General features: G+C 42.1%; 55 protein-coding genes, 1 rRNA gene, 1 pseudogene and 1 riboswitch (1 of these 58 running past the window's edge). Of the genes and pseudogenes, 11 read left to right on the top strand and 46 right to left on the bottom strand.

Features of this window, described 5'->3' with window-relative positions; all coding sequences use genetic code 11:
* The 5 genes from ACQKL6_RS15650 to ACQKL6_RS15630 all read left to right on the top strand — a co-directional run.
* Positions 1 to 420: the 3' portion of a QueT transporter family protein gene (locus tag ACQKL6_RS15650; RefSeq protein ID WP_402872143.1), read on the top strand. The gene continues 66 nt to the left of window position 1, outside the view; 420 of the gene's 486 nt are visible here — the last part of the coding sequence; the start codon falls outside the window, past its left edge; it ends in the stop codon at positions 418 to 420.
* Between the two features lie 112 nt (positions 421 to 532).
* Positions 533 to 1,192: a TVP38/TMEM64 family protein gene (locus tag ACQKL6_RS15645; protein ID WP_403124368.1), complete on the top strand. Its 660-nt coding sequence runs from the start codon at positions 533 to 535 to the stop codon at positions 1,190 to 1,192.
* A gap of 107 nt (positions 1,193 to 1,299) precedes the next feature.
* The gene (locus ACQKL6_RS15640) at positions 1,300 to 2,931 is read left to right on the top strand and encodes an ATP-binding protein (protein ID WP_402989307.1); all 1,632 of its coding nucleotides are present in this window, start codon (positions 1,300 to 1,302) and stop codon (positions 2,929 to 2,931) included.
* Between the two features lie 325 nt (positions 2,932 to 3,256).
* Positions 3,257 to 4,885, top strand: coding sequence for a copper resistance protein CopC (locus ACQKL6_RS15635; protein WP_427591644.1), 1,629 nt, complete (start codon positions 3,257 to 3,259; stop codon positions 4,883 to 4,885).
* Between the two features lie 20 nt (positions 4,886 to 4,905).
* Positions 4,906 to 5,568: a YcnI family protein gene (locus ACQKL6_RS15630; RefSeq protein WP_427591645.1), complete on the top strand. Its 663-nt coding sequence runs from the start codon at positions 4,906 to 4,908 to the stop codon at positions 5,566 to 5,568.
* Positions 5,569 to 5,614: 46 nt separating this feature from the next.
* On the opposite strand, the gene ACQKL6_RS15625 is transcribed toward ACQKL6_RS15630, so the two are convergent.
* The 6 genes from ACQKL6_RS15625 to ACQKL6_RS15600 all read right to left on the bottom strand — a co-directional run bounded on the left by ACQKL6_RS15625 (position 5,615) and on the right by ACQKL6_RS15600 (position 10,809).
* Positions 5,615 to 6,592: a S8 family peptidase gene (locus ACQKL6_RS15625; RefSeq protein WP_402958571.1), complete on the bottom strand. Its 978-nt coding sequence runs from the start codon at positions 6,590 to 6,592 to the stop codon at positions 5,615 to 5,617.
* 296 nt (positions 6,593 to 6,888) lie between these two features.
* A complete protein-coding gene (locus ACQKL6_RS15620; RefSeq protein ID WP_402872160.1) occupies positions 6,889 to 7,395 on the bottom strand; it encodes an SEC-C metal-binding domain-containing protein in 507 nt (168 codons plus the stop codon).
* Between the two features lie 181 nt (positions 7,396 to 7,576).
* On the bottom strand, positions 7,577 to 8,197 hold the full coding sequence (locus tag ACQKL6_RS15615; protein ID WP_427591646.1) for an AmiS/UreI family transporter: 621 nt from the start codon (positions 8,195 to 8,197) through the stop codon (positions 7,577 to 7,579).
* 206 nt (positions 8,198 to 8,403) lie between these two features.
* Positions 8,404 to 8,973: a nitroreductase family protein gene (locus tag ACQKL6_RS15610; protein ID WP_427651447.1), complete on the bottom strand. Its 570-nt coding sequence runs from the start codon at positions 8,971 to 8,973 to the stop codon at positions 8,404 to 8,406.
* Between the two features lie 13 nt (positions 8,974 to 8,986).
* Entirely contained in the window at positions 8,987 to 10,159 is a 1,173-nt protein-coding gene (locus ACQKL6_RS15605; protein ID WP_402958577.1) for a toxic anion resistance protein, read from the bottom strand.
* Positions 10,156 to 10,809, bottom strand: coding sequence for a 5-bromo-4-chloroindolyl phosphate hydrolysis family protein (locus ACQKL6_RS15600; RefSeq protein WP_403124354.1), 654 nt, complete (start codon positions 10,807 to 10,809; stop codon positions 10,156 to 10,158). The genes ACQKL6_RS15605 and ACQKL6_RS15600 overlap by 4 nt, the downstream gene beginning before the upstream one ends.
* A 230-nt stretch (positions 10,810 to 11,039) precedes the next feature.
* Here ACQKL6_RS15600 and ACQKL6_RS15595 point away from each other — a divergent pair, with 230 nt between their 5' ends.
* Positions 11,040 to 11,357 (top strand): hypothetical protein, encoded by a 318-nt coding sequence (locus ACQKL6_RS15595; RefSeq protein ID WP_427591647.1) that lies wholly within the window; start codon positions 11,040 to 11,042, stop codon positions 11,355 to 11,357.
* Positions 11,358 to 11,435: 78 nt separating this feature from the next.
* Here ACQKL6_RS15595 and ACQKL6_RS15590 read toward each other — a convergent pair.
* The 8 genes and pseudogenes from ACQKL6_RS15590 to ACQKL6_RS15555 all read right to left on the bottom strand — a co-directional run bounded on the left by ACQKL6_RS15590 (position 11,436) and on the right by ACQKL6_RS15555 (position 20,264).
* Positions 11,436 to 11,893: pseudogene (locus ACQKL6_RS15590) on the bottom strand (DUF6933 domain-containing protein).
* 93 nt (positions 11,894 to 11,986) lie between these two features.
* Entirely contained in the window at positions 11,987 to 12,730 is a 744-nt protein-coding gene (locus ACQKL6_RS15585) for an ABC transporter ATP-binding protein (protein WP_402872178.1), read from the bottom strand.
* Entirely contained in the window at positions 12,727 to 13,878 is a 1,152-nt protein-coding gene (locus ACQKL6_RS15580) for an ABC transporter permease (RefSeq protein ID WP_427591648.1), read from the bottom strand. The genes ACQKL6_RS15585 and ACQKL6_RS15580 overlap by 4 nt, the downstream gene beginning before the upstream one ends.
* Positions 13,878 to 15,095, bottom strand: a complete 1,218-nt coding sequence (locus ACQKL6_RS15575; protein ID WP_427591649.1) for an ABC transporter permease — start codon at positions 15,093 to 15,095, stop codon at positions 13,878 to 13,880. Before ACQKL6_RS15575 ends, ACQKL6_RS15580 begins: the two co-directional genes overlap by 1 nt.
* 16 nt (positions 15,096 to 15,111) lie before the next feature.
* Positions 15,112 to 16,989 (bottom strand): zinc-ribbon domain-containing protein, encoded by a 1,878-nt coding sequence (locus ACQKL6_RS15570; protein WP_402958588.1) that lies wholly within the window; start codon positions 16,987 to 16,989, stop codon positions 15,112 to 15,114.
* 332 nt (positions 16,990 to 17,321) lie between these two features.
* Positions 17,322 to 17,549 (bottom strand): hypothetical protein, encoded by a 228-nt coding sequence (locus ACQKL6_RS15565; protein WP_402989338.1) that lies wholly within the window; start codon positions 17,547 to 17,549, stop codon positions 17,322 to 17,324.
* Positions 17,550 to 17,721: 172 nt separating this feature from the next.
* Positions 17,722 to 18,432, bottom strand: coding sequence for a GDSL-type esterase/lipase family protein (locus tag ACQKL6_RS15560; RefSeq protein ID WP_427591650.1), 711 nt, complete (start codon positions 18,430 to 18,432; stop codon positions 17,722 to 17,724).
* A gap of 140 nt (positions 18,433 to 18,572) precedes the next feature.
* The gene (locus tag ACQKL6_RS15555) at positions 18,573 to 20,264 is read right to left on the bottom strand and encodes a methyl-accepting chemotaxis protein (protein WP_427591651.1); all 1,692 of its coding nucleotides are present in this window, start codon (positions 20,262 to 20,264) and stop codon (positions 18,573 to 18,575) included.
* A gap of 234 nt (positions 20,265 to 20,498) precedes the next feature.
* Here ACQKL6_RS15555 and ACQKL6_RS15550 point away from each other — a divergent pair, with 234 nt between their 5' ends.
* From ACQKL6_RS15550 to ACQKL6_RS15535, 4 genes are all read left to right on the top strand, one after another.
* Positions 20,499 to 20,702, top strand: coding sequence for a DUF1657 domain-containing protein (locus tag ACQKL6_RS15550; RefSeq protein WP_402872198.1), 204 nt, complete (start codon positions 20,499 to 20,501; stop codon positions 20,700 to 20,702).
* Positions 20,703 to 20,818: 116 nt separating this feature from the next.
* On the top strand, positions 20,819 to 21,838 hold the full coding sequence (gene spoVAD / locus ACQKL6_RS15545) for a stage V sporulation protein AD (RefSeq protein ID WP_402872202.1): 1,020 nt from the start codon (positions 20,819 to 20,821) through the stop codon (positions 21,836 to 21,838).
* 66 nt (positions 21,839 to 21,904) lie between these two features.
* A complete protein-coding gene (locus ACQKL6_RS15540; RefSeq protein WP_402872205.1) occupies positions 21,905 to 22,111 on the top strand; it encodes a DUF1657 domain-containing protein in 207 nt (68 codons plus the stop codon).
* A gap of 29 nt (positions 22,112 to 22,140) precedes the next feature.
* Positions 22,141 to 23,001 carry a DUF421 domain-containing protein gene (locus ACQKL6_RS15535; protein ID WP_402872208.1) on the top strand — a complete coding sequence of 287 codons (861 nt, stop codon included), beginning with the start codon at positions 22,141 to 22,143 and terminating at the stop codon, positions 22,999 to 23,001.
* A 26-nt stretch (positions 23,002 to 23,027) separates the two neighbouring features.
* On the opposite strand, the gene ACQKL6_RS15530 is transcribed toward ACQKL6_RS15535, so the two are convergent.
* The 18 genes from ACQKL6_RS15530 to ACQKL6_RS15445 all read right to left on the bottom strand — a co-directional run bounded on the left by ACQKL6_RS15530 (position 23,028) and on the right by ACQKL6_RS15445 (position 43,590).
* Positions 23,028 to 23,576, bottom strand: a complete 549-nt coding sequence (locus ACQKL6_RS15530; protein WP_402872211.1) for a YitT family protein — start codon at positions 23,574 to 23,576, stop codon at positions 23,028 to 23,030.
* A 165-nt stretch (positions 23,577 to 23,741) separates the two neighbouring features.
* On the bottom strand, positions 23,742 to 25,112 hold the full coding sequence (gene rlmD / locus ACQKL6_RS15525; protein ID WP_427591652.1) for a 23S rRNA (uracil(1939)-C(5))-methyltransferase RlmD: 1,371 nt from the start codon (positions 25,110 to 25,112) through the stop codon (positions 23,742 to 23,744).
* 446 nt (positions 25,113 to 25,558) lie between these two features.
* Entirely contained in the window at positions 25,559 to 26,134 is a 576-nt protein-coding gene (locus tag ACQKL6_RS15520; protein ID WP_402872217.1) for a GNAT family N-acetyltransferase, read from the bottom strand.
* 64 nt (positions 26,135 to 26,198) lie between these two features.
* Positions 26,199 to 27,113: a diacylglycerol kinase gene (locus ACQKL6_RS15515; protein WP_402872220.1), complete on the bottom strand. Its 915-nt coding sequence runs from the start codon at positions 27,111 to 27,113 to the stop codon at positions 26,199 to 26,201.
* 180 nt (positions 27,114 to 27,293) lie between these two features.
* Positions 27,294 to 28,217 carry a LiaF transmembrane domain-containing protein gene (locus ACQKL6_RS15510; protein ID WP_402958608.1) on the bottom strand — a complete coding sequence of 308 codons (924 nt, stop codon included), beginning with the start codon at positions 28,215 to 28,217 and terminating at the stop codon, positions 27,294 to 27,296.
* On the bottom strand, positions 28,214 to 29,287 hold the full coding sequence (locus ACQKL6_RS15505; protein ID WP_407407813.1) for an NINE protein: 1,074 nt from the start codon (positions 29,285 to 29,287) through the stop codon (positions 28,214 to 28,216). The genes ACQKL6_RS15510 and ACQKL6_RS15505 overlap by 4 nt, the downstream gene beginning before the upstream one ends.
* A complete protein-coding gene (locus ACQKL6_RS15500) occupies positions 29,280 to 29,744 on the bottom strand; it encodes a hypothetical protein (RefSeq protein WP_403124313.1) in 465 nt (154 codons plus the stop codon). The genes ACQKL6_RS15505 and ACQKL6_RS15500 overlap by 8 nt, the downstream gene beginning before the upstream one ends.
* Positions 29,741 to 30,283 carry a sigma-70 family RNA polymerase sigma factor gene (locus ACQKL6_RS15495; protein ID WP_427591653.1) on the bottom strand — a complete coding sequence of 181 codons (543 nt, stop codon included), beginning with the start codon at positions 30,281 to 30,283 and terminating at the stop codon, positions 29,741 to 29,743. The genes ACQKL6_RS15500 and ACQKL6_RS15495 overlap by 4 nt, the downstream gene beginning before the upstream one ends.
* Before the next feature lie 146 nt (positions 30,284 to 30,429).
* Positions 30,430 to 31,857: an Asp-tRNA(Asn)/Glu-tRNA(Gln) amidotransferase subunit GatB gene (gene gatB / locus ACQKL6_RS15490; RefSeq protein ID WP_402872234.1), complete on the bottom strand. Its 1,428-nt coding sequence runs from the start codon at positions 31,855 to 31,857 to the stop codon at positions 30,430 to 30,432.
* A gap of 12 nt (positions 31,858 to 31,869) precedes the next feature.
* Positions 31,870 to 33,330 carry an Asp-tRNA(Asn)/Glu-tRNA(Gln) amidotransferase subunit GatA gene (gene gatA, locus ACQKL6_RS15485; RefSeq protein ID WP_402872237.1) on the bottom strand — a complete coding sequence of 487 codons (1,461 nt, stop codon included), beginning with the start codon at positions 33,328 to 33,330 and terminating at the stop codon, positions 31,870 to 31,872.
* 12 nt (positions 33,331 to 33,342) lie between these two features.
* On the bottom strand, positions 33,343 to 33,633 hold the full coding sequence (gene gatC, locus ACQKL6_RS15480) for an Asp-tRNA(Asn)/Glu-tRNA(Gln) amidotransferase subunit GatC (RefSeq protein WP_402872241.1): 291 nt from the start codon (positions 33,631 to 33,633) through the stop codon (positions 33,343 to 33,345).
* A 278-nt stretch (positions 33,634 to 33,911) separates the two neighbouring features.
* Entirely contained in the window at positions 33,912 to 35,081 is a 1,170-nt protein-coding gene (locus tag ACQKL6_RS15475) for a CamS family sex pheromone protein (protein ID WP_402872244.1), read from the bottom strand.
* A gap of 12 nt (positions 35,082 to 35,093) precedes the next feature.
* Entirely contained in the window at positions 35,094 to 37,100 is a 2,007-nt protein-coding gene (gene ligA, locus ACQKL6_RS15470; RefSeq protein ID WP_402958614.1) for an NAD-dependent DNA ligase LigA, read from the bottom strand.
* Positions 37,101 to 37,200: 100 nt separating this feature from the next.
* Entirely contained in the window at positions 37,201 to 39,450 is a 2,250-nt protein-coding gene (gene pcrA / locus ACQKL6_RS15465) for a DNA helicase PcrA (protein ID WP_402872252.1), read from the bottom strand.
* 66 nt (positions 39,451 to 39,516) lie between these two features.
* Positions 39,517 to 40,200, bottom strand: a complete 684-nt coding sequence (locus ACQKL6_RS15460) for a heptaprenylglyceryl phosphate synthase (protein WP_402872255.1) — start codon at positions 40,198 to 40,200, stop codon at positions 39,517 to 39,519.
* A gap of 232 nt (positions 40,201 to 40,432) precedes the next feature.
* The gene (locus ACQKL6_RS15455) at positions 40,433 to 40,747 is read right to left on the bottom strand and encodes a YerC/YecD family TrpR-related protein (RefSeq protein ID WP_402958616.1); all 315 of its coding nucleotides are present in this window, start codon (positions 40,745 to 40,747) and stop codon (positions 40,433 to 40,435) included.
* 12 nt (positions 40,748 to 40,759) lie between these two features.
* Positions 40,760 to 41,788, bottom strand: a complete 1,029-nt coding sequence (locus ACQKL6_RS15450) for a DUF3048 domain-containing protein (RefSeq protein WP_402958620.1) — start codon at positions 41,786 to 41,788, stop codon at positions 40,760 to 40,762.
* 56 nt (positions 41,789 to 41,844) lie between these two features.
* Positions 41,845 to 43,590 (bottom strand): adenine deaminase C-terminal domain-containing protein, encoded by a 1,746-nt coding sequence (locus ACQKL6_RS15445; protein ID WP_402989351.1) that lies wholly within the window; start codon positions 43,588 to 43,590, stop codon positions 41,845 to 41,847.
* Between the two features lie 142 nt (positions 43,591 to 43,732).
* Between ACQKL6_RS15445 and ACQKL6_RS15440 the strand changes: the two genes are divergently transcribed.
* Positions 43,733 to 43,990, top strand: a complete 258-nt coding sequence (locus ACQKL6_RS15440) for a YgaP-like transmembrane domain (protein ID WP_402872266.1) — start codon at positions 43,733 to 43,735, stop codon at positions 43,988 to 43,990.
* 60 nt (positions 43,991 to 44,050) lie between these two features.
* On the opposite strand, the gene purD is transcribed toward ACQKL6_RS15440, so the two are convergent.
* The 14 genes from purD to rrf form a co-directional block, all read right to left on the bottom strand.
* Positions 44,051 to 45,310 (bottom strand): phosphoribosylamine--glycine ligase, encoded by a 1,260-nt coding sequence (gene purD, locus ACQKL6_RS15435; protein WP_402958624.1) that lies wholly within the window; start codon positions 45,308 to 45,310, stop codon positions 44,051 to 44,053.
* 19 nt (positions 45,311 to 45,329) lie between these two features.
* Positions 45,330 to 46,865, bottom strand: a complete 1,536-nt coding sequence (purH, locus tag ACQKL6_RS15430) for a bifunctional phosphoribosylaminoimidazolecarboxamide formyltransferase/IMP cyclohydrolase (RefSeq protein ID WP_402958627.1) — start codon at positions 46,863 to 46,865, stop codon at positions 45,330 to 45,332.
* 18 nt (positions 46,866 to 46,883) lie between these two features.
* Positions 46,884 to 47,462, bottom strand: coding sequence for a phosphoribosylglycinamide formyltransferase (purN, locus tag ACQKL6_RS15425; RefSeq protein ID WP_427591654.1), 579 nt, complete (start codon positions 47,460 to 47,462; stop codon positions 46,884 to 46,886).
* Entirely contained in the window at positions 47,459 to 48,487 is a 1,029-nt protein-coding gene (gene purM / locus ACQKL6_RS15420; protein WP_427591655.1) for a phosphoribosylformylglycinamidine cyclo-ligase, read from the bottom strand. The genes purN and purM overlap by 4 nt, the downstream gene beginning before the upstream one ends.
* A gap of 44 nt (positions 48,488 to 48,531) precedes the next feature.
* Entirely contained in the window at positions 48,532 to 49,947 is a 1,416-nt protein-coding gene (purF, locus tag ACQKL6_RS15415) for an amidophosphoribosyltransferase (protein ID WP_402872278.1), read from the bottom strand.
* Positions 49,932 to 52,154 carry a phosphoribosylformylglycinamidine synthase subunit PurL gene (gene purL, locus ACQKL6_RS15410; protein WP_427591656.1) on the bottom strand — a complete coding sequence of 741 codons (2,223 nt, stop codon included), beginning with the start codon at positions 52,152 to 52,154 and terminating at the stop codon, positions 49,932 to 49,934. The genes purF and purL overlap by 16 nt, the downstream gene beginning before the upstream one ends.
* Positions 52,138 to 52,824 (bottom strand): phosphoribosylformylglycinamidine synthase subunit PurQ, encoded by a 687-nt coding sequence (gene purQ / locus ACQKL6_RS15405; protein WP_402872282.1) that lies wholly within the window; start codon positions 52,822 to 52,824, stop codon positions 52,138 to 52,140. Before purQ ends, purL begins: the two co-directional genes overlap by 17 nt.
* The gene (gene purS, locus ACQKL6_RS15400) at positions 52,821 to 53,075 is read right to left on the bottom strand and encodes a phosphoribosylformylglycinamidine synthase subunit PurS (protein WP_402872285.1); all 255 of its coding nucleotides are present in this window, start codon (positions 53,073 to 53,075) and stop codon (positions 52,821 to 52,823) included. The genes purQ and purS overlap by 4 nt, the downstream gene beginning before the upstream one ends.
* The gene (purC, locus tag ACQKL6_RS15395) at positions 53,068 to 53,787 is read right to left on the bottom strand and encodes a phosphoribosylaminoimidazolesuccinocarboxamide synthase (protein ID WP_402958634.1); all 720 of its coding nucleotides are present in this window, start codon (positions 53,785 to 53,787) and stop codon (positions 53,068 to 53,070) included. The genes purS and purC overlap by 8 nt, the downstream gene beginning before the upstream one ends.
* A 101-nt stretch (positions 53,788 to 53,888) precedes the next feature.
* The gene (gene purB / locus ACQKL6_RS15390) at positions 53,889 to 55,181 is read right to left on the bottom strand and encodes an adenylosuccinate lyase (RefSeq protein ID WP_402872289.1); all 1,293 of its coding nucleotides are present in this window, start codon (positions 55,179 to 55,181) and stop codon (positions 53,889 to 53,891) included.
* Entirely contained in the window at positions 55,178 to 56,335 is a 1,158-nt protein-coding gene (purK, locus tag ACQKL6_RS15385) for a 5-(carboxyamino)imidazole ribonucleotide synthase (protein ID WP_402872291.1), read from the bottom strand. Before purK ends, purB begins: the two co-directional genes overlap by 4 nt.
* The gene (gene purE, locus ACQKL6_RS15380) at positions 56,319 to 56,807 is read right to left on the bottom strand and encodes a 5-(carboxyamino)imidazole ribonucleotide mutase (protein WP_402872294.1); all 489 of its coding nucleotides are present in this window, start codon (positions 56,805 to 56,807) and stop codon (positions 56,319 to 56,321) included. Before purE ends, purK begins: the two co-directional genes overlap by 17 nt.
* Before the next feature lie 131 nt (positions 56,808 to 56,938).
* Positions 56,939 to 57,040, bottom strand: a riboswitch (purine riboswitch).
* A gap of 56 nt (positions 57,041 to 57,096) precedes the next feature.
* Positions 57,097 to 57,315, bottom strand: coding sequence for an NETI motif-containing protein (locus ACQKL6_RS15375; RefSeq protein ID WP_403079998.1), 219 nt, complete (start codon positions 57,313 to 57,315; stop codon positions 57,097 to 57,099).
* 261 nt (positions 57,316 to 57,576) lie between these two features.
* Positions 57,577 to 57,671: ribosomal RNA gene (rrf, locus tag ACQKL6_RS15370) — 5S ribosomal RNA — on the bottom strand; the annotation flags it as partial.

The following is a 57,671-nucleotide window of genomic DNA, read 5'->3' as shown; positions in this document are numbered from 1 at the left end:
CTTCAGCCGATTATGTTTGGGGTGCTTCAATTCCGCATTCCCGAAATGTTGAATCATCTTATTGTATTTAATAAGAAATATATATCCGGCATAGTCGTCGGTGTGTTCATATCGAACCTTTTCTTTTCACAGTTAGGGGCATATGACTTGATTTTTGGGGTCGGGCAATCTCTGATAGCCTTATTGCTTGTCATCTTTTCTTCCCGTTTCATAACGGGCATTAAGGGTCGAATGGCCATGACCATCATCATATTCACGGTTACGATGTTCCTAATAGCCATAGAATTGAATCTAGTCTTAGGATTGCCATTCTTAATAAGTTGGGCAACAACAGCAGCCGGGGAATTCCTCGTCCTACTGATCGGGGCACCCATCATTTATATGATGAATAAAAGAATTCAATTTGGAAAGTTGCTTTGAACTCACTGTGCATAAAGTAAAAGAACATTCTATATCCAAAGAGCTGTCTGCTACATGCAGCGGCTCTTTTTTTCAACCATACTCAAAAAAATTGATAAATGGTGGTGACTTTTTGCAGAAAAAAATACTGATGTTACTCGTCCTTCTGATTGTAGTAACATTCATCGGGCTAAATTCAGAATTATTCACGATGATTTGGAATAGCGACTTGGAATCCGTGATAGCCATATTGACAGAAAATCTCCTTCTTACCTTTGTAGTGACGTTCGTTTTGATGATCATTCAGAACTCCTTTACTGTCATCCCCCTGATTTTACTTTTAACAATTAATGTAACGATCTTTGGCTTTGCATTCGGGTATCTATGGAGTTGGTTAACAAGCGTGGTCGCGTCAGGAACCATTTTCTATGCTGCCAGGCACTGGTTCCAGTCATTGATTTTAAGAAAGATGGGTACCGACTGGCAGGATTCCGTCAAGGATCATGGGTTTATGTATGTCTTTACCGGTAGAATTTTCCCTTTCATACCGACAAGTTTAATAAACCTTGCAGCTGGAGTTAGTTCCGTCACCTTCAAAGATTTCTTAATGGCAACAGCATTAGGCAATCTCATCTACTTCTTCTTTCTCTCTTTAATTCCATATGGACTTCTTTCCGTAGAGATGAATCAATATACATTGATTGTACTCGGTTTCCTGCTCTTAACCTTTTTCCTTATCTACAAGCGCTTCAAGAAAAAAAAGAACCTATCACTCTTTAAGAAAAACAGGTAACCTTGCTGCCTGTTTTTTTGTGTGGAATCGTATATTTTCAACCAATAGTTTGTTAAAATGTGTATGTATTTCAGCTTTGAAATGTCGGAGAATTCAGGGAGACCCATATGCCGAGACGTATCATATTAGTAATCTACATTCTTTCTGGAATGACCACATTACTTGTTTTCAATTACTATTTAATGAATTCCTTGAATACTAAAGAGGCGTTCCTTCAACTCCAGCGAGCAGAAGGGTTCATCTTTGTCCTATTAATCGGTTTGATTTTATTTCTCTACTTATCTAAAAGAGAAGAGTTCAAACAACTAAAAGAAGAAGAACAACTTCGAAGTACCCTTATTAACTCAATGGTAGACTTTGTGAATTTTAAGGATGGAGAAGGTAGATGGCTAGAATCGAATACGTTTGGACTTCAGTTATTCCAATTGGAGAATGTGGACTATAAAGGAAAAAAAGATAGCGAGCTTGCCGAGTACTCCCAATTCTACAGAGATTCATTGATTTACTGTGAAGATTCCGATCAAGAAACATGGGCAATGAAGAAGATTACGCGTTGTGAGGAGAATATTCCACTGCCAAACGGTCATTTTAAGACCTTCGATACCATCAAAGTCCCATTATTTCATGAAGATGGTTCACGAAAAGGGTTAGTAGTCATAGGTAGGGATATTTCAGAAAGAATTGCCGCGGAAAGTCAATTGCTTGCTAGTGAACAGCGTTATAAGTCTTTGTTTGATCACAACCCTTCCCCCATGTTAATGCTTGATTTGAAAGGAACCATCACAAACGTCAATCCAAGATTTGAAACCGTCACTGGATTCCGTAAAGGTGAAGTTCAAGGGGACCCTTTTATTGATTTGGATTTTTCCGCAGAAGCTAAAGAGCTCATCCAATCATCCTGTCAATATGTCGTGGAAAATCAGAAGGGGATTAAAAAAGGAAAAGATATAGCGCTTGTTACCAAATACGGGAATTCCATTTTACTTTCTTGTACTTTTGTTCCCATGTTAGTGGGCAAAGAATTAGCCGGTATCATTACGTATGCAAAAGACGTAACACAAATTCGTGAAACAGAAAGACGCTTACGAAAATCCGAGAAACTTTCGATCATCGGTGAACTTGCAGCAAGTGTTGCTCATGAAGTGCGCAACCCTTTAACGTCCTTAAAAGGGTTCGTTCAACTCCTGAAAAAAAACGACCAACCCCATGATCAATATTACACCATCATGCTTAGCGAATTAGACCGAATCAACTTAATCGTTAGCGAATTGCTTGTCCTAGCAAAGCCTCAGGAAATCATGTTCAGTCAAAATCAGATCGTAGAATTGATCGATGAAGTCAGAGCCTTGCTTCTTGTAGAAGCCGATTCTTCTTCCGCTCAAATTTCTATCGAGGTAAAAAACGATATACCGCTTATTTTATGCGAAGCAAACCAGCTGAAACAAGTATTCATCAACATGGTCAAAAATGCTCTGGAAGCAACAGCATCCCATATTTCGATAGAAATTGAGCATATTAACCATTCCATTTCCGTTACAATCAAGGATAATGGCTGTGGAATCGAGAAAGATCGCATGAAACATCTCGGGGAGCCCTTTTTTTCATCTAAAGAAAAAGGGACTGGGCTTGGACTGACCGTAAGTTGCCGAATTATCGAAGCGCACCAAGGAAAAGTACACTTTAGTAGCAAACTAAACCATGGTACCGAAGTTAAAATTGAATTGCCGATATATAAATAGGATAAGTACTTGTTTACTTGTCCTATTTTGTTGTGTTCGGGATATAAGTAAACGTCCCCATACACACGATTGAACCGGCCAAAATCACCTTCTCGCCTTTTTTATCTTTTTCAACGTACTCCCCCCTACATTTCCTGTAATATGGTAAGGTCAGAGTACCATGGTAAGCTTAATTATTTCTTAATGATGCATAATAGGAAATAGAATAATTAGCTTATAGATCAAGAAAATGTAGAGAGATTCTCTTCATTTTTTCACTGTTATTTCACATTTTCATTTTATACTAGTTCATAGAAGTACTAAGAAAGGTTGCTGGCACAACAAAATGAAGAATTACATATGGCTGTTCGTCAGTCTACTTGCCTTGTTTATCTTACCGGTAACGGCCTTTGGCCATGCATCCATTTTGAGCTCGAATCCTAGCCCAAATGAGAGCTTGGATACTATACCTGAAAAGATCAGCATTCAATTCAGTGAAACTATACAATCTTCCTTTCACTCACTTGCCATGTACAGCAAAGAGGGGAAGGAGATCCCACTTCAAGATATCCAAGTTTCAGGGAATACTCTTGAAGCTACATGGTCAAGCTCTTTCGATGAAGGGGTTTATATCATTAAATGGAGAGTGGTTTCTAGTGATGGTCACCCCATCAAAGGTACAATTCCCTTTCAATATGGGGAATCCAACATCCCATCCGATCAACTGATCGGCGAAGAACATGCAGGCTTTCCAAGTACAACACAAATAGTCCTGCAAAGCCTTCAATATCTTTGTTTTGCCGCTCTTACTGGTGCACTCTTTTTTTATTTATCATTGGTGAAACGCCCTACTCCTGATCAAATCAGCAATAGGGCCCGACGCTATATCTGGCTATCTTATACCGGACTGGCGATTTCCATTCTATTGAGTCTACCTTTAAAAGTTACGATTGACGCTGATGTAGGTTGGTGGCATGCTTTCAATGGCATCTACCTAAAAGAAGTATTACAGTCCACCCAATTCAGAAATATTTGGATGATAGAAATAGTGTTGCTAATTGCCTTACTTGTGGCAATTTTGGCTATATGGAGAAATTACTTCAACAAGGTTTCTCTCCTAACATCCTTTATCCTTATATCTGCCTTGATGGTTTGCAAGGCCTTTATCGGACATACCATGGATACAACTCATCAATACCTGGCTGTATCTATGGATTTTCTCCATGTAATGTCCATGGCATTATGGCTAGGCGGTTTATTGGCTATACTGATAATTCTTCCAAAGTCCTATAATCCGAAGCTGACTGATGTTGATAAAAAAACGTTTTATTGGTCAATCATACAGAAGTTTTCCTCATGGGCCGTTCTCTTTGTGATTGTCCTGATCGTCAGCGGACTTTACAGTAGTTTTCAACATGTCCCAACTCTTCATTCATTGCTAAATACGACATACGGACAATTATTACTCGGGAAAATCGGACTTATGTCCATCATGTTAGGGTTTGGGGCATTTCATTTACTCCGTGGGAAAAGAAAAACGAAGAAGCTGGGCCTCAGTACTGGAATAGAATTCAGCCTGGGAATCATCATTCTCCTTATTGCTGCTCTTTTAACAAATGTTCAGACAGCCAAGTCTTCTCCAGGTCCTGTAGAGAAAACGGAAATGACTGAAAATAATGATCAAGTAACTTTATCGGTGACCCCCAATGAAATCGGTGAGAACCTCATTCAAGTGGAATTAATAAATAATGAGGGCATCCCTTATACAGATATCGAACAGCTTACAGTGGTCATGGAGCCTTTAGATGAAGACACAGGGGAAGTAAAATTGCACCTTCAGGAAGAAGCAAAGGGTATATTCAAAACCAAGTCGCTTATAACCATGTCAGGAAAATGGAAAGTGAAGATTCATGGTTTAACGAAGGAACTCCACTCTATTGATGCGGATTTTGTAATAGTAGTAGGAAACTCATAATGAGAAGGGAAGAAATAAACATGAAAAATGGTACAAAGCTTATTATCGCTGCATTGGCATCTCTATTCCTCTTTGCTGGATCTGCAAATGCCCATGTTACGGTCAACCCAAGCTCTTCAGCACCTGAAGCTTGGGAAACCTATACACTGAAAGTTCCGGTTGAAAAAGAATCTTCTACCACAAAGGTTGCCTTAAAGGTTCCTGAAGGCATCACCTTTTCAAGTTACCAACCAGTCCCAGATTGGAAAGTGACAACGGAAAAGGATAAAAAAGGACATGTGAAAACAGTAACCTGGGAAGCGACTGGTGATGGCATTGCTGCAGGCCAGTTCCAACAATTCACGTTCGTTGCCCAAAATCCAAAGGATGAGGCCGATATCGCTTGGGATGCATTTCAATACTATGCCGATGGGGAGATTGTCGAATGGAGTGGAGAGGAAGGTTCTGACCTACCACACTCCATAACAGAAATTACGGCAGCTTCCAAGAGCAATGAAGATTCATCAGTCCATGAACATGCCGAAGAAGGTGATCACTCTCATTCCGATTCTGTAGACAAATCGAAGGAGTCCACAGACAAAGATGGGAATAACGATCAAACACTGATCATCATACTTGGCCTTTTATCTTTGATCATCTCGATTATTGCCCTTACGATAGCCGCACGTAAAAATAAGAAGTAATCATTTAAGAAGATGCCCCAAAATCACTTGGGGCATCTTTTACTTATTATTCTACAACCATGGTCTTGCTTGCCTCAATGGTTCTTCTCATTTCATTCTGTGCACTATGCGTGACCATCGATAAATTCAACATTCCATTTCCTTGTGCCTTCTTGCTTATCCCCAAATCTTCCGTATTTTTTACCAGTTGGGCATATAGTTCCGCCTCTGATAATTTACGACCGAATTCTTTTTCTGAGATGATTTTCAAGAGGGCTGCAGCTCCACTCACATGTGGTGTAGCCATTGATGTCCCACTGAGCTTTGCATATTTGCTTCCTGGATATGTGGAGAGAATATCGACACCCGGTGCCACTAAGTCAATTTCGTCATTCGTATTCGAAAAATCTGCCAAGTTCCGGCTTAAGTCCACCGCCCCCACTTCCACCACTTCTGAATAAGCTCCTGGATAATCTAACTCATCCGTATCATGGCGGCCATCTCCACCGTTCCCAGCTGCACAAACGACAAGAATATCATTCTGTATCGCTTTTTGTATGAGCTGATGTTCCTTATCATCCGGGGGCCCTCCCAATGAAAGTGAAATGACGGAGACCTTTTCACCCTGCGGCCCTTTCCAATTGATTGCATACTCCAATGCCCCATTGATCCAGTTGATATCTCCCTGTCCCTTTCCATTTAAAGCCTTCAAAGCTAGAATACTCGCTTTCGGTGCCACACCTACTACACCCACATCATTCAGGGTCGCTAATATCGTTCCACTGACATGGGTTCCATGCCCATTATCATCATGGTAATCCCCGGTTTCAGTAAAATCCCTTCCGTCAATGACTCTCTCTTTTAAATCGGGATGTTCCTTATCTATACCAGTGTCAATGACCGCAATGACTACACCTTCACCATAATTGCCTTGTTCCCATATTTCCGGTGCCTTTATAAGCTCCACACCTTCAGGAACTTTCTCATTGGCCTTTTCCATTATTTCTAACACTTTGTAAGGAATTAATCTTTTTTCTTTCGACATTTGATTACCCCTTCCTTCGTCAATAATTTGACTATCCTCGGCGAGGGAGACCTATCCCATCTGGTTGTCGTTAACCATTAAAGAGATAAAAAAGAATCTCTTCAACTTATATATACCAGATTTTTGAAAATAAAAAATAGTTTTACATAAAATTCCAACTATTTAACTACCTTTATTTCTCACTGGCCATTTACTTACTTTTTCATTATAGAACATACGTTCTTTAAATACCACTTAAATTTCCCATTTTTTCAATAAAAAAGGCAACTTCCATTGAAGTCACCTTTTCGATATAGTTAAGCCCTGCCACAGCACTTTTTATATTTTTTCCCGCTACCACAAGGACAAGGATCATTCCGACCTATGACAGGTTCTGTATGGACATGAGGCATTTTCGCCGCTTTTGCACTCTCCATAATGATCTGGGTACCCTTTTGCTTCATTTTTTCGTAGCGTTGTTTAAACAGTTCCATTATATCTTTGCTATATTTCAATGTATCTTCGGCGATATCCATTGCCTTTTGTTTGGAAGTATTATAATCCTCTAGAACAAATTGATTATCATGGAAAGAAACACGTATTCCAAAATGTTGCCCCGCTTGCTTATTATCTTTCTTTTCCTCAACGAACTCTAGATAGACTTCCTGGCAATCGCAAGTCTGATGCATGCAATAGTAATCATAAATCCAATACGTTTTATCTTCATACTTACTTTTTAATGCAATGCCGTTTTCAACGCCAAAGACATCCAAATATTTAATCGCTTTTCCATCAATAATTTCAAATGGATCAATCGTTCTCATCTATTAGACACATCCTAATTCATCAAAATTTATTAACCTCATTTATTGTACAACCTAAATCCTAAACCGTCACTTGAAACGAAGCAGACAAAGGCGTATCCCTATTCTTCAACTACAAAAGGTATATATAAAAGAGGAGCAGTACCTCCGTTTATGGCAAACGGAGATACTGCTCCATGAGTTATGCTGCTATAGCTTTTGTTTTTTCTTTTTTCTTGTAAAATAATAAATAACCCAGATACCCGATGTAGATAATAGATACAACCAATACAATGGCCCAAGCTTTGTAAATGGTTGGGTTATCAAAGACACCTGTAAGGGTCAATAATGATGGAATAGTCAGTGTAACCCATGATAGTACAAGCGAAATTTTCCCGACGAATTCGGAAATAGGCAACTTCTTACAGTTGGTCAAATAGAACATTCCCCAAAGGAACGACCATAATACCCAGTTCAACCCCTTCACCATGTCACCATATTGAACAAACTCTACGGTTGCGTACACAACGGACAAAATGGACACCCATAGTGAAAAGTACCCGAGACCGCTTCCATCCATCCCTTTTAGAATGGTTATTCCCAAGTACAAGTAGGTAAAACCAAACAAGAATATCGATGCATGTCCTAAAGACATTGCATTGCTAGGTTCTGAAACAATAATTAAATAAAACGCACCGAGCACCTGAAACGAGCCAACAAATAAATTAAATACCGCAACATTTCTTGCATCGGCTTTTCCTAACGTCATTTTTCCATTTAGGAATAAAGTCGCTCCTGCAAGAAGTAATATAATATTTCCCATATTTAAAAGAATGAACGTGTGTTCACTCTCTATGTCCCTCCTCTTTATTAACTCTGCACAAACAAAAAAGCATCACTTCATTCAACATGCTATTTTACGATCTTTTAGTTTTCTAATATAGTAATTGACCACTACTTTGATAATACCATATGTTTGTGTTTTAAATCTAATTGAAAAAAAAAACAAGAAGCGTTTCCGCTTCTTGTTCATACGATCCAAGTCATCAATTGGTCGATTGGCGTTTTTTTTGCTGGTTTGGGCTCCATATCCGGATACCCCAGATAGATAAAAGCCAAGATTTCCCCTTTGGCCGATAAACCGAAAAATTCCCTCACCTTATCATGATAGGCAATTTTACCGGTTCTCCATACCGCACCCAGCCCCAGCGAATGTGCCGTTAATAGCATGTTCTGAACAGCACTGTTGACCGCACCATACTCTTCAGTTAGCATGACATTTTTCTTATCGCTAGGTTCCATGCCTACCGCAATGATGACAGGCGCCCTCAGTGGGTTTTTCTTTGCTTTTTCCATTTTGCTTATTAGGCTCTCTGGTGTGTCATCCACATTTTCAAGTTTAGTGATTTCCTCAAAAACCTGACCAAGCTTGTTTCTTCCTTCACCCATCAGCACGAAAAACCGCCAAGGCTCCGTTCTAAAGTGATTAGGTGCATAAGTTCCGGATTCGATAATTTGTTCGATGATTTCTTTGGGCACAGGATCTTGTTTGACCAGCCCAATACTTCTTCTCGTTTTAATGGCTTCAAAAGCATCCATCGTAGATTCCCCCTTATCCTTTTATCTCCAGAAGCTTCTGCTTCAATTCATTTTCCATCACGGCAAGTTCCTGCTCAGCATGACGTCGTTTATGTCTTCCTTCTTCTTGAATTCTAAGCGTTTCTTCAAGAGTGGAAATTAAATTGGCCTGTGTATTCTTAAGCGTTTCAATGTCTACCAGCCCCCGCTCATTTTCCTTGGCGGTTTCGATCGTATTGACTTTCAACATCTCCGAATTCTTCAATAACAGGTCATTCGTCGTTTTGGATACCTGCTTTTGTGCCTCCACGGCATGACGCTGTCTGATTAAAGTCAATGCAATGGCGACCTGGTTCTTCCAAAGTGGGATGGCCGTCATGATGGAGGATTGTATCTTCTCGACAAGTGCCTGATTCGTATTTTGAATCAACCTGATCTGCGGAGCGCTTTGAATTGTGATTTCGCGGCTCAATTTCAGATCATACAGCCTTTTATCGAGTCGTTCAGCAAATTGGCGCATATCGTTGACTTCCTGGAACTTCATCTGGTCATTGCTCATCTCAGCAGATTTCTTAAGCGCAGGAATGGTTTGCTCATATAACTCTTCAAGCTTGATTTCCCCTGCTGCGATATAGACATTCAACGCTTGGAAGTACTCCTTATTCGTTTCATAGAGCTTTTCCAAGATTACAATATCCGATAGGAGTACATTCTTGCTACGATCAAGCTTGACGCTGATTCGGTCGATTTGAGCGCCTGTTTTTTGGTACTTCGAAAGGGCTTCCTGTACCGAGCCTGACAGTTTGCCGAACATTCTAGCGAAGAACGAGGGTTTTTCGGCCTTCAGTTCATCCGGGCTCAATTCGTTTAATTTCTTCATTAGATCACTGATGATGTCGCCTACTTCACCAACATCCTTCTTTTGCACATGCTCAAGCATCGAATTGGAAAAGGACAGTAGCTTTGATTGGGCCGGTGTTCCATACGATATCATGGCCTGATGATTCGTCGGGTCGATCTGTTTCGCAAGCTGATAGGCCTTCTCCCGATTCTCCTCCGGAATCACATCGATGAGTTTGATCGGCTTTGCTTCCTGTTTGGACAATGTTTCTTGCTCCTTCACCTCAGCAAAAGGATTGGCTAAAAGGTCATCCATTAAATTAGAGCTACTGGCATTATTCAACAAATCAGAATCCTTATTATTCATTTTAGCCTCCTGCTTTCCTCTATTTGTGACTCTTTGCGTGTTTTAATGGCTTGTTTTGCAACATCCAATTCAAAATTGAGGGTATCAATATCATCGGAAAGGACTTTATATAAATCTTTTTCTATCGTTTTAGTAAGATCCTTCAACGTCTTTCTAGTTTCGGTCAATGACAGTTCAAGCTCCTTGTTCTTTCTCGGTTGCTGGGCCAGAAAAACATATTTCTCTGCCAACTCCGTTGCGGAATCCAAATGAGAATAATAAAACGATTCAGCTTTATAGAACCTTTTCGGCTCTTTTTTAGTCAGACTATATATTTTCCTGATCATTTTAATCATATCCTTCCTCTGTTTGAAGGAAGAAAGGTGACGCACTGAAATAAGTGCCTTTTGAACCCGCCAGATTTTTGGCTTTGCTTCATCTATATTTTTCTTTATATATTGATATTCTTTCCTTGTAAGTTGATGTTTTTTTAAAAATCGTGAAGTGAAATAAAGTGAACCCAACCAGTAAGTGAGCCCCCCTCCGACCAGTGAAAAGACCACCGAAATCATGAAGGATTGATCTAAGGCAAATAGGCTGATCAATCCCACTAACAAAGCTATAGGGCCTGCAACCAGCATAGGAACAACATCAGCAAGAAATCGATTCATTAGTATTATCCTCCTGACTTACACTCTTTTCTATATATACGGATGATCGCTACTTTAGTTTCATAACGGAAGAAAGATTTCTTCCTTACCTAAACGATATAGGAACTGGAGGATTTCTGCAAATTTATTGAAATGATTTCTTTCCCTCAAATCAGAAACTTTGTCACTTTCTTAACTCCCACATAGACTATTGATATCTGTCTATCCAGATTTTAAAGGAGAGTGAAGTAATGAAGCATCACGGTTTCTATCCGTTGCCCCAACAAAACGGAAATCACCAGTTCCAAGAGCTGGATATCGAGGCCAAGCTCCCCCAAACGCAAACGATTGAAGGAAGAATTCTGGAACTTGAACGTCAAAATGAACGCCAACAGCTGAAGAGAATCAGTCAGGTTCATCACGATGTCTCACGCATAAACGCTGCCGTGGACCATGTAAACCAGATTGCGAATAGGCTAACTGAAAATAATCAGCAACGAAAAAACAACATCACTAAACATCCATGGGACGACGAAATTATCCCATTTAACTATACCGTTGGAGACTAATGCATAAAAACAGCAGGGCATTGCACCTGCTGTTTACATTTTTTCTAGTTGCTCTTTCATTAAGTTTATTGGATAACCTCATAGTTTTAGATGGATGAATCGATTATAGTAATGGTTAATTTCTTGAGTGTCCACTCCCACTATGTCCCTTCCCAACGGGTAATCATACTGTATGTTTAGAATAACCTCTTTCAAGCAACCTAATGTACTACGATTATTAGTATTAGTTATGATCATTTCTTTGCCATTTTTCAATAGGGATCAATTAACTCAGGGTTGATCTCTTCTGCGAGTAAACTTTCCCGTACATGTTGTACCAATAATTCCTTGAAGTTCAGAAAGTCTTTCTTCTTTACTCCCACGATGGTCACACTATAAAGGGTCAGATCATTTATCATCGTAAGACAAGTATATCTGCCAACCTTAAATGAATTGACATGCCATCTATAGAATCCCTCCTCCACGCCTTCCTTAAAATTGACTGCTTTTATATCTATATTTTTGAGAACCTTTTGGGTTGCTCCCACTAGGAACATGCTTCCCTCACCTACCTTAATTGATTTCCGAATCTATTAATCAAACGTTTGATTAATAGATGAAAAGCTGACTATTAGCGCAGGGTATAGCTTTTATGAAACCGTGTCATCCGTCTTCCTTAATAATCGATACACCACTTCTTCTATCCCTATATTGTAATACCCCATTTCCCGGAAGCTCTCGGCCGCTTGCTTCAGAGTCCCGGTAAATTTCATGACCCCTTTTTGCAACACACCAATACGGTCACATAACTTCACGATTTCACTCATATCATGGGTAATGTATACAATTGTCTTCCCTTGCTCTGCCAATCTCTTTACATATTGATTAATTTCAAGCTTGGATTGAAGGTCAATCCCGACAGTTGGTTCGTCCATCAAGAGAATATCCGGATCGTGAATCAGAGAAACGGCAATGTTCAGTTTCCTCTTCATTCCTCCAGAGAGGCTCGATACCCTTTCATCCCACTTATCCTCAAGCTGTACGGCATCACATAGCTCCAGTAGACGTTCTTCCGTTACTTTTCCCTTTACAAACTTACTCCAAAAACGAAGATTTTCTTTGACGGTAAACTCATCCCATAATGCGATATCCTGTGGGACAAAACCAATGAGTTGACGAACTTGCTTCGTTTGCTTTTTTAAATCCAGCCCATTAATCCTGATGTTGCCACTAGAAGGCTGTAATACGGTTGCAAGGATGGAAATGAGTGTTGACTTCCCTGCCCCGTTCGATCCCAAAAGTCCAAAGATTTCTCCTTTTCCTATTTGTAATGACACATCATCAAGTAGCAAGTTATCTCCGTATCTCTTTACGATATTATTAATGATAATCATCTGACGTTCAGCCCCCAATTTGTCGTTTTCCAAAGCAAAGCTATGCAAACTCCCGAAAATAATACGGTCCATCCAATCTCGCTAAATGACGTATACCACGGGTAGGCCGTTACCCATAGAATTTTCTGAGGAAGCCAAAGGGATATAAATTCAAACGTTGGGGAAATATCACCAATCGGAAAAAAACTCCCCCCCGCAATTGCCAGAATGAATGCCATTAATGAACCGGCCACATAATAGCTTCCGAGATGATGCATCCGACTCGCCGTCCACATGCTGATGGAAGTTGTAAAAATGATGAACAGAACCATTCCAAGATATAGAAAAAGTGTAGTTTCCATAAGTTGAAAATAACTTAAAACCATTAAACTGCAAGCAGCTTGAAGAACATGAAAAAGAATATAGGCTCCCGACGTCTGTCTTAAATAAGAGGCGAGTCCTATATTCGTCGTCATTATTCTCGGAAATAAAACGGAGCGTTCCTTCACGACCCAATCCGATGTAATGAAACAGGACAGCATGGTGAAGAAACTCCAAACACCTAGGTAGGAAGTAAATAGAACATCTTTATTTTGTGTTCCCACTATACTATTTTCACTGACATAGTTTATGGTCATCAACGGTTTTGGATCCAACTGATCTTTGGTATATTCGAATGCCTCATTCCACACATCCGCCTTTATGCCTTTTTCTTGTTGATAGAGCTTTTCCACTCGATTGGCAGCTTTGACGGAGCTTGTCACCTTCGTAACCTCACTCGCTACCACTTCACGAACAATACCCGAAGCTATGGAAGTTGGTGAAGTCCACAGCTCGATGCTCTCTTTTCTTTTGTCATCTAATATATGCGCCTGAAACCCTTTCTTTAAGACGAATATACTGTCTACCTCATTACGGGAAAGAAGGGTATCGGCCTCATCGAATGAGGTCTCTTTCACGACGATGCGTTGCTGTAGCTCCATTTGTTTGATGAGGTTTCCCGAAAAATCCGTTTGGTCTTCATCTACGATAGCCATCGGGATGACCAATTCCTTTTGTTGCTTCTCCAGTAACGAACCCACCCCAACAGCGGCCACGATCGGTAGCAGAAACAATAGGAGGGTAATAGGCTTGAACATATGCTTTAGTTTCTCTATCATGACTCCCATTACCTACTCCTCCTTATTTGTAAAGTCCCCTTTATGATGAAGACACTGCACAGAGATGAAATGATGAGCCAAGAACCAATTTCGACAGGGGCATAGGCTGCTTCCTCCTGCACCATTGCGAACATGAACTTGAGGACCCATCCATTTAATGAAAATAAATTCAAGATTTGTAACCAATCCGGAAAATATACGACGGGTATGAAATGCTCACCAATGACAGCCCCTAAAAGAATAAGGCCGATACCGGCAAATTGATAAAATCTTTCATTCCGTATCATCGCCTCCATCCAGCTAAAAAAGGTTATAAATACGAAAGCAGCCACGAGTGTACTGCCGATCCATATACTTATCTCCGTCGGTTTAGAGATCCCATTCCATAATAAGTAGAGAAGGGCAATCAGGATGGAACTGACCGAAACCATGATATATGCCGCAAGCATTCTAGATAGGGTGGATTGAAAATGAGAAAAACCCAATCCCAAAAGACGGTTTTCTATGGCTGCACTTTCATTTCTTTTCAGTAATAGAAGCCCTAAAAAGCTCCATATCATGATAAGCAGTATATAAAAAGAGATAGCATAATAATGTAATAGACTTTCCTGAAAAAGATTCTTTTGCTTTTTTTCATCAAAGATTTCCCCACGACTTAGTACATGGAGGGAGAAGGAAAGAACATCCCTTTTGAATTGTTTCTTCTGCATGCCCTCGGATAACTCCGCCTCTTCCATGAAGTAATCGATTGTATTGATCCCGCCTTGTGCAGCTGAAGTAAAATCAGCCGCACTTTCCATCACATGACGGACAAGCTGGGATTGAAGTGGTCTTTGGCTGTTTCCCGTAACTTTGACGGGTGTATTGATGCCTCGTGCTACGTCACGGCTAAATCCCTTAGGAATGTAAATAACTGCCGCTACCTTATTATTATGGAGGAGTTCATATGCCTTTTGTTGACTGGTATCAACGGTGGTCATGACCCCATTCAAATGCGGGCTATCCGTAAGCTGCTGGATGACCATCTTCGTTTCTACCGTAGGGTCTTCATTTATTACAGCTACCTGAAATGCTTGAACTCGGCTCTCCTCTTTTAAAAAGTGATTCCCAATCACACCCGCACCCAATAAAAAGAAAATAGGAGTCAGCCACAATGCTGCGGCCGATTTCCTATTTTTCAACAGTACCTTTAGATAAAAGGAAGTAAACACAAACATGTTCCTCATATAAAACTCACCCTACTTAAAATGCATCATCAGAATCTTCATCTTCAAAATCATAATAACCATCATAACTCGCTTCATCGCCATAATCGTAATCGAACATATCTTCAGAAATGAGCCCGTATTTCATACCGAGCTCCATAAGATTCGTCCCTACTTCTTGCTGGATTTCATACATCTCATCAGGAGAAATGTCGACAACACTTAATCCCTGACCAGAATCAAGCTTAAAGTCCTGCATATCCACTTTATCTTTCAGCTTCGTCTTGGAATCCAGGTTGATTGTGACGCTTCCCGATTCCGAAGCATCCTCTAGTCCGACTGTCATCTTGAATTTTGAATTAGAATACTCATCCTTTATGTTCAGGTCATTCTTCTGTTCAACCGTTCCCTTCCATGCAGACGGCATATCCGAGAAATCCGCACCATCAAAGTCCAGGTTGAATGTCCTGGTGATATCCTGTTTCCCAGCTTTTTCTTCTTTGATGTCACTCTTCATCGTAAACTTGATTTCATTGGTATCACCAAACTCTTTAAACATAAAGGCTGCCTTGAGATCTTCAGTCCGCTTCTCTTTTTTTGCGGCAGCATCATTCGTGACACTGAACATTACCTCTGTATCCTGATCATTATCAGGTGCTAAATTGATACTGAATTCTTTGAATGCCTGATCATCCCCGTAAGGAATGTTTTTACCTTTCATGACCACATTAACTTGATCAGAGCTATCCCCTATTGATGTCGTTACTTTACGGTCGATGATTCGCTCTTTCTTGTCTATTAATAAAGTGGAGGTAAATCCTTCAGCAAAACGGATATCCTTCAATTCACCCTTAGCGTCTTTCAAGCCGTCAACCAATTGGCGTTTCATTGCCTTTGTATCTTGCATCTCTTCATCTACCTGTTCGGTTAAGGCAGCAGCACCCGCCACCTTTTGAGCCCGTTTCACTAGAATATTATGAAGCTCTGTATCTTTAATCATTTCATCCATTAAGTCGTCTATGAATGTTTTAGTTTCAGAAGCAGAAAGTTTCAGAGTGACTTTCCTTACCTTCATGGCATCGCCTTCGTGCTTATATTCCACACCTTTTTCAACCTTGAATTGATCATCATCCAAATTATCCATCAGGAAAGATCCATAGCGTTTTTGTATATGTTTCTGTTCCTTCTCTGTCAGTTTCAAATCCTGCCATTCAAGGTCTGATATTTCCAATGTTTCCGGTCCATCATATAACGGATCCATCATCCGCATGAACTCCCCATATTCATCAAAGTTCAGGAAAAAGAACTTATCATATAACATGGGCACCTTTAGTCCGGCTTGGTCCTTGGATTGGACCATTTCCACATCCATTGCTTTTTCCTTATCAATATTTAATGCGACGGTGTAATGACCCTGATTCGTTTTGGGATCCTGATCCATTTTGGCGGAAATCGATGCCTGGCCCAATAGTTCCTTGACCATCTCGAAGTCTGGATCGCTCCCTAAGGAATCCATGTCGACATCCCCACTTAGTGTCATCTCCGAACGGGAAGGTTGCTGCATCGTTTTCTCTTGGAATTCCAATGAATCACCATGCTGATCCACCCATTGCTCTTTTGCATATTGATACGATTTATATTCAGAAAGTAGATATAATTCTTTTGGGGATTTATGAAGAATAATGGCTGCAGCTGCACTGGAAATAAGGATGATTGTTAAGATTGCCGCAATGATTAGCGTTCTTTTGTTAAATCGCTTCTTAGAGGGCTTTTCCTCAGCTTGCTCCTGCCTCATTTCTGCAGCGGCTATTTCTTTTTCCGTGAGCTGTTCTTCCCCCGGAAGTACCGCACCGCATGAAGGACAAAATTTTGCATCCGCATCCACCGGCTTACCACATGTTTTACAATTTTTCATTTTTCATTTCTCTCTCCCTTATCCTGCTTATGACTCCATAAACTACTAAAACGTTAGTCCTTTATCATCATAAACAACATATTTCTATAATTCTATGTTTTCGACAAAAAAAGACAAATCCTACAGGAATAATAGGCATGAGTACCCATTCGTTTTACGTATCACCCCTTACCTCAATTTTTTCTTATTCCTATTGCTCGGTGTAAATGACACATCGCCTTATCCTATGTACATCCAACCTGACATTATTACTGTAAATGCCGTTTTCGGGTAAACCACCCATATCAAGCCTAAAAAAACGGGAGCACCTTAGCGCTCCCGTTTCTCCTAACTCAGTTTATGAGTTGGGCTAATTTTTCATTTCTTACGTCTTGCTCTTCTTTGGAAGATAAATCATATTTCTTTAGCAGATGGAAAAGTTCATTAAGCATTTCTTGCGTCTGCTCTTTTTCCAGCAACTCCTTCAAAGCTTCGCCTAGCGTTTTTGGCAAGAAATCCTGTTGGCTATTAAGCTTCATCCTGACATCTTGCCTGGTATGGTTAAGATTGCATGCTCCCAATGATCATTCACTCCTTATTTCTTTCATGGCATCATGAAACCCAAGCATACTACCGTTCCCCCCCATTAATCAAACGATTGATTAAATTTTAAAAGGGACCATCCTCTTCTTCATCACAAAAAAAGCCAACATACTAACATGTTGACTTTAACGTCTTTGAAAGGATGACCTTCTACTTCTTTTTAGTTATGCCTTTCCAAAACTCTTTGGCCACGACCTTATACCCGGACTTACTCAGATGGATATCTTGTTTATTCGGAAGATACTCTTTATATTTTTTCCCTATTTGAGTCTCGGTCGATACGTAGGTATCCCCATTTTTCTTTGCTACCGCTTTGATTTGTTCATTTAGACTTTTCAATAGTGGCAAAAGAAGTTCCTGTTGCTCTTTCGGATAGTAGGGGAAGGGATTATAATAACCCATCACATATACCTTGGCCTTTGGGTTCAGTTTATCGATCGTACGGAGAATGCTTTGCAAATTTACACGGACCGTATCGATTGCTTCCTGCGCATTGTAAGGGTCTGTTTTAATTTTGCCTAGGAGATCATTGGCACCAATATCAATGGTGATATGGGTTGCTTCTTTAATTTCCTTTCTGACCTTACTACTTTTAACCAAATCATTCTTCAATTTTTCAGAGGTATACCCAGGTACACCAAAATTATCGAAATCGGCCAGCTTATATTTATTCTTCACAAAAGAATCCGCAATATAATCGGCATATCCATAATCGATGACCCCATCGGGTGTTTGCCCAGCGGCCAACGAATCCCCTAAAGCGACATACTCTACTTTCGCCTGTTTGGCCGTTGCACTAAATGGCGTGGCCACCAATGCCACCGCTAATAACATACTTGCCGCTTTCCTCTTATTATTCATTTCATCTCCCCTTTTCCTAACCGTTATTTGTCTCACTACAATAGTTCTTTTTTCCCTGGTAGATTCCTTCTTGTACAGGAGATAACTTTTTGACAAAAAGCCACAAAAAAAGCCCGGTTTCCCGGACATCTCTTGTTTGCTTAAATTTTGAAAGCAACGACCTTCTCTTTCAATTCCTCGGCCATTCTCGCCAGTGATGAAGCAGAGGCGGTTACTTCTTCCATGGAAGCCAGCTGTTCTTCTGAAGCCGAAGCAATTTCGGCCGTACTTGTAACGGATCCTTCAGCAATACGGGTTACTTGTTCAATGGCCGCGCTCACTTGATCTACACTTGCTGCCATTTCCTCTGATACAGCGGATGCCTCTTGTATTTCGGAGCTTACCGTTTCTATCGATTCTAGGATGGAATCGAATGTTTTCCCGGTCTCCTCGACAAGTTTCATTCCCTCTGTCACTTCCTGGGTTCCATAGTTCATCGTATTGACCACATGTACCGTATCATCTTGAATATCCTGAATGAGGTCAGCAATCTGCTTAGCTGACTGTCGAGATTGTTCAGCCAATTTCTTGACTTCATCAGCCACGACTGCAAAACCTTTCCCATGTTCACCGGCTCTCGCTGATTCGATAGCCGCGTTCAAGGCTAAGAGATTCGTCTGGTCGGCTATACCTGTGATCACTTCAATGATCTTGCCAATTTCATTGGAACGATCATTCAGTTTTTTTACCACTTCATTTGATTCGTTTGTGGACGTTGATATGGATTTCATTTGTTCAATCACTTTGTTAAGATACTCACTGCCAATATTGGCTTGTTTTGCGGCCTCCATTGCCGATTCAGTAACAGCGGAAGTCGTTAAGGCAACTTTCTTGGTACCGATGGCCATGATTTGGACACCGTTTGAACTCTCTTCAACATAGTTATTTTGAGTTTCAGCACCACCGGCCACTTCTTGTATGGCCGTTACCACCTGTGTTGTCGCAGAATTGGTTTGTTCCGCGCTTGCCATCAGTTCCTCCGAAGAAGCAGCAACTTGATCCGTTGCAACATTCACAGTTTTAATCAAACTTCGTAAATTACCTTTCATCTCATTAAAAGAGCTGGCCAATTCACCGATTTCATCCCTATTCTTCACTTTCAGATCTTCTATCGTCAAATTTCCGGCTGCAATCTGTTTTGCTGCAGCTGAAACGAGCAGCACAGGTTTTGAGATACTCCGGTTTATGATTAAAGCAATCGCCACCCCAGTGATAATGGCTAGGACGCTGATAATCAGAATAATCCTTTTCACCCCGTTAACCTGAAGGGACAATTCATCACTTTTTTCTAAAAGGGCAGCCTGTTGATAATTAAATGCCTCTTCACTCACCTCATTTAATTTCATTGTAAGGGGAGCTCCTTGATTGTTCATTAAGTCGATGTATCCTTTTTTATCATCAAGATCCTTTAATTCAATTAGCTGTCCGGCCAGCGTTTCATATTCGGTAGCATAACCATTTAGCTCCTCCAAAATCTTCTTTGCCTCTGGATCTAGACTAAGCCCACTATATGTATCGAAAGCTTGTTTGAAGGAATCCTTCGATTGTTGGAACGCTGATAAATATTTATCCGTATCATTGACCAAGTACCCTCGGAGGGCGATTTGTTCCGTGCGAATCGCATCGACCATTTTTGTCGAAAGAGAAATCTTTTTGACACGGTCTTCTATAACACTTGAATAACTATCGTCTACACTGTTGAACTGATAAAATGTAATCCCCGTTATGATAGCTAAAAGAGACAATACTCCACAAAAGCTCCATAGTAATTTTTTCTTTACAGTCATCTTCATCTTTCCATCTCCTACTTAAGTTGCATTTTTCTATTACGCGAGTACGTGATAATGATTGTATCGGTGAGAATGCTGTTAGTTTTAGTTGGTAATTACTTACAGTTGTCTCTTATATATGTGCATCTCCATCTGTCTTCCTACGTCTCGACTCAACTAGAGAAAAAAATGACAGGAATATTAAAAATGATCCTTTACCATTATATAAAGGAAAGTAAATAACAGGAGGTATCATCCATGACAGTAATCAGTGATGTAAAAACAACCTTAGCCGGTCTAAAAAGTGCTCAAGCTAGCTTCGAAACTTTCGCCCTTTCAACAGACAACGAACAAGCGAAGCAACTCTATCAGCAAGCTGCTCAACAAGCACAGGAGATTGTTGACAACATTACTCCACGTATTAATGAAATTGAACAAGAAGAACCACAATATAAGCAATAAAAATATAAAGAGGTTGGTTGAGACAACCAACCTCTTTATATTTCTTGCTAAGACTTGTAATGACTGTCTTCTTTAATCTTATAAAAATCAATTCTCACACATTGGGGTGATTAATAATGCTGACGGGGCATCGCACATGGATCTTTGATCAAAAGCCTGTCATACTCTCCACCGGTACCATCGGTGGACCATTTGAAGCAAAAGGAATGTTAGCAGATGATTTCGATACTCTTCATTCCGACTTATGGTTGAATCAGGATTCCTATGAAAAAGCTCATAAAGTTCTTCTAGAAGAAGCAAATACAAAAGCGATTGAAAAGGCTGGCCTACAAAAAGAACAGATACAGTTCTTCCTTGGGGGTGACCTCATCAATCAAATAACACCGACAAGTTTTGCATGCCGGACGCTTGGTACACCATACCTTGGCTTATTCGGGGCATGCTCAACCTCAATGGAAGGACTCGCTCTTGGTGCCTACTTGATCAACACAAAAGGAGCGGATTATTTATTAACTGGTGCTTCTAGTCACAATGCCGCGGTTGAAAAGCAATTTCGTTACCCAACTGAATACGGCGGTCAAAAACCGCCCACTGCACAATGGACCGTGACAGGTGCAGGAGTCGCTTTATTAAGCAGTTCCGGTAACGGCCCTCAGGTCACATCGGCAACGATCGGGCGTGTCATTGATATGGGATTAATGGACCCTTTTAACATGGGGGGAGCTATGGCCCCAGCTGCTGTTGATACGATTGAAACTCATCTGAGAGAACGGAATCTCGATCCTTCTTATTATGATTTAATCGTGACGGGCGATCTCGGGAAAATCGGGCATGAGGTCTCACTTGAGATATTCAAAAAACACGGTACTCCAATCAAGGAAGAACAGTATGTTGATTGTGGGTTAATGATTTATCGAGATACCCAGCCAGTATTGGCAGGAGCCAGCGGACCCGGATGTTCGGCAACCGTTGTATACGGTCATCTATTAAACCGCATGAAAAAAGGAGAAATCAAGCGGATGCTTGTCGTCGCTACAGGTGCCTTATTATCTCCTCTATCCTTTCAACAAAATGAATCGATTCCATGTATTGCCCATGCCGTTTCGATTGAATATGACGCCCAGCAACAACCATAATTGTTTGGGTTCAGCAGTGAAATTGGAATGGTTAAGTATAAACCAAAAGAATAAGGAGTTTTCAGGATGACAATAGCATCTGATGTTAAACAATGCGCTGCCAGTCTTAGAAGCGTGGAAGCTGGACTATCTAGCCTCGCACTCCGAACTCAGGATGAAGAATCGAAGCGAATCTTACATGAAACGATGATGAAAGTAAATGAAGTGATGGTAGATATTCAAAAGAGGGTCGGAGAGTTAGAGAAAGAAGAACCACAATATAAGGGATTTTAAGACCCCTTATTTACAGGAGGTGCTAAATAATGCCTGATTGGTTACAGGTTGTTTTACGATCCCTATTTTTTTTAGTTGTCCTTTTTTTAATTACCAAATGGCTAGGAAAAAAACAAATATCCCAGCTTTCATTTTTTGAATACGTCACGGGTATAACAATCGGAAACATCGGAGCGGAATTAGCCACAAAGGTAGAAGGAAACATTGTTCACGGTGTCCTCTCCATTCTTGTTTTTGCATTGGCACCTTTCTTAGCTGGACTGATTTCGATGAAAAGTAAAATTTTCCGTGATTTGGTGGAAGGGAAAGCGACGGTGTTTATTAAAGACGGAAAAATCATGGAAGACAATTTAAAAAAAGAAAAGTATACAACTGATGAATTACTATGGTTACTCAGAAGTAAGGACGTCTTTGATATATCCACAGTTGAGTTTGCTTTATTAGAGGCAAATGGTGATTTTTCCGTACTGTTAAAGAAAGAAAATAAACCAATCACACCGAAAGATTTAAACATGAGAGTTGCTTCAGTTAAGGAATCACAGATGGTCATCATGGATGGGAAAATCATGGATGAACCTCTGTCCACCATTGGGCTAAATCGTAACTGGCTCAACACTGAATTAGATAAATTAGGAGTGCTCCTTGAAAATGTCTTTCTTGGAGCAGCAAATTCAAATGGCGAATTAACGGTTGACCTATATGACGATAAACTTAAGGTCCCTTCTCCTCAAGAAAGACCTCTAATGCTCGCGACTTTAAAAAAGTGCCAAGCAGACTTAGAGGTGTTTGCCCTCTCTACTGAATCAAAAGATGCCAAAGCGATGTATAGTAAAAATAGTGAGAAACTGCAAAAAGCCATCGATGAGGTAGCCTTCATTTTGAAAAATTAATTATATTTCTTTAGGCGTAAGAGCATTCATTTTCGTACTTCCATGATGGATGTAATCACACCGATAATGACAATAGTCAGACATGAAAACAGAAAAATCTCTATTCCTAAAATAAATAAACCGGCTGAGATGATGGCGGTATCTATGATGATAATGATTAATGCAATATCCATGGAGGAGGATTTGGCAATGAATTTTGCCAATAAATCCGTTCCTCCACTGCTTGTTTCATATCTGAGCATAAGCCCTATCCCCACCCCGATAATTACCCCACCAACCAATGAACTGGTGAAAATAGAAACCGCAAATTCCCTTTTTAATGGGCTTAACCAATCCATGAAAAGAGAAGTCAATAGTAACCCATGGATGCTGCTATAGAAAAGGGAACGCTCATAACACCAGGCATATGTAAATAAAGGGATGCTAAGAACCAACATCGAAAGCCCTGTCTGAAAGTCAAAGAAGTAATGTAGAACGAGAGCGATCCCGATAATCCCACCATCTATCAGGTGATAAGGGACCAAGAATCCATTTATCCCAACACCAATCAAAAAGCTACCAACAATCACTGCCACTACTTTTTGAAAATTGATAAAACCACCTTGCCCCCTATTCGATATTCCTTAATATATGTCCCAATCGTAAAGACAAGAATGGGTAAATGAAAAAAAATCAAAAAGCAGGACCCTTATTGGATCCTGCTTCGGCATTCATTTTCTATTAAAGACAATTATTCACATTCACTTTAACTCTAATAACACAACATTTTCAACATGCGTTGTCATCGGGAACATATCAACAGGTTGGACATAAACAGCTTTATATCCGCCTTCTTCCAAAATGTGAAGGTCCCGGGCTAATGTTCCTGGGTTGCAAGATACGTAAACGACTTTCTTCGGTTTCATCTCAATGATGGTATTTAGAAGCGTTTCTTCACAGCCCTTGCGCGGTGGGTCCATGACGATGACGTCTGCTGTATTACCTTTTTGATAGTATTCAGCAATCACGTTTCCTGCATCACCAACAACGAATTCGGCATTCGTAATCTCATTCAGTTCTGCATTGCGGCGTGCGTCTTCTATTGCTTCTTCCACCACTTCCACGCCGATGACCTTTTTCGCTTTTTGGGCCAGGAATAAGGAAATAGTACCAATGCCACAATAGGCATCAATCACGGTTTCTTCTCCCGTTAATCCAGCATACTCCAGCGCCTTATCATAAAGGACTTTCGTTTGGTCCGGGTTGATTTGGTAGAAGGATTTAGCCGAAATCGCAAATTTCACGTCGCCAATCATGTCATAGATTACTTCGTTACCCCAAAGCACGAACATTTTTTCTCCCAAAATGACATTCGTCTTCTTCGTATTCACGTTTTGAACGATTGATTTCACCTGTGGAAGTCGGTCAGTGATTTCCTTCATGATGGTTTCGATGAATGGGATACTCCTGGTCCGTGTAACAAGCACGATCATTAGCTCACCCGTTTGTTTAGCATAACGAGCCATGATGTGACGCAAAACACCTTTATGTGTTTGCTCATTGTAAGCAGGAATTCCCAGATGACTAAAGACTTCCTTCACAACCTGAACAGCTTCGCTAATCACTTCATTCTGAATGATGCTTTCTTTTGTTTCCACAATTTCATGTGTACGTGGTTTAAAGAACCCTGCAATCAGCTTGCCATCTTTCTCCCCGACAGGCACTTGCGCTTTATTACGGTAATGGGTAGGATCTTCCATCCCAATAACCGGATAAACCGTCGCATCCTCAAGTTTTCCAATGCGGGTCATCACGTCACGCACTTGTTTTTCCTTAAACTCCAATTGACCTTCATAACTCATATGTTGCAGTTGACAGCCACCATACTTGTTATAGTCTTCAGTAGGGATCTCCACGCGATATGGACTATTTTCGATAATTTCCATCAAACGTCCGAATCCATATCCTTTATTGGCCTTCAAGACTTTAATTTTTGCTTTTTCACCAGGTAGCGCGTTCTGAACGAAGATCGGATAGCCATCAACTTTAGCTACTCCAGCACCTTCGTGCGTTAAATCTTCGAATAAAACCTCTATAATATCATTCTTATTAACAGGTGTTGTTGTTTTCATATCATCTTCTCTTTTCTTTTTTAAGCTAACCTGTATTTTACCACAAACATAGCCTTGCCACAAAATGACTCACCAATTCACGCTATTCCTCATAAAAATATAGAAAAAGAATTCCTGATTAATTCATCGTTTTGTGCATAAAACGGCGCAGGATCGAGAAAAGTAAGGAAAAGTGAATGAGGTGAAGAAATGGGTTTATTCAGCTCCATATCAGACTGGAACTCAAACAGGCTAGAAAAACATCGAGCAAGCATGGAAGAAAAAGGCCTTTGTCCAGATTGTTACGGTCGGGGATACAGCTCTTTTGTACCGACGGAGTATCATTTTTCAGATATCCACGACTGTCCCGGCTGCAATGGTTCCGGCGCATATGCCGACTGGGCTGCCATGAATGGACAGCAAACATAGAAGGGTCAATCCTTACATCTGCAAGCCTGATCCCCAGTTTATACTGGGGTTTTTTCTAGTTCCTTGACCATATAGGCAAATTCCCCGTCACTCACTCTAATCATCTTCGTCTTTTTGTATCCTAATCGTTTATAAAGACGCCCTGCATCGGGATTAACATCTTCAACAATTAATGAAATACTTGGATATCCCTTCTCTACTCCGAACGCTTCCATTTGATGAATTAAAGATGTCCCAATACCTTTGCCGCGAAAATCGGGATCCACACTTATTGTATCCAAATAGAAGTCTTCCATCTCCGCTTCTTTGTCGATGTTAATGCTTGGGTCATTCTTTTTCCTTCTTAATCGTTCCGCTATCGGTTCATCCAAGGCCACGGCATCTTTTCCATGATAGGCGATGATCAATCCAGCCACTTGCCCATCCTGTTCATACACCAACGTATTTTCATAACTCATTCTGTTTCCACTGCTTCTGAAAAAATCCCCAAGAACAGCAAGTATTTTTTCTTCCTTCGTTTCACCGGTAAGTGTTTCGGCTATTTCCTTGATGGCAAAACGTATTAATATTGCTGCCTTTTCTGCGTCTTCTTTAGTTGCTCTTCTGATAGTCACGTTCCTCAATCTCCTTACTAGAATAAAATGAAAAGGCCACTCAATGTGAAGTGACCTTTATTGATTATTTATTTTCCGGGTCATCCGCCAAAATGCCTTGTGGAATGAAAACATCGAAATGACGATACTGGTTAACGAATTCAGCTGGTGCCATACCACCGAATTCCCCATCTAGGTTGAGCATCATTTCTTTTTTTGATGTAATTTTGATTCTATTGGCTTTTACATAGATGACATTTCTATCATGGATATGTTCTCCGCGCATGGCCAACGTAACAATGCGGACGATATCTGCAAGATTTGCTTTTTTCAATATTAGCAGCGTGAACATCCCATCATTGAGCGATGCATCTGGTGCCAATTTTTCAAAACCGCCGACAGAGTTCGTGTTAGCTACTAAAAACAACATGATTTCGCCTTCAAAAAGCTTTCCATCATATTCTATCGACACTTCCGTCGGTTTGATGGAAGGCAACATCTCGATTCCTTTAATATAGTAGGCCAGCTGTCCCAGCATTGTTTTGAGCTTGATTGGTACATCGTAAGTTAATTCGGTCAATCGTCCTCCGCCTGCAATATTGATGAAGTACTTCTCATTCATCTTTCCAATATCAATCGGCATCGTATGCCCATTGGCAATGATATCGGCTGCGCCCTCAATGGATTTCGGTAAATGCAATGCCCGTGCAAAATCATTCGTCGTTCCCGTCGGAATGATTCCTAATTTCGGGCGTTTTTCTGCATCGGCAAGCCCGTTTACCACCTCATAGATTGTACCATCTCCGCCCGCTGCGATAACGATATCATATCCGCGTTCGATGGCAATTTTGGCAGCGTTCGTTGCATCACCAGCACCGGTAGTTGCATGTGTCGAAGCCTCGTATCCAGCTGCCTCTAGCTTGGCGAGCACCGCTGGTAAACTTTTCTTGATGGCTTCCCGTCCTGATGTCGGGTTATAAATTAACCTCGCTCTTTTCATTTCCCATCATCCTTATACGTATTGATTCCATAAGTTACATAATAATCCTTCACTTCACGAAAAGCAATTTCCCTCAAAAAAAAGGACCGTAAGCTGGCCCATCCTTATTTATTCATATCTGCTATCTTATCAGAGAAATTATATAGCTTTTTATGAATTTATTCTAGTATCTAGTCTTAATTAATGATACCGAACGTTCACGTTATAAGAATCTGAAATCGTCAAGGTATGACGTCCTTTGCCAAATTTCAACGTACCATTCTTTACGTCGCTATCTTCATCATCTTCCGTCTTCACGCTGACAGATTTCCAGCTATCTTTTGGCCCTTCCAGCTCTTCGACTCCAAATGCCTGTATCGTTATATCGCTTTTTTCCTGTAGATAGACAGTAAGAGAACCTGCATCATCTACATTCCAATCGTTAACTAGTTCTCTCGGCTTTAAAGTGAGGTCTGTGTCTTTTCCCTCGACTTCCAAAGCCAGGTCGGCAGGTATGATGAGCGTTGCTTCAAGGTTCATCCTATCTCCACCCAGCAGTCCATTTTGAACGGGAAGATCTTTCAAACTGATATAAAGTGTATCGCCTTTCCTTTCCACCATTAGATAGTCTTCAGCCTCTTTTAATAGTGACTCACTATCTTCCATTACACGTTCATCGTACGTGCCAAAAATGGAAACATTCTCATTGCTCCCTCCTTCAACCGTTAGAGGGTAGTATCCCGGATCCAATACGACCCGCTGAATTTCTTTCCCGGCTTTTTCATTGAAGCCAGGCAAATCGACGGTTTTTTCCTCGCTTTTCACCGCTGCCGTCACCTGTTCCATCACGCCGCTTGATGTTAGCAAAAGTAAAGCAATCCCCAACATTCCAAGCAGTCCTACAAAAATGATACTAATAAAATCATATTTCACGAAAGAACTCTCTTTCCTTGAATAATAGATATAAAAGAGGATCTCGCCTCCTAAAATGATGAAAAGAAGCGGCCACCAGGATAAAAGGATCGTCGTCAAACTCATATCTGAAATCTGTGAAAGCAACAAAAGTACGCCTAACCCGATTAGGGCCACACCCATTGACACCGTCCCAACTCTCCATGTTCTCATTTTGTTTCCCCCCTAACTTTCTCTTTCTTACTTCCAGACAGCAATTTGATTCCGCCGCCTATTAATAGGACACATACAATCCCTTTTTGAAAATAATCCCTAAACCAATACTCAAAGTTATCACCTAGCCATTGCTGTAAATATGGGGCTGCTGCGGGTACTATGATATTGCTCGCGAAGAAATAAACGCCTATAGCCACCAAACCATAGCCGAACCACTTTTGTTGATGGGCAATGCCTGTAATGATTGGCGTGTCCACCAGTGGTCCTTCATCCATTTTGGATGCTTTTTGCAAGCCATCAAAAAAGCTATAAAACCAGATGATTGGAATGAGAAAGAAGAAAAACCCCAATCGAAGTAAATCCAGGATATAGATGGCGAATAAGAAACCTGCCATTAATTGGATTCCACGTTTTTGTAAGCCTAAATATAAGTGGCCTGCACCTGGGAATACGGAGAATAATGTGGCAACCGATTTACTCTTCTTGCCGGATTCCCTTCTCTCTTCCAAATCTTCTAAAACCGACCGGTCAACCAGCTCTTCCCCTTTTTGCTTTTTGTTCAGCTGTTGGATGCCATCAAAAAAGCTGTACACCCAAATCACCGGTAAAAGAGCCATGAATATTAACAAGCCATCTATATGGGTCATTGCCGTTATGAAAATCACCATAACGCCGAGCCCCAGGAACCCAATCAAAAACGTGAGCCCGCGATTCATGAGACCGAGCTGAAAATGGCCCAGGCCCGGTACGAATGACAAGACGATCACATAGAACCTTTCGGCCTCAGGCTGAACCATGCTACTGCCTTCCGAGCCTGATTTATTGTTTGCCCCTCTTAAAGAAGTAACCACCAAATCAAAAATGCTGATGAGGTACACGAAGACTCCCAAAATCGAAATAGCAAGGAAACCATCATCTTGACTAACTACGGCTAGTAGGATCCCTATAGCCCCTAATCCTACCGTAGCCAAAAAATAAAATAGCCCTTTGAAGATCCTGCCCAAGTAGAAATGGCCGGCCCCGGGGAAAAACGACAATATAAAGGCTAACACCGGACTTTTATTCATATTTAAACCCCTCCTTATTTTTCTTTTCGATATCATCCATCCAGTTAAATGTTTTATCAATCAGTCCGTCTGTTACCGGCGGCGTTTCTTTTATAGCCCCAGACTCCACGTTATCGACGTATTTAGTCAAAGAGTGAAAGGCTCCACTCGCCATCAGTAACACAGTAAAGCCTGCCGCAATCAAATAGTGTTTTGTAATGGTCCTCATTGAACGGGTGTTCTTTGTTTCATCCTCTGCGGATGGCACGGTTTTGAGTGCTGCAATCGTGTTCATCACGCTATCCGCGATATCCAGTTCCTCGTTAGGCCGAACACTTTCTTCTCTTTCTAGCGCTTCCATATAATGCGTTAAACAATCGTCACAGGAGTACAGATGATTTTCATATTCTACTTTTAGAGCATCCGGGATTTCATCTGCGATATACGCAGTCCACTCTGTTACAGAAACATGTTTCATGAAAAATCCTCCTCTTTCCAATGTTTTTTCATCCAATTTCTTGCCCGGTAAAGCTTTACTTCAACCGATTTCACTTGGATTTGCTGTTCCTCGGCAATTTGTTGATAAGTTTTTTCCTTTATGTAAAAGTCGTGCACCACTTCACGGTATCCAGCTGGAAGGTCATCAAGTTTTTGTAGCACCAGTTTTCTTCTTTCATTCTGGAAGAATAGTGCCTCAACATCTTCGGATAAACCTAGATGCCCCTCTGATGGCTGTTCCTCATGCGATACTTCCTTTTTCCGGTCTCGTTTCCTCTTCAAGTCTATCGCATGATTGACGGCTATTCGCGTCAACCACGTTTTGAACCCTTGATTTTGATATTGGGGAAGAGAAGTGTAGATTTTGATGAAGACTTCCTGTGTGGCATCTTCAGCATCCTTTTGATTGTGCAGGACGGAATAAACCGTCCTGAAAACCGATTCTTTATACGTTTCAATCAAAATGCGGAAAGCATGATCATTCCCACTTCTTACCTTCTCCACTAACGCATCTGTCACTTCTCTCCCCCCTTTCATTTAAGCTTTCATGTTATAGACGAGACAAAAAGGAGTTATCCCTACAGATAACTCCTAAATAAATTTTTTTCTGCATGTACTATTCTCCATGAGAAAACCGTACCACCCGGAAGTGATACGGCCATCGATTAGCGTTTATTGATTTCTTCAATCAAGATTTTATTTACAAGTTGTGGATTGGCTTGTCCTTTTGTCGCTTTCATGATTTGTCCGACAAGGAATCCAATAGCTTTTTGTTTACCCGCTTTAAAGTCTTCAATCGATTGAGGGTTATTATTCAAGGCTTCCTCAACAGCTGTCTTTAACGCACCTTCGTCAGAAATCTGGACAAGTCCTTTTTCCTTAACGATAGCTTCAGCGTCACCGCCGTTTTCAATCAATTCCTTGAATACCTTTTTCGCGATTTTAGAAGAAATTGTGCCATCTTTGATAAGTTTGATCATGCCTGCCAATGACTCGGCAGTCAATGCCACATCGTGAAGTTCTTTTCCTTCAGCATTCAAGAATGCAGAAACTTCACCCATGATCCAGTTTGACGCCAGTTTTGCATCCGCACCTGCTGCAACCGATGCTTCAAAGAAATCAGCCATTTCTTTTGTTACGGTAAGAACAGCCGCATCATACTCCGGTAAGCCAAACTCTTCAGCATACCGCTTTTTCCGTGCATCCGGCAGTTCAGGAATTTCCGCAGCAATGCGTGCTTTCCATTCCTCATCGATATGGATCGTCAATAAGTCTGGTTCCGGGAAGTAACGATAATCATCAGATCCCTCTTTGACACGCATCAGAACCGTTCTACCTGTAGCTTCATCGAAACGGCGTGTTTCTTGTTCAATGACGCCACCTTCATTCAATATTTCGGCTTGGCGGATTTCTTCATGCTCAAGTCCTTTACGAACGAAGTTGAACGAGTTCAAGTTCTTCAGTTCCGTTTTCGTACCGAATTCCTTTTGACCAACCGGTTTCAAGGAGATGTTGGCGTCACAACGAAGTGAGCCTTCTTCCATTTTACAATCACTAACACCCGTGTATTGTATGATGGATTTCAACTTTTCAAGATAAGCATAGGCCTCTTCTGGAGACGTGATATCCGGCTCGGATACGATTTCAACAAGTGGTGTACCTTGGCGGTTATAGTCACATAGAGAATGGTTGCCTTTATGCGTAAGTTTCCCTGCATCTTCTTCCATATGGATACGGGTAATGCCGATTTTCTTTTTCTTTCCGCCGACTTCGATTTCAATCCATCCATGTTCCCCGATTGGTTGATCAAATTGTGAAATTTGATAGGCTTTCGGATTATCTGGATAAAAATAATTTTTACGGTCGAATTTCGTAATCTCTGCGATTTCACAATTCAGCGCGATGGCTGCCTTCATTGCAAAATCAACAGCCTTTTTATTGACGACTGGCAGCACCCCAGGATAACCAAGATCAATGACAGTCGTATTGCTATTTGGAGAAGCACCGAAATGATTCGGGCTGCTTGAGAAAATTTTTGAATCTGTCTTTAATTCTACGTGTACTTCTAGACCAATTACCGTTTCAAAGTCCATTTATTTCACCCCTTACAGCTTAGGAAATTGTTTATGAAAATCTGTTGCTTGCTCAAAAGCGTGAGCTGCGCGATAAATCGTGCTTTCATCAAAATGTTTCCCGATCATTTGTAGACCAAGTGGTAGACCGTTAGCCGCGAATCCGCATGGTACCGAAATGCCTGGTACACCCGCAAGGTTGACTGGAATCGTCAAAATATCATTCGCATACATCGTTAATGGATCATCGACTTTCTCACCGATTTTGAATGCTGGTGTAGGCGTGGTTGGTCCCACGATGACATCATATTTTTCGAATACATCTTCAAAGTCTTTTTTGATTAATGTACGGACTTTTTGAGCTTTTTTATAATAAGCATCATAATAGCCGGAGCTTAAGGAGAACGTTCCAAGCATGATACGGCGTTTAACTTCATCACCGAAACCTTCCGCACGTGTTTGCTTGTACATTTCGATTAGCGTTTCGGCATTATCCGTACGGTGGCCATAACGAACCCCGTCAAAACGAGAAAGGTTGGCAGACGCTTCAGATGAAGAAAGCAGGTAGTAGGCCGCTAGAGCGTATTTAGAATGCGGCAATGAAACCTCTTCCCATTCTGCTCCAAGTCCTTCTAATACTTTTAAGGCTTCAAGCACGGAGTTGCGTGCCTCTTCCCCAACGCCTTCACCAAGATATTCCTTTGGCACGGCAATTTTCAATCCTTTAACATCGCCTGTTAATGAATTCACAAAACTTGGCACATCCACGTTAGCCGATGTGGAATCCATTGGATCGACACCAGAAATCGCTTCAAGTAAATATGCATTATCTTCAACCGTTCTTGTAATCGGACCAATTTGGTCTAATGAAGAAGCAAATGCCACAAGCCCAAAACGGGATACCCGTCCATATGTAGGTTTTAAGCCAACGACTCCGCAATAAGCAGCTGGTTGGCGAATCGAACCACCTGTATCCGAACCTAATGAGAACAGGACTTCACCAGCAGCGACAGAGGCAGCTGAACCGCCTGAAGACCCACCTGGTACATAATCCGTATTCCATGGATTGCGAGTCGCCTTATAAGCTGAATTCTCATTTGAAGATCCCATCGCGAATTCATCCATGTTCAACTTACCAATCGTCACTGTTTCAGCACTTTGTAATTTTTGAACGGCAGTCGCATCATATATTGGGTTGAAGTCCTCCAATATTTTACTTGCACATGTAGTCCGTAAATTTTTTGTGACAATATTATCTTTTACACCAATCGGCATACCGAACAAGACGCCTTGACTCTCGCCTTTAGCTAATTGGTCATCCATTTTTTTTGCTTGGTTGCGGGCGTTTTCTTCATCTAATGTCAAAAATGCCTGCACCTTGTCTTCTACCTGTCCGATCCGTTCATACGATTCGTTAACAAGATCAGTAACACTGATTTCTTTATTATGTAAACGTTCATGAAGCTCGGAAACCTTTTGTTCGAACAACGACATCATTGTCCCTCCTTATTCCATTATAGATGGTACGCGGATATAACCATCTTTGCTATCTGGTGCATTCTTGACTACTTCTTCCACCGGTAGTCCTGGTTTCGCTACATCTTCACGCATTACATTTTTCATATCCAAAACGTGAGAAGTCGGTTTTACCTGGTCTGTATCAAGTTCATTCAACTGTTCAGCAAATGAAATCATTTGATCAAGCTGATGTTGGAATTTTTCTGCTTCTTCTTCCGTAATTGCCAAACGTGCCAAATGGGCAACGTGCTTAACTTGGTCCATAGTTATACGTGACATTCTCTTCACCTCCAAAATATCCAAAGCCACTGAATCTAGTCGCTTTTCTCCAGAAAATCATCGTTTAAATCATATCAAACTATTACACAGTAAAGCAACAAGAGTTGCAATGTCGAATTTCAAAATTTTCAAAGGAAAAAGAAGTATTTTCCGGGAAATATGAGAATGCTGTCGGAAATTCCCTGGCGGAATTCCAAGATACCTCGTATCTCTCCAGAACCCCTTACTAATCATGAAAGAAGATGGGGCCATATCAGGCTCCATCTCCTCCTTTTCCTTTATTCGTATATATGCACAGTCGGTTCGTCTTGATTTGCCTGACGGACGATGAGTGCTTCTGGTCCGTTGACCGAAGTAATTGATACTTGCACGGAAATATACTTTGGAAAACGTTCCATCACGAGACCCGCTACATATTGAGTGAAGCCGATAGCTTCGGAATTCCCATAGAATTGAATGGGTATGTCGATGTTCAACTTCTGTAATTGGTTGTCCATATAAAAGGCCCGGCCTATTACGCCATTGAAGTTAGGGAAATACTCTTCGACATCCTCTTTGAAATTGGTGAAGGTGTTGACGTCGTCCCTATATTTTTTTTCTGCTTTTGTCGAAGGGAATAGGTAGTATTTTTCATCTACACTGTTCCATTTCTTGATTTCATTAGAGCTTTTTTCGATATTCGTATAGGATATGAAATTCCCAGGGACGACGGAAGATTTCTCGTTCTGTTCGAAAAGGGCAATCGTAATCGGCACATTCTTTAATTTTTCCGTTTTACGTAATCGTTTCAGGACTTCTTCCGCGATTTGTTCTCCTTCTCTTTTCAGTTCCTTACTATCTATTTTGGTTTCATACGTGGCACCGTATGCTTCTTTTTGATAATAATGAACCGAATTCAAGGCAAGGCCGATGACGACACCGCCAAGGCTGACTTTATTATCTTCCGTTTTCGTCAAGTAATTATGTTCCAGAATATGAGCTAGATAGATTGGGTTTTCTTCATTCCGTTTATCAATGTCGCCCTTACCTGTATCTACAGGGTTCAAGCCTAGATTCTCACTGGCTTTCAAGTCTTTTTCTTTCAACTGGCTTTTTGTGTATTTTCTGTTCAGCCAAGATGAAATCGTCGAACTGTCAAGCATTTGTCCTTCTTGGAACAAATAATCGTCTGGATTAAACTGATTTTGCGCCAATCGCATAAGTCCGTTTTCAAATTCTTCTATATCGTATCGAGTGTTTAAATTCGATACAACCAAACCGCGGGCCTTTGATGGCTCAAATGGAAGAATCGTTTGATAATATTCATCCGAAATTTTGTATTTCGGAATGATTGCTGTCTCCTCTTTGTCCTTGGAATCTTTCACTACCTCTTGCTCATCATCGAAACTTGGTGCACAACCAGCAAGCAGTAGGATAAGAAGCATTCCCAAAATGGAGTGTTTCCTCATAGCCTACACCTCTTATTTAGTAAATTCCTCGATTAGTCTCTCTTCATCCCACACTAGGACACCTAAGCTCTCTGCCTTTTCAAGCTTTGATCCAGCATCTTCGCCTGCCACAACCAAATCAGTCTTCTTGCTGACACTTCCAGCGACATTGGCACCCAGTGCTTCTAATTTCTCTTTTGCTTCATTGCGTGTAAGCTGATGTAGTTTCCCGGTCAAAACAACCGTTTTCCCTGCAAATATAGAATCGATTTCTTCCACTGGAATGGCTCTAACCCCTTTATAGGCCAGATTCACACCCGCTGATTTCAACTCCTCTAGCAACGCATGAACTTCTTCTTGCTCAAAATACGCAACGACTGAATCGGCCATTTTTTCACCAATTTCGTTGATTCCCGTTAACTGTTCGCGGCTTGCCTTGCTCAGGGCATCCATGGTGCCGAACTCCCGTGCTAGCGTCTTCGCGGCTTTCGAACCGACATGTCGGATACCAAGACCGAATAACAACTTTTCAAGTGAATTGCTTTTAGATGCCTCTATCGCTTGAAGCAACTTATTGACGGATTTTTCCCCCATCCGTTCCAATTCAATGACTTGATCATACGTAAGTTTATATATATCGGCTACATCGTGTATCAGTTCTTCCTTGAAAAGCTGGCTGATGACCTTTTCACCCATACTGTCGATATTCATGGCAGTGCGTGATACAAAGTGAATTAACCCTTCACGAATCTGAGCGGGACATTTAGGGTTGATGCAACGCAGGGCCACTTCCCCTTCAAGTCTCACAAGCTCACTTTCACATTCAGGGCATTCAGTCGGCATCTGGAATTCTACTTCTTCACCTGTACGGCGTTCCACTAGTACATTGACGACCTCTGGTATAATATCGCCTGCCTTTTTTACGACCACTTGGTCTCCAATCCGAATATCTTTCTCCCGGATTAGATCTTCATTATGTAGTGAAGCCCGTTGTACGGTAGAGCCCGCGACTCTGACAGGATCCAATACAGCCGTTGGCGTCAAAACACCCGTACGACCAACATTCAGTTCAATGGACCTTAGCGTCGTGACCACTTCTTCTGCCGGGAACTTGTAGGCGATTGCCCATCTTGGGCTTTTGGCCGTGAATCCCAATTCATCCTGTTGTTCAAGTGAATCGACTTTTACGACAATCCCATCGATATCATACGCCAAGTTTGGACGCTGTTCTGTCCAATTTTCGATATAGGCGAGTACCTCATCTATATTCGAACAGGTCTTTCGTTCTTTATTCGTCTTAAATCCTAGTTCGTCCAGTAAATCCAGCGCTTCACCATGGGAACCAACCCCAGTTTCTCCTAAATCGGCAATGGCGTAAAGAAAAATGTCCAGATTCCGCTTTGCCGCAAGCTTGGGATCAAGCTGCCTTAAAGAACCAGCTGCTGCATTACGAGGATTCGCAAACGGTTCTTCCCCACGTTCTTCTTTCGCCGCATTCAACCCTTCAAAGGATCTCTTCGGCATGAATGCCTCTCCACGGACTTCGATTCCGATTGGTTTCCTTATCTTCAATGGAATGGATTTGATTGTTTTCAGGTTCTCGGTGATATCTTCACCAATCGTTCCATCCCCCCGGGTCGCCCCTTTTATGAAGTAACCATTTTCATATTGAAGAGTGACGGCCAATCCATCGATTTTCAACTCACATACATAGGAATAATTCTCCCCAACGGCCTGACGGACCTTTCTATCAAAATCACGTAGATCATCTTCATTGAAGGCATTGCCCAAGCTAAGCATGGGTGTTGTGTGCTCCACTTTTTCAAACATATCCAGGATGGCCCCGCCGACACGCTGCGTCGGAGAATCAGGAGTCTTCAACTCGGGGAATTTTTCCTCAAGCTCGATGAGATCACGTAAAAGTCGGTCATATTCGGCATCCGGCACAGAAGGTTGATCCAGCACATAGTATTCATAACTGTATTGATTTAATAGTGTTTGTAATTCAAGGACACTTTTCTTTGCAGCTTGTATATCCATACATTCAATCCTTTCTAAAGAAACCCGGTCGCCTTCTATATGAGAAGGCGATGTACATGCAGGTAACTTTATCCTTTGCCAGTAGGCGTATATTCATAGCTTAAACTTTTTCGATTGGTGCAAACTTCGCCAACAAACGCTTGATTCCGGTCGGACTAGGAAATGCGATATCCAATTCTTTTCCTTCGCCTTCCCCTTTTACACTGACTACCGTTCCGACACCCCATTTTTTATGGGAAGCCTTATCACCGACAGCCCAGCCTATTTCTTCACCGCCTGTTGCAGATGGGGCAGAAACAGCACGTCCGAAGCTAGGTGTTTTTCTAGCATGGGTAGGTGCAGTAGAACCTGTCCTCGCCGAAGAACTGAATGAAGTTTGCTTAGACTTGGGAGCGGGTTTCGGTTTTAAATCTTCCAGAAGTTCTGCCGGGATTTCCGAAATGAAACGGGACACTGGATTCATGTTCGTGCGTCCGTAAAGTGTCCGCATTTGGGCATTGCTTAAAAACAATTCGTTTTCAGCCCTTGTAATGCCCACGTAGGCAAGACGGCGTTCTTCTTCCATCTCTTCCTCATCCATGAGGGAGCGGCTATGTGGGAATACCCCTTCTTCAAGCCCAAGTAAAAAGACGACCGGATATTCGAGGCCCTTCGCAGAATGGAGCGTCATCAGCGTTACCGCATCGTTAGCGTCTTCAGGGTTTTCATCTAGTTTATCGATATCGGCCACCAACGCCAAATCCGTTAAAAAGCCCACTAATGATTTATCTTCACTATTACTTTCAAATGCTTTCGTCACGGATAGAAACTCATCAATATTTTCTAGGCGGCTTTGTGATTCAATCGTTTTTTCAGCCCTTAACATTTCACGGTATCCCGTTTTTTCGATGACTTCTTCTACCAATTCCGTAACGGACAAAAATTCCTGCTGATTCGTATAATTCGTAATCAATGTATGGAATTCACGGGCTGCTTTCGTCGCCTTCCCGCTAATCCCGATCATTTCTATCGACTCGAGCGCTTTATAAATGGAAATATCATATTGATTGGCGTAATCCGCCACCTTATCCATCGATGTTGCGCCAATGCCGCGTTTTGGAACATTGATTACACGGCGCAGGCTAATATCATCGTCAGGATTGGCGATGAGCCGCAGATAAGCAAGCAGGTCCTTGATCTCTTTACGATCATAGAACTTGGTGCCGCCGACGATGGCATAGTTGATGTTTGACTTAAGCAGCACTTCCTCCATTACCCGGGACTGTGCGTTTGTCCGATACAGGATAGCTATATCAGAATACTTTCTTTCGCCTTTTAGCGTTAATTCATTTATTTTCCCTGCTACGAATTGTGCTTCACCTTGCTCATTGTCTGCCCTGAAATAAGATAACTTATTACCCGCTACGTTCTCTGTCCATAGATTCTTCGGCTTACGGTTTTGGTTATTATCAATGACCTTATTGGCCGCTTCAAGGATCTTTTTCGTTGAACGGTAATTCTGTTCAAGGAAAATCATCGTCGCATTCGGGTAATCCTTTTCAAAAGAAAGGATATTGGCTATATCCGCACCGCGCCACCGATAGATCGACTGATCCGAATCCCCTACAACGCATAGATTACGAAAACGTGAAGCAAGTAGTTTAACAAGCATATATTGGGCACGGTTGGTATCTTGATACTCATCGACATGGATATATTGAAACTTGCGTTGATAGTATTCCAAAACTTCCGGAACAATCTGGAATAATTGGATCGTCATCATGATCAAATCATCAAAATCAAGTGCTGAGTTTTTCCGTAACCTTTTTTGATATTCCGTATAGACATCCGCCGTGATTTTTGTGAAAAAGTCCGATGCGGTTTTTTGGTATTCTTCCGGACCGACCAATTCATTTTTCGCCGAGCTGATACTTCCAAGGATAGCCCGATAATCATATTTCTTTGGATCCAAATTGCGGTCTTTCAGGATTTGCTTAACGACTGATTGCTGATCTGTCGTGTCTAAAATGGAGAAGTTCCGGTTGAAACCCATCCGGTCGATATCTCTTCGTAAAATCCGGACACACATGGAGTGAAACGTCGAAATCCAAATGTCCTCGGATGCGCCACCTAGAATCGCCCGGATTCTTTCTTTCATTTCTCGGGCCGCTTTGTTGGTAAACGTGATGGCGAGGATATTCCAAGGCGCGATTTCTTTCTCCACCATCAAGTATGCGATCCTATGTGTTAGAACACGGGTCTTTCCACTACCTGCACCAGCCATGATCAATAGTGGGCCATCCGTTGCTTTTACTGCTTTTTGTTGTTGTTCATTCAAACCCGTTAGTAATTTTTCCGCTAAATATTGCATCATTACACCGCCTGTACGAACATTTGTTCTTTTATTATACTACACTTCATTAATTCCATGAACGTTTTATTTAACAGCGGCAACCGTTGCAAGTGCCGCCTTCAAGTCTTCATAAATTACATTTCCAACTACGATTACATCCGCAAACTTGGCCATTTCTTTAGCCTGTTCGACTGATTTAATGCCGCCTCCATAGAATAGCACGCTATTCTCCATGCTCTCTTTAGCGGCCTCCAGCATCCGGACATCTCCATATATACCGCTATACTCCAGATAAAAAATAGGGAGATTGAACATCTTTTCGGCCATCATCGCATAGGCACCCACATCATCCATATCCAATTCAGTGTTGGCATTCGTCAATTGAGCCACCTTGCAATCAGGGTTGAGGATACAATATCCCTCGACAAAAATCTCGTCCCAATTCATTAAATATCCGTATTCCTTGACCGCCTGCTGATGCAATTTCATCATCCAATCAGGATCGGTGCTATTCAACACACTTGGGATAAAATATAAATCGAACCCAGGCGTCACCGTTTCCACTGACGAAATCTCCATCACGCACGGAACGGTATAGCGCCTGACCCTTGCCATTAAATGAAGCACATTCTCAAGCGTGACTCCGTCCGTGCCGCCGACCATAATGGCATCTGTTCCAGATTCACAAACCTTTTCCAATGCTTCATCGCTTATTTCTTTATTTGGATCGAGTTTGAAAACATGTTTCCACTCGCGAAAATCGTACATAATAATCCTCCATTCACACTTCCCATTAAACCATTATAGCATTAAGATTTTTCATAAAAAAAGAGAAGTGCTGATAAAAAATTTTCCAAAAAAAACCTACGAATCGAAAACCCACTCTATCGTGGCAACTCCTCTAAAAAAGCTGCCGACCACCTGGATAAACTCAAAATAAAAAACCAAGAAAACGAGTTCCTCGGTTTTTTTCGATTCATCCATTATAAGAAACGTCCCATTACGTTTCAGTTGGTTCCTCTACATCTTCTTTAATGCGATTGATGGCCATGGAATAAGCGTCGTTCCCGTAGTTCAAGCAACGTTTGACCCTGGATATCGTAGCCGTGCTGGCTCCGGTTTCCGTTTCAATCTTATGATAAGTTTTACCTTCCTCAAGCATGCGGGCCACTTCAAGACGTTGTGCCAAAGATGATATTTCATTGACGGTGCATAAATCATCAAAAAAGCGATAGCACTCGTCTAAATCGCGCAAAGAAAGAATCGACTTAAACAATTGATCTGTCGCTTTCCCTCTTAACTTATCAATTTGCATACATACTCCCCCTTAATTTTCTTGGGCATCAAATGACACGTTCTTATCTATACCTGGTTGGTTCGGAATTACGTTGACCCAGGTCTTGCCTGTCACCAACCCTACTTCTTTCCCATTAATCACGGGTATAATCCGGTCATCTTTATTCACCCATTCTACTTCATTGATTTTCCCCTTTTGAAGTAGGTAACCTTTTCCGCCGCTTTTCAAATCAATCTTTCGGCGTCCTTTATCGTCAACCACCTGATGAGCAGCCTCAATGATGAATATATTATCTAACAGGACAGGTTTCTTAGATTGATACTCAACCGTTTGCTCACCATTCGAATAACGTGTGTATTTTTCTTCTGCTTTTTCATACTCATAATGAACATTGGATGTTGCATCTCCATAGACGACATCGATGTTCAAAGCTGCATCTCCTTGCAGACCTTTTGCCTCTTCCTCCGTCAAGAATGCAAACGGTTCGGGGGCACCAGTCAACTCATAGCCTTTTTCCTTTGCACCTTTTTCAATATTTTCAAAAGAGGTGTAGGAGTTATGTGGGGCTTTTCGGTCTGTAGTCCGCTGAAATAGAGTACCATCATAATATAAGCCATTCAAGTTATCAACATAACCTTTGTCAAGCATCGTCTTTGCCTCCGGGCTATTACCGTGGCATACATAGAGACAGTCCAAGCCTTTGGCAAGTTCGATATAATAATCTCTCGCACTTCTAATCGGACCGATTTGATCTGGGGTCTCACTCTGGAAAACGGCTAACAACCTTGTAATGTCACCCTCCGCCAGCAATTCATAAACGATGTCCGCTTCAGAAAGACCCGATTGGGGACGCGCCTGTGGGTGATTATTGATCATCACCGCTACGGCCCTACGCTTCTTCTCTCCATCTGTGCTTATTCCCGTTAGCGGAAAAACACCTGAAGAACCATCTGTATCTTTCATGACAGATTCGTCTTGCTGGTCTTCCTCTGTCTTATCCTTCGCTGAACAGCCTACTAAAAGTAACATCGCTATCATGATGAAAAGAAACTTTTTCATACACTTTTCACGCTCCTGATTACTCAACCGTGTCGTTTGCTGCGTTCTTTTATATTTTAACGCATTATAGTAGGGAAGAGTATATTTTTATTCATTACATCATATACCCCACGCTGGGTAACCCTGATATACGGTAAATGGGTCGTAGAAAAAAAGGATAGGGTATATACGGGATCAGCGAAGCGATAACCCCGTTCACGCAACAATCTTTTCAATTCATTTTCTTCTATAATTAATTCAGGAACTTCCTTATTGGACATTATCCCTTTTAATGTTAATGGCACCTCATGAATCACTTCTCCTTGCTCTGTCAAAACAATACCGCCGCCGATTTCCTTCAGCCGGTTGAAGGCCAGGTGCATATCCTTCTTACGTTTCCCAATCAAAATGATATCCCCGGTATTCGTATAGGTGGCTGCAAAACCGCATAACTTATCGGCAAACCCCTTCAGTATCGTATTGATCCGCCATTTCCCTTCCTTATCGATGAGCATGAAGAAACACTCATCATCTTGAAAGGTAAGCTCTTCATATCCCACATCGTTTGAAAGGGAATATGGTTTGGTGATCACGTTATTGACCAGCTCTATTCCGAACGGCATCGAGAATTCGAAATCTTCCTTCAAACTAAGGTCCCAGTCCATTTCCAACGGTTTAAAGTCAAAATCGCTCCAGTTGATTTCTTGTGAATCCGGAATGATTTTCCCATCCCGCTTCACCCATTTCCCTTTAGCCATGACAGAAACCGGGGCGGGCTCCTCAATATCAGACAGAAAATTGATATTGGCGACTCTGCCCGTAGCAATATTGCCATGGAGATATTCAATATTATAATAGCGTGCGATATTGATAGTGGCCATATTATAGGCGTCAATGACTGGTACACCCTGTTCGATTGCTATTTTAATCAAGCAATCTATGAATCCCTTTTCATAAAAAGACGGTGGTGAACCATCCGTTGTATAAAAGAACTTATCATATTGATCGATACCCAGTTCATGAATTTCCTGCAATATGTTTGGGAGATCCGGACGGATGGATGAATGCCTTAATGAAACGAAATAGCCTTGAAGTAAGCGCTCCATCACCTCATCACCTGTCATGGCCTCATGGTCACAATCGGCTCCAAATAGTGTCATCTTGGCAAGTGTTTTCTCAGAAGCACCAGGAAAGTGACCCTCTATCTTCTTCCTCATCCGCTTGGCCTCCTGAATCCAATGCAGCATCATGTCATCGCCATCAAGAAGCTTAGGCCACCCCGTCAGTTCACCGCCCTGTAAAACGGCATCATGCTCAAGCCAGGATTTAACCGCTCCATGAGAAAATACGGTATCTTCATCGATCAACTCCGTTTGTCCATCAAAACGGCTCCACCAATACATCGTAACAGGGATGTTACGTAGCTCCTTCAAAAGAGAAAACGCTTTCTTTTTTCCTAATTGCAAAAGGAATGGCAGGTTATCATTGATAAGTGTCGTTGTCCCAAAATGGGATGCATAGCGTGAGAAAGACAGGGGATTATATAATTGAGAAGGGTGTGAATGCGGCTCAATATATCCCGGGACCAGGTACTGATCTGAACAATCAACCATTTCACAGCGGTCTATATTTTCAGGAAGGTTTGTACCGACATAGATAATGCGATCGTCATAAATCCATATATTTGCTTTCACCCATTTTCGTAAAGCCTGGTTTAAATATGTAGCATTTTTCAAAAGAATGTGTGGTGACCTCTTTCCATCCAGCACATCTATATGTTCCCGTAGATGTTTATTTTTCCATCTATAACGTTGTTCCAGCATAAACATCCCTCCATGAATTGTAAGACAAAGGAATTGAAATCCCAATTCAATCCAATTTTATCTTATAGTAACATATTTATTTCATTAACACAGTAAAGTTAACCAGAATACTGTGAAATTTTTGTGAAAGGATGAACTTATCATGAAATTCAAACAAAATATCAGCATAGTCAATGCGCTTATGCGGATTACCTGTGGCTTTACCTTTCTTACCTGGGCCACAGCGAAAATGGTTAAAAAACCATGGAAAAATCAATCCTACTTAATGGTGGTCATCCTTGCTGCCATGAAAATAGGCGAAGGCATATTGCGCTATTGCCCCGTTGTCGATGTAATGGAAAATGGCCAAGCCATGATGAAGGATAAGCAGAACAGGGATGACCAATCTGATTCGTATTGATTTCATTTTAAAAGAAGCTGACTCGATATTTGAGCCAGCTTCTTTTTATGGTCAAGGAACCTATTCTATGGCTCGATATCCAATATCCGTACGCCAAAACAGGCCTTCTTTTTCAATATGTTCTACTTCTTTATAGACTTGTCTTTGGGCAGACGCAAGGTCGTTTCCTTTAGCCGCAACAAGCAATACCCTGCCTCCATTGGAAACAAGATCTCCCTGGTCGTTTTTGGCCGTCCCGGCATGGTAAATATGGGTGTCCGGCTGAATCCTATCCAACCCTTTGATTACCGACCCCTTCGTGTATGCTCCAGGATAGCCTTCTGCAGCCACGACTACACCAAGAACCGCTTCATCATGCCATTCAAGATCTAAATCTTCCCCTGCAAGGACCGCTTCAAGAGTATCGACGAAATCCGTCTTTAAGCGGGGCAATACTACTTGAGTTTCCGGATCCCCAAAACGGGCATTGAATTCAATCACTTTTGTACCCTTTTCCGTTGCAATTAACCCGGCATATAATATGCCTGAAAATCGGCGATTTTCTGAAATCATCGCATGAACCGTCGGTTGCAGAATAGCATCTACCGCTGCTTGCACCATACTATCGGATATTTGAGGGACGGGGGAGTACGCACCCATTCCACCAGTATTCGGTCCTTTATCACCATTGTAGGCACGTTTATGATCCTGTGCGATAACCATTGGATATACTTTATCCCCGTTCACGAAGGCCATCAATGAAAACTCCTCGCCATCCAGGTATTCCTCGATGACAACCTTTGCTGAAGCTTCCCCGAACTTTGCACCGACTAGCATATCATGAATGGCTTCCATTGCTTCCTGCATCGTCATGGCGACTACTACGCCTTTGCCCGCAGCCAGACCATCCGCCTTGATGACAATGGGAGCGCCCACTTTTTCGATATATGCCTTTGCCTGCTCATAATCAGAAAACGTCTCATATTCTGCTGTTGGAATATGATAATCCCTCATTAAATTCTTAGCAAATGATTTACTTCCTTCAATGACCGCAGCCCGGCTGTTTGGTCCGAACACCTGCAAGTTTTCTTTCTCAAAGTCATCAGCCAACCCATTAAGTAAAGGCGTTTCCGGTCCAATCACCGTCAAAGCAATCGCATTTTCTTTTGCGAAAGCGACCAATTCTTGATGTTTGGTTTCCTCGATTGATATAAGTTCGGCAACATCTGCCATGCCGGGATTCCCTGGCGCCACGAAGACTTTCTTAACCCGTTTGCTTTCAAACAGTTTACGGGCGATAGCGTGCTCCCTGCCTCCACGGCCAATCACTAGTACATTCATTACCGCACCTCATCTTCGATTAATGTTTAAAGTGGCGAACTCCTGTGAATACCATTGCTATTCCATATTCATCGGCTTTATCAATTGAATCTTGGTCTTTCTTCGATCCACCTGGCTGGATGATTGCCGTTACGCCTGCTTTTGCCGCCGCCTCCACGGTATCGTCCATAGGGAAGAAAGCATCCGATGCCAAAGCACTTCCCGCTACTCTTTCACCAGCTTGTTCTAGAGCTATTTTTGCTGCGCCGACACGGTTCATTTGCCCTGCACCCACGCCCAATGTCATCTGATCATTACAAATAACGATGGCATTCGATTTGACATGTTTCACGATTTTCCAACCAAGTTCAAGAGCTTTCCACTCTTCTGCGGTCGGTTCGCGTTTTGTTGCCACTTTTACTTCTGCATCCTTCAAACCGAAAGCATCACGTTCTTGCACGAGTAAACCACCTTCAATTGAAGTCAATTTACGTTCCGGTTTTTTAGCAGCCTGGAAATTAACCGTTAATAGACGAAGGTTCTTCTTACTTGTCAATACATCCAATGCTTCCTTAGAGAATCCTGGAGCGATGATGATTTCAAGGAAAATTTCGTGAAGCTTTTCCGCAGTCGCTTTATCCACTTCACGGTTCAAGGCGATGATGCCACCAAAAATCGAAGTGGAATCCGCTTCATACGCTTTATCGAATGCTTCCAGAATCGTATCACCAACACCGACTCCACAAGGATTCATATGCTTGACGGCCACGGCTGCCGGTTCTTTGAATTCCTTAACGATTTGAAGGGCTGCGTCTGCATCATTGATGTTATTGTATGAAAGCTCTTTTCCGTGCAGTTGTTTTGCTTCCGCAATCGAGAAGGTAGATCCAAGCGGTTTTTTATAGAACGCTGCTTTTTGATGAGGATTTTCCCCATAACGAAGCGACTGTTTCAATTCATAAGTAACAGTAAGTGATTCTGGATTCTCTTCTTCGGCAAGCTCAGTCATATATTCTGAAATCACGGCATCGTATGCCGCTGTATGACGGAAGACTTTAGCTGCCAGACGACGATTCGTCGTTTTTGAGACATCTCCGTTTTCTTTTAGCTCAGCCAATACCGTTGCATAATCCTCGCTATCGACGATAACTGTCACATACTCGTGGTTTTTCGCAGACGAACGTAGCATGGTCGGTCCTCCGATATCGATGTTCTCAATCGCATCTTCCACCGTCACATCCGGTTTCGATATCGTCGATTGGAAAGGATAAAGGTTCACACAGACCAACTGAATCGGTTCAATATGATGCTCTGCTAGTTGAGCTTTATGCCCTTCATCTCCATGCTTGGCTAAGACTGCTGCATGGACATTCGGGTGTAACGTTTTAACGCGGCCGTCCAGAATTTCCGGGAAACCAGTGATTTCACTGATACCGATAACATCCACGCCATTATCCTGTAATGTTTTACTCGTACCGCCCGTTGAAATGATTTCAAACCCGGCCTCTTTCAACCCTTTGGCAAATTCTACGATACCTGTTTTATCCGATACACTAATTAACGCACGTTTCTTCATGGTATGTTGTTCCCTCCATTATGTATGTTGTTTCTCTTGGCATAGCTGTTGCAAAGTTTTTGGATACAGATCATGTTCCAATTCCTGAATTCTTTTTTGGAGGATGTCTTTTGTATCTCCGTTAAGAATGGGGACCGCCTGTTGAGCAATAATCGGTCCTGTATCCATTCCCTCATCGACATAATGAATCGTGACCCCGGTTTCCTTCACTTCAGCCTTAAAAGCCTGGCCAATAGCATCCTTACCTGGAAAGCAAGGCAAAAGAGAAGGGTGAATATTCACAATCCTGTGTGAATATTCCCCTAATAACGTCGATCCTATTAACCGCATATAACCAGCAAGAATAATGAATTCTACGCCATGGACATGAAGTTCATCCAGTATCTCCCGTTCATATCCCGCCTTATTTTCGTACTGTTTTGCTGAGAATGAGAATACCGGAATGTTCTCCATTCTAGCCCTCTCAATTACGTAAGCATCCTCACGGTCACAAACAACAAGGCATATATCCGCTTCTAGATTTCCCTCTTTTATTGCATCAGCGATTGCTTGAAAGTTGCTTCCATTACCCGATGCAAAGACAGCAAGGCGCCTCATCGCTTAAAAGACACTCCTTCACCCTCAATAATCGTTCCTATGACAGAAGCCTGTTCACCACAAGACTGTAGATGCGCAATGATCGCAGGAGCATCCGATTTTTTCACGACGGCCGTCATCCCGATGCCCATATTGAATATATTGAACATTTCCTTCTGAACAAGATTTCCTTTTTCCTCAAGGTACGAGAATACTGGGGGAATCGTCCAGCTGCCCAACTCAATTTCAACACCGCAGTTTTCGGGAAGGATACGCGGAATATTTTCGATGAACCCGCCACCTGTAATATGTGCTAGTCCCTTCACTTCAAACTTTTCAAGTGTCGACAATATCGACTGGACATAGATTTTTGTCGGTTTCAACAATTCTTCACCCAATTTGCAACCGAACTCCGGCACGAGTTCCTGTAAATCCATTCCTGCATCTTCAAGAAGGATTTTACGGACAAGTGAATAGCCATTGCTATGGATCCCGCTTGAAGCAAGACCGATGACAACATCACCATTGGATATGCCCTCACCCGTAATTAAGCGTGATTTTTCAACCGCCCCAACAGTGAACCCAGCCACGTCATATTCTTCGATTTCGTACATCCCTGGCATTTCAGCTGTTTCCCCACCGATTAAAGCACAACCCGCTTGCTCACATCCGTCCGCAATCCCTTTAACGATCATTTCAATTCTCTCGGGATCAGCTTTGCCGCAAGCTATATAATCTAAAAAGTACAACGGCGCAGCCCCCTGTACGACCACATCATTGACGCACATCGCTACACAATCTATTCCAATTGTATCATGTTTATCCATCATGAACGCGAGTAAAAGCTTCGTCCCGACTCCATCCGTTCCTGAGATAAGGACAGGCTCTTTAAGGTGTAACGAAGACAAATCGAACATGCCTCCGAAACCACCCAATCCGTTCATTACTTCAGGACGAAATGTCCGTTTTACATGTTTCTTCATCCGATTTACCGCTTCGTAGCCCGCTTCAATATCGACGCCAGCCTGCTTATATGCATTAGCCATTTGAAATCCCCCTCCGAAAACCACTCGTTCTTATCGATGCCTTTTTAGCATTTAATTTTTTCCCGTTCATAATCGAAAATTTCCGTTGGATAATTTCCCGTGAAGCATGCTAGACATGAACCGCGTGTTTCTCCAGCAAACGGACGTCCAATCGCTTCGACCATGCCTTCCACACTTAAGAAGGTTAATGAATCGGCTTCAATGATTTCCCGTATTTCCTCCACCGATTTGGAGCTGGCAATCAGTTCATCTTTTTTCGATGTATCAATACCGTAAAAACATGGATTTTTAATTGGAGGCGAACTGATCACAACATGGACCTCTTTCGCCCCTGCATCTTTCAGCATGCGGACAATCCTTCTGCTGGTCGTACCACGTACGATCGAATCGTCCACCATGATCACGCGTTTCCCTTCAACGACGCCTCGTACCGGTGATAACTTCATCTTCACACCCTGTTCGCGAAGGCTTTGCGACGGTTGAATAAATGTCCGTCCGACATAACGGTTCTTAATTAAGCCCATTTCATAAGGGATGCCCGCAGCTTCGGCATAACCAATGGCCGCCGATATGCTTGAATCCGGAACACCCGTGACAACATCCGCTTCGATTTTCGCTTCCTGAGCCATTTGCTTACCAAGGTTTTTCCTGGCTGTATGTACATTAATCCCATCAATATTGCTATCCGGACGGGAAAAATACACATATTCCATCGTACACATGGCTTGTTGACTGGAAAGGGAAAAGTACTCTGAATAGATTCCTTCATCATTGATGACGACAAGCTCGCCTGGTTCGATATCACGGATGAATTCCGCCCCAACGATATCAAGAGCACATGTTTCAGAAGCGGCGTAATACGCATCTCCTATCTTTCCGAGGGAAAGTGGACGGAAACCATGTGGATCCCGCGCTAAAATCATTTGGTTTTCTGTCATGATAACAAATGCGTAGGCACCCTTCAGCATACTTAAGCTATTTTTCACAGAATCCCTTATATCAGAATAACCGGAGCGTTTAATCAAATGTGCAAGGACTTCCGTATCCGACGTCGTTTGAAAAATGCTCCCTTGTCCCTCTAACTGTGCTTTTAACTGGCTGGCATTGACGATATTCCCATTATGGGCAAGAGCCAGCCCCCCTGTATGTGAATTGAACAAGAAAGGCTGGACGTTTTGATATCCACCGCCTCCTGCTGTCGTATAACGGACATGACCTATCGCTGACTTCCCTGTACCGGAAAGTGCCTGCATTTTTTCTGCCGTGAAGATTTCCGTTACAAGACCTTCCCCTTTCGTGATGGACATTTGATTACCGTCCGTCACGACAATGCCTGCTCCCTCTTGGCCCCGATGCTGTAAGCTATGCAGTCCGTAATAGGCAAGCTGTGCTGCATCTTGATGTCCCCAGACTCCTACTACACCACATTCCTCATTAAGACTTCTTATTTCAGCAAGCATGGAATGGCCCCTTTCCAAGCTGATTGTAATTCCTCAACATTCACTTCAAATACCAGATTATCGCCATCATCCGTCACGATTATTTTTGAATCATTCGTTACTTCCCCTATAAGGATTGCATCTTCAACAATGGATTCAAATGCCGCTTGGTTTTCTGGACTAACGGATAGTAAGAATCGGGATTGCGTTTCACTGAATAACCCGGATACCAATTCGCCGGAAACCTTAACGTTGGCGCCGAGTGTAGTCGGACCGAATAGAGATTCACTTAAGGCAACAGCCAAACCACCCTCTGAAAGATCATGTGCGGAGGCGATATGCCCTGCTCGAATGGCTTCAAGAATTTGTGCTTGCCGTTTTTGTTCAACATGTAAGTCCAATTCCGGTGCAGGTCCAAAGATTTTTCCTTCTACCATTTTTTGAAGTTCACTGCCACCAAATTCAGCTTTCGCTTCCCCGACCACATATATCAAGTCGGATTCATGTTTGAACGTTTGGGTCGTGATATGTTGAAGGTCATGTACAAGACCAACCATCCCAACTACTGGAGTTGGATAAATGGCCTCGCCATTCGTTTCATTATAAAGCGATACATTTCCACCAATGACAGGCGTACTTAAGCTGCGACATGCTTCGCTCATGCCATCAGCGGCTTTTTCCAGTTGCCAAAATATCTCTGGTTTTTCTGGGTTTCCAAAATTCAAGCAATCTGTAATCGCCAAAGGTTCTCCACCCGAACAGACAATGTTACGGGCCGCCTCAGCTACAGCAATCTTACCGCCTGTCTCGGGGTCGAGGTAAATATAGCGGGAGTTACAATCCGTTGTCATTGCAAGAGCTTTATTCGTTCCTCGCACACGTACCACTGCAGCGTCGGAACCAGGTGATACCACTGTATTCGTACGAACCATATAATCATATTGGTCGTAAACCCATTCCTTGCTTGAAATGGTAGGCTGTTGTAATAATGCTATAAGAGTACCCTTATAATCCTTGATAACCGGCACTTTTGCCGTCATGCTTTGGAAGTCGCGGAAATACTGTGGTTCAGCAGATGGCTTGTGATAGATTGGTGCTTCTTCAGCCAATGCATCAACTGGAACTTCCGCAACGATTTCACCTTGATGGGAAAGTGTTAAGTTTTTATCATCCGTTACTTCACCAACAGCAACTGCTTCCAGGTCATATTTCGTAAACAAATCAACGATTTCCTGTTCCCGTCCTTTAGTAACGACGATTAACATCCGTTCTTGTGACTCAGACAGCATCATTTCATACGCAGTCATGCCTGTTTCACGTTGAGGCACTAAATCAAGGTTCATTTTAATCCCTGATCCAGCTTTACTCGCCATCTCAGCCGAAGAGCTAGTAAGCCCCGCTGCGCCCATATCCTGAATGCCGACAAGCGCATCATTATGGATGAGTTCAAGGCAAGCTTCTAACAGTAATTTCTCCATGAATGGATCGCCAACTTGCACGGCTGGTCTTTTCTCTTCTGAAGACTCTGAAAGTTCTTCCGATGCAAATGTAGCTCCATGAATGCCATCACGGCCAGTTTTGGCACCCACGTACATGACCGTATTCCCGACACCATGAGCTTGACCTTTCTTGATGTCCTTATGATCAATTAACCCGACGCACATGGCATTGACTAATGGATTTCCCTCATAGGAAGGATCGAATTGAATTTCACCGCCGACAGTGGGAATCCCAATGCAGTTCCCATATCCAGCAATTCCTGCAACCACTTCTTTGAATAAATATTTCACGCGTTCGTTATCCAATTCGCCGAAGCGCAGCGAATTTAACATGGCGATAGGTCGGGCTCCCATGGAGAAGACATCACGGATAATGCCCCCAACGCCTGTAGCTGCTCCTTGATATGGCTCAATGGCCGATGGATGGTTATGGCTTTCAATCTTGAAAACGACGGCCTGATTATCACCGATATCGACGATTCCTGCGCCTTCCCCAGGACCTTGTAATACTTTTTCCCCCGTAATCGGGAATTTTCTTAAGATGGGTTTTGAATTTTTGTAGGAACAATGCTCTGACCACATGACGGAAAACAAACCCGTTTCCGTATAATTCGGCAGTCTGCCTAAGATTTTCTCCACCATGGCGAATTCTTCATCGGATAGCCCCATACTTGCGTATAAACGCTCCGATTTAATTTTATCCGGACTTGGTTCAAGCTGTAACAACATGTGATTCCCTCCAGTTTTTCACGATGGATTGAAAGATCTTTAAGCCGTCTTTACTGCCAAGCAGTGAGTCAACAGCACGTTCGGGATGAGGCATCATTCCGAGGACATTACCTTGTGCATTGGTGATTCCCGCGATTTGTTCTAGGCTACCGTTGGGATTTTCACCCTTATAAGTGAACAGAATGCGGTTATTTTGTTTTAATTCCTCAAGTGTGTCTTTATCACAGTAATAGTTTCCTTCACCATGGGCCACTGGAATGGTGATTGATTCGTTTAATGAATATCCCGTGGTAAACATTGATTCATTATTTTGAACATTCAGCTCTACATTACGACAGATGAATTTCAGACCATCATTACGTCGCATCGCTCCCGGTAACAGCCCTGCTTCAAGCAAAATTTGAAAACCATTGCAGACGCCAAGAACCGGTTTTCCTGCTTGAGCCGCTTTTACGACTTCTGCCATCACATTGGAAAAACGGGCAATCGCTCCTGAACGTAGGTAGTCGCCATAAGAGAATCCGCCTGGAAGCAGGATTCCGTCAAATTTGTCTAGATTATCCGTGGAATGCCATACATACTCCACTTCCTCCCCAAGCGCATCCTGTATCGCATGGTACATGTCGACATCACAATTGGAGCCAGGGAAAACGATCACAGCAAATTTCATTGGGTGACAACCTCCTCCACGTCATAACGGTACGCTTCAATGACTGTATTGGCTAATAGCTTTTCACACATTTCCTTCACCAGTTGATCTAAATCACGGTCGGTGTCTTCAATCGTCAGTTCAATGTATTTCCCGACACGAACATCGCTTACTTCGTTATATGTCAAACTATGAAGGGATTGTTGAACCGCTGTCCCCTGTGGATCCAGTACACTTTCTCGTAGTGTGATATATACCTTAACCTTATACATGTTGAGTACCCTCCAACTTTGCTAGAATTTTTCCATATGCATCTGTTAAACTACCTAAATCACGGCGGAATACGTCTTTGTCCAGTTTTTCATTTGTCACTGCATCCCAAAGGCGACAAGTATCCGGTGAAATTTCATCAGCCAATAGGATTTCCCCATCCGATGTCTTGCCAAACTCCAGTTTAAAATCAATCAAGTTAATGCCCATCTCTTGGAAGATGGTTGATAGGACCTTACTGATTTCCCGTGCCTTTTCCTTTAAGATAGCTACATCTTCCTTGCTGGCAAGTTCCAATTCTTCAATATGGTCTTCCGTCAACAGGGGATCGCCGAGTGCGTCGTCTTTATAATAAAATTCAACGAGCGTTTTCTTTAGTGGGTGGCCTTCTTCCATGCCAGTGCGTTTAGAGAAGCTACCGGCAGCCGTGTTTCTAACGACCACTTCAAGAGGTATGATGGAGACCTTTTTAACCAGTTGCTCCCGCTCGGAAAGCTTTTCTATAAAATGAGAAGGAATGTTTTGTTCGGCAAGCTTTGAAAATAGTAAACTAGTAATTTGATTATTCAACTGGCCTTTACCAGCGATTTCTGACTTCTTCTCGCCATTGAAAGCCGTTGCTGAATCTTTGTATTCCACCCATACTATTTCACTGTTGTCCGTTGCATAAATCTGTTTCGCTTTCCCTTCATACAGCAATTCTCGCTTTTCCATCTGTTAAGACCTCCGAATTGTGAATATTATGAATTTTTATTTTATCATTAGGCAAGGAGCAAACGCTTCACCCGACTGGGATTCACGTTTGCAGCCTTGTTTTATAAGCCTAGGCGATCAAAGATCACATCTACGTTTTTCAAATGATGGGTAGGGTCGAAACAGTCATCAAGTTCTTCTTTAGTAAGCAGGCTTGTGATTTTATCATCCTTGTCGATCAGGCTCCTGAATGGGACTTGTTGCTCCCAGGCGTCCATCGCATGTGGCTGAACCGTATCATACGCCTCTTCACGGACAAGACCCTTGTCAATAAGAGCAAGCAACACGCGTTGAGAGAAGATTAATCCAAGAGTACGATCCATGTTACGCTTCATGTTCTCAGGATAGACAGTCAGGTTTTTCACGATGTTACTGAAGCGGTTCAACATATAATTCAAAGCAATCGTTGCATCCGGCAAGATGATTCGTTCAGCAGAAGAGTGGGAGATATCACGTTCGTGCCATAAAGCTACATTCTCATACGCTGTCATCATGTATCCACGGATGACCCGGGCCATTCCTGTCATGTTCTCAGAACCGATAGGATTCCGTTTATGAGGCATTGCCGATGATCCTTTTTGTCCTTTTGCAAAGAATTCTTCCACTTCGCGCGTTTCGCTTTTTTGTAATCCTCGGATTTCCACAGCGAATTTTTCGATGGAAGTTGCAATTAACGCCAAAGTGCTCATATAGTGTGCATGGCGATCACGTTGCAAGGTTTGCGTTGAAATCGGATCAGCTTCAAGGCCCAGCTTTTCACAGACGAATTGTTCAACGAACGGGTCGATGTTTGCATATGTACCAACAGCACCGGAGATTTTACCTACCTCGATGTTTTTTCGAGCAGCATCAAAACGTTCCACATTCCGTTTCATTTCTTGGTACCAAAGGGCAAGCTTCAAGCCGAAAGTAGTCGGTTCTGCATGCACACCATGTGTACGTCCCATTTGAACGGTATATTTATGTTCTTTCGCTTTGTTTTTCAAGATCTCTACAAAATTATTTAAATCCTTTGAAAGAATATCATTCGCTTGTTTAATCACATAAGAAAGTGCCGTATCAACTACATCCGTTGAAGTCAGACCATAATGCACCCATTTACGTTCTTCACCTAATGTTTCGGAAACCGCACGCGTGAAGGCCACAACATCATGGCGAGTATCTTTTTCAATTTCATTGATGCGCTCTACATCGAATGATGCATTTTCACGAAGGAGCTTCACGTCTTCTTTCGGTATGACACCAAGTTCCGACCATGCTTCACATGCCAAGATTTCTACTTCCAACCATGCATTAAAGCGGTTTTTCTCTGTCCAAATGTTCCCCATTTCAGGGCGGGTATAACGTTCAATCATTTTGCTTCCTCCGTTTCAACCTGTTGATTCCAAATTTTGCTTCGATCACTTTCTAAAAGGGCTTCCTCGAGTGTTGGACGTAAAATGTTAACATGCCCCATTTTCCGTTTTATCTTGGCCTCTCTTTTACCATAAAGATGAATCTTCCAATCTGTAAGCTCCGGAATTTCATGAAGTAATGGCTCCAAGTGTTCACCTAGGACGTTGACCATGACCACCGGTTGCAACAAGGAGGTATTTCCGAGGGGCCAATTACAGACAGCACGGATATGCTGTTCGAATTGGGATGTTGCACATGCTTCCAATGTATAATGACCCGAATTGTGTGGTCTTGGTGCAAGCTCATTGATGATGATTTCATCCTTTGCCGTTAAAAACATCTCCACGGCCAATGTACCGACAAGGTCCAGTTTTTCGGCAAGCTGTCGAGCCTCCACAATGGCCTTTTCTTCAGCACTCTGACTGATGCGAGCGGGAACGATGCTTTTATGCAGTATATTTTCAATATGAATATTTTCTGCAACCGGAAAATGACTTGTTTCACCATTTGCTTTACGCGTCACGACAACCGAGATTTCCTTAACGAAAGGTATCCAAGCTTCTAATACACATACACCTGTTTGGAGCAGGGATTCAGCCTTTTTAATATCAGCTTCCTCATTAATGACTAACTGCCCTTTTCCATCATAACCGCCACGGGTCGTTTTTAACACACTTGGGTACCCTAATTCTTCTATATGTAGGTATATTTCCGAAACATCCTGAATTTCCCGGTACGGGGCAACCGTTGCTCCGGCACCTGCTATGGCTTTCTTTTCAGTAAGCCGATCCTGTGTTTGTTTTAATAATTCCGACCCTTGAGGAAGATAGGCATGCTGTTTCAACCAATCTAGAGCCTTGGAACTGATATTTTCGAACTCATAGGTAATGACGTCACTGACATTTGCCAGCCTTTTCAATGCATCTATGTCATCATATGCCCCAAGGATCTCTATATCTGCCACTTGAGCACAAGGACCATTAGTCGTTGGTTCAAGAACAGCTATCTTAAAGCCTGCTGCCTTAGCCGCTAAGGCCATCATCCTGCCTAACTGTCCACCGCCAATAATTCCAATCGTCTGACCCGGTAAAATGACCTTATTTAAGTTGTTCACTGCTCAATAACACCTTTTCCCTAGTTTCGTCTCGGAGAACCTCTATCCTATCGGCGATTTCTGAATCGAAAGCAGCCAATATCTGCGCCGCAAGCAAACCTGCGTTAATCGCCCCTGCCTTTCCGATGGCTACCGTGGCAACCGGTACCCCGCCTGGCATTTGAACAATTGATAATAATGAATCCAAACCGTTTAAAGCCTTGGATTGGATTGGCACTCCAATCACAGGTACTATTGTTTTAGCTGCCGTCATACCGGGTAGATGAGCAGCTCCACCTGCACCTGCTATTATTACCTTAATCCCGCGCTCTCTTGCACTCTCTGCATATTCAAACAATAAGTCTGGTGTGCGGTGGGCCGAAACGACTCTTTTTTCATAGGGGATTTCAAGTTGTTCCAATGATTCACAAGCATACTTCATCGTTTCCCAATCCGAGACGCTACCCATAATGACCCCGACCTGTGACTTCATAATACTGTCCCTCCCACTTTCCATTCTTTCATCTATAATTTTCAAAAAAAAACGGGCAGACTTCTTCCTCATAGAGAAAGCAATCTGCCCGGAAAAAAGTCTTCACAAAAAAGACTTCGATAGTTTCCGAATAAGTCAGCTACTTTTCTCATAGTCCGATGATTTACGGTCATCAGGTAGAAACTTTTGGGCCATATCCCCAGGATTATATGAGAGGTATTAATATACATTCATCTTACCGTCACGCATTTTCATTGTCAAGACAAAATCGAATATTTTTATAGAATACTTAATGATCGTTCGTGTTTTGCTCCAATAACTTTGCTTCAAATACAATTTTCCTGTTAATTGGTTCATAATGAGCCATTCCATTCGTGATTCTTTCCTCAAAAATGGGTTCTTCCGTTCTCCTCACAGGAAAATACCCTGCAGCCTTTATTCGATCTAGGCATTCATCAATGCTTTCTCCTTCTCTAACTTCAAACTTTTCTTTACCCTTTTTACTCACAGAATCGTTCCTTTCCTGCATTCACTATTTTCATGAATATTTTTGTTCCACCCTTATTAAACAGCTTGCCTATTTTTCTAATTATAAATTCTTTCAGATAGGTTGAACAGCTTATCCAGGGATTTTAATCAAAGATCGACGGAAAGTTGTTTTCAATATCTAACTTGTCCTGTCCTAGCAACAGTGAATGATTTCATTTTATTTTAATGGTACCAGTCTGAAAACAAAAAAAGACCAGCCTAATGGCTGACCTTCGAAATGGCTTGGCGGCGTCCTACTCTCACAGGGGGAAACCCCCAACTACCATCGGCGCTGAAGAGCTTAACTGCCGTGTTCGGAATGGGAACGGGTGTGAC

The organism is Peribacillus sp. NPDC097197 (assembly GCF_050278025.1).
GTDB lineage: Bacteria > Bacillota > Bacilli > Bacillales > DSM-1321 > Peribacillus.
The sequence above is the reverse complement of the archived record's forward strand: the minus strand, read 5'-3'. Positions and strand labels throughout refer to the sequence as shown.

Coding starts and splice junctions, on each gene's coding strand:
- ACQKL6_RS15640 (WP_402989307.1), top strand. CDS start 1,300: ATGCCGAGACGTATCATATTAGTAATCTACATTCTTTCTGGAATGACC.
- ACQKL6_RS15635 (WP_427591644.1), top strand. CDS start 3,257: ATGAAGAATTACATATGGCTGTTCGTCAGTCTACTTGCCTTGTTTATC.
- ACQKL6_RS15630 (WP_427591645.1), top strand. CDS start 4,906: ATGAAAAATGGTACAAAGCTTATTATCGCTGCATTGGCATCTCTATTC.
- ACQKL6_RS15625 (WP_402958571.1), bottom strand. CDS start 6,592: ATGTCGAAAGAAAAAAGATTAATTCCTTACAAAGTGTTAGAAATAATG.
- ACQKL6_RS15620 (WP_402872160.1), bottom strand. CDS start 7,395: ATGAGAACGATTGATCCATTTGAAATTATTGATGGAAAAGCGATTAAA.
- ACQKL6_RS15615 (WP_427591646.1), bottom strand. CDS start 8,197: ATGGGAAATATTATATTACTTCTTGCAGGAGCGACTTTATTCCTAAAT.
- ACQKL6_RS15610 (WP_427651447.1), bottom strand. CDS start 8,973: ATGGATGCTTTTGAAGCCATTAAAACGAGAAGAAGTATTGGGCTGGTC.
- ACQKL6_RS15605 (WP_402958577.1), bottom strand. CDS start 10,159: ATGAATAATAAGGATTCTGATTTGTTGAATAATGCCAGTAGCTCTAAT.
- ACQKL6_RS15600 (WP_403124354.1), bottom strand. CDS start 10,809: ATGAATCGATTTCTTGCTGATGTTGTTCCTATGCTGGTTGCAGGCCCT.
- ACQKL6_RS15595 (WP_427591647.1), top strand. CDS start 11,040: ATGAAGCATCACGGTTTCTATCCGTTGCCCCAACAAAACGGAAATCAC.
- ACQKL6_RS15585 (WP_402872178.1), bottom strand. CDS start 12,730: ATGATTATCATTAATAATATCGTAAAGAGATACGGAGATAACTTGCTA.
- ACQKL6_RS15580 (WP_427591648.1), bottom strand. CDS start 13,878: ATGGGAGTCATGATAGAGAAACTAAAGCATATGTTCAAGCCTATTACC.
- ACQKL6_RS15575 (WP_427591649.1), bottom strand. CDS start 15,095: ATGAGGAACATGTTTGTGTTTACTTCCTTTTATCTAAAGGTACTGTTG.
- ACQKL6_RS15570 (WP_402958588.1), bottom strand. CDS start 16,989: ATGAAAAATTGTAAAACATGTGGTAAGCCGGTGGATGCGGATGCAAAA.
- ACQKL6_RS15560 (WP_427591650.1), bottom strand. CDS start 18,432: ATGAATAATAAGAGGAAAGCGGCAAGTATGTTATTAGCGGTGGCATTG.
- ACQKL6_RS15555 (WP_427591651.1), bottom strand. CDS start 20,264: ATGAAGATGACTGTAAAGAAAAAATTACTATGGAGCTTTTGTGGAGTA.
- ACQKL6_RS15550 (WP_402872198.1), top strand. CDS start 20,499: ATGACAGTAATCAGTGATGTAAAAACAACCTTAGCCGGTCTAAAAAGT.
- spoVAD (WP_402872202.1), top strand. CDS start 20,819: ATGCTGACGGGGCATCGCACATGGATCTTTGATCAAAAGCCTGTCATA.
- ACQKL6_RS15540 (WP_402872205.1), top strand. CDS start 21,905: ATGACAATAGCATCTGATGTTAAACAATGCGCTGCCAGTCTTAGAAGC.
- ACQKL6_RS15535 (WP_402872208.1), top strand. CDS start 22,141: ATGCCTGATTGGTTACAGGTTGTTTTACGATCCCTATTTTTTTTAGTT.
- rlmD (WP_427591652.1), bottom strand. CDS start 25,112: ATGAAAACAACAACACCTGTTAATAAGAATGATATTATAGAGGTTTTA.
- ACQKL6_RS15515 (WP_402872220.1), bottom strand. CDS start 27,113: ATGAAAAGAGCGAGGTTAATTTATAACCCGACATCAGGACGGGAAGCC.
- ACQKL6_RS15510 (WP_402958608.1), bottom strand. CDS start 28,217: ATGAGAACATGGAGAGTTGGGACGGTGTCAATGGGTGTGGCCCTAATC.
- ACQKL6_RS15505 (WP_407407813.1), bottom strand. CDS start 29,287: ATGAATAAAAGTCCGGTGTTAGCCTTTATATTGTCGTTTTTCCCCGGG.
- ACQKL6_RS15500 (WP_403124313.1), bottom strand. CDS start 29,744: ATGAAACATGTTTCTGTAACAGAGTGGACTGCGTATATCGCAGATGAA.
- gatB (WP_402872234.1), bottom strand. CDS start 31,857: ATGGACTTTGAAACGGTAATTGGTCTAGAAGTACACGTAGAATTAAAG.
- gatA (WP_402872237.1), bottom strand. CDS start 33,330: ATGTCGTTGTTCGAACAAAAGGTTTCCGAGCTTCATGAACGTTTACAT.
- gatC (WP_402872241.1), bottom strand. CDS start 33,633: ATGTCACGTATAACTATGGACCAAGTTAAGCACGTTGCCCATTTGGCA.
- ACQKL6_RS15475 (WP_402872244.1), bottom strand. CDS start 35,081: ATGAGGAAACACTCCATTTTGGGAATGCTTCTTATCCTACTGCTTGCT.
- ligA (WP_402958614.1), bottom strand. CDS start 37,100: ATGGATATACAAGCTGCAAAGAAAAGTGTCCTTGAATTACAAACACTA.
- pcrA (WP_402872252.1), bottom strand. CDS start 39,450: ATGCAATATTTAGCGGAAAAATTACTAACGGGTTTGAATGAACAACAA.
- ACQKL6_RS15460 (WP_402872255.1), bottom strand. CDS start 40,200: ATGTACGATTTTCGCGAGTGGAAACATGTTTTCAAACTCGATCCAAAT.
- ACQKL6_RS15455 (WP_402958616.1), bottom strand. CDS start 40,747: ATGCAAATTGATAAGTTAAGAGGGAAAGCGACAGATCAATTGTTTAAG.
- ACQKL6_RS15450 (WP_402958620.1), bottom strand. CDS start 41,788: ATGAAAAAGTTTCTTTTCATCATGATAGCGATGTTACTTTTAGTAGGC.
- ACQKL6_RS15445 (WP_402989351.1), bottom strand. CDS start 43,590: ATGCTGGAACAACGTTATAGATGGAAAAATAAACATCTACGGGAACAT.
- ACQKL6_RS15440 (WP_402872266.1), top strand. CDS start 43,733: ATGAAATTCAAACAAAATATCAGCATAGTCAATGCGCTTATGCGGATT.
- purD (WP_402958624.1), bottom strand. CDS start 45,310: ATGAATGTACTAGTGATTGGCCGTGGAGGCAGGGAGCACGCTATCGCC.
- purH (WP_402958627.1), bottom strand. CDS start 46,865: ATGAAGAAACGTGCGTTAATTAGTGTATCGGATAAAACAGGTATCGTA.
- purN (WP_427591654.1), bottom strand. CDS start 47,462: ATGAGGCGCCTTGCTGTCTTTGCATCGGGTAATGGAAGCAACTTTCAA.
- purM (WP_427591655.1), bottom strand. CDS start 48,487: ATGGCTAATGCATATAAGCAGGCTGGCGTCGATATTGAAGCGGGCTAC.
- purF (WP_402872278.1), bottom strand. CDS start 49,947: ATGCTTGCTGAAATAAGAAGTCTTAATGAGGAATGTGGTGTAGTAGGA.
- purL (WP_427591656.1), bottom strand. CDS start 52,154: ATGTTGTTACAGCTTGAACCAAGTCCGGATAAAATTAAATCGGAGCGT.
- purQ (WP_402872282.1), bottom strand. CDS start 52,824: ATGAAATTTGCTGTGATCGTTTTCCCTGGCTCCAATTGTGATGTCGAC.
- purS (WP_402872285.1), bottom strand. CDS start 53,075: ATGTATAAGGTTAAGGTATATATCACACTACGAGAAAGTGTACTGGAT.
- purC (WP_402958634.1), bottom strand. CDS start 53,787: ATGGAAAAGCGAGAATTGCTGTATGAAGGGAAAGCGAAACAGATTTAT.
- purB (WP_402872289.1), bottom strand. CDS start 55,181: ATGATTGAACGTTATACCCGCCCTGAAATGGGGAACATTTGGACAGAG.
- purE (WP_402872294.1), bottom strand. CDS start 56,807: ATGAAGTCACAGGTCGGGGTCATTATGGGTAGCGTCTCGGATTGGGAA.